The sequence below is a fragment of the Phenylobacterium sp. genome, from assembly GCF_016793225.1.
In the GTDB taxonomy this organism is placed as follows: domain Bacteria; phylum Pseudomonadota; class Alphaproteobacteria; order Caulobacterales; family Caulobacteraceae; genus Phenylobacterium.
In genome coordinates this window covers 1-42,197 of sequence record NZ_JAEUMN010000145.1, presented here as the reverse complement: position 1 = coordinate 42,197, position 42,197 = coordinate 1, and the positions used below count along the sequence as shown (strand labels likewise).

The 42,197-nt window shown below is 71.0% G+C and carries 43 protein-coding genes and 1 pseudogene; 28 read left to right on the top strand and 16 right to left on the bottom strand.

Annotated features, from left to right (window positions below; all coding sequences use genetic code 11):
• The first annotated feature begins 116 nt into the window (after positions 1–116).
• From JNK30_RS17040 to JNK30_RS17005, 8 genes and pseudogenes are all read left to right on the top strand, one after another.
• Positions 117–1,463 carry an acyl-CoA dehydrogenase family protein gene (locus tag JNK30_RS17040; RefSeq protein ID WP_293483999.1) on the top strand — a complete coding sequence of 449 codons (1,347 nt, stop codon included), beginning with the start codon at positions 117–119 and terminating at the stop codon, positions 1,461–1,463.
• 456 nt (positions 1,464–1,919) lie between these two features.
• Complete coding sequence (locus tag JNK30_RS17035) at positions 1,920–3,386, top strand: tannase/feruloyl esterase family alpha/beta hydrolase (protein ID WP_293483997.1); 1,467 nt, start codon at positions 1,920–1,922, stop codon at positions 3,384–3,386.
• 580 nt (positions 3,387–3,966) lie between these two features.
• Positions 3,967–4,728: a sulfite exporter TauE/SafE family protein gene (locus JNK30_RS17030; protein ID WP_293483995.1), complete on the top strand. Its 762-nt coding sequence runs from the start codon at positions 3,967–3,969 to the stop codon at positions 4,726–4,728.
• A 226-nt stretch (positions 4,729–4,954) separates the two neighbouring features.
• On the top strand, positions 4,955–5,539 hold the full coding sequence (locus JNK30_RS17025) for a GNAT family protein (RefSeq protein WP_293483993.1): 585 nt from the start codon (positions 4,955–4,957) through the stop codon (positions 5,537–5,539).
• A gap of 53 nt (positions 5,540–5,592) precedes the next feature.
• Positions 5,593–7,881, top strand: a pseudogene (locus JNK30_RS17020) (sulfatase-like hydrolase/transferase).
• Positions 7,882–7,898: 17 nt separating this feature from the next.
• Positions 7,899–8,222, top strand: a complete 324-nt coding sequence (locus tag JNK30_RS17015; protein WP_293483991.1) for an NIPSNAP family protein — start codon at positions 7,899–7,901, stop codon at positions 8,220–8,222.
• Positions 8,223–8,262: 40 nt separating this feature from the next.
• Positions 8,263–8,709, top strand: coding sequence for an iron-sulfur cluster assembly scaffold protein (locus JNK30_RS17010; RefSeq protein ID WP_293483989.1), 447 nt, complete (start codon positions 8,263–8,265; stop codon positions 8,707–8,709).
• Complete coding sequence (locus JNK30_RS17005; RefSeq protein WP_293483987.1) at positions 8,709–8,999, top strand: hypothetical protein; 291 nt, start codon at positions 8,709–8,711, stop codon at positions 8,997–8,999. The genes JNK30_RS17010 and JNK30_RS17005 overlap by 1 nt, the downstream gene beginning before the upstream one ends.
• A 105-nt stretch (positions 9,000–9,104) precedes the next feature.
• Here JNK30_RS17005 and JNK30_RS17000 read toward each other — a convergent pair whose 3' ends face one another.
• Entirely contained in the window at positions 9,105–10,166 is a 1,062-nt protein-coding gene (locus JNK30_RS17000) for a hypothetical protein (RefSeq protein ID WP_293483986.1), read from the bottom strand.
• 18 nt (positions 10,167–10,184) lie between these two features.
• Complete coding sequence (locus JNK30_RS16995) at positions 10,185–12,515, bottom strand: TonB-dependent receptor (RefSeq protein ID WP_293483984.1); 2,331 nt, start codon at positions 12,513–12,515, stop codon at positions 10,185–10,187.
• A 103-nt stretch (positions 12,516–12,618) separates the two neighbouring features.
• Here JNK30_RS16995 and JNK30_RS16990 point away from each other — a divergent pair, with 103 nt between their 5' ends.
• A complete protein-coding gene (locus JNK30_RS16990; protein ID WP_293483982.1) occupies positions 12,619–13,251 on the top strand; it encodes a TetR family transcriptional regulator in 633 nt (210 codons plus the stop codon).
• On the opposite strand, the gene JNK30_RS16985 is transcribed toward JNK30_RS16990, so the two are convergent.
• Positions 13,248–14,213 (bottom strand): hypothetical protein, encoded by a 966-nt coding sequence (locus JNK30_RS16985; protein ID WP_293483980.1) that lies wholly within the window; start codon positions 14,211–14,213, stop codon positions 13,248–13,250. The genes JNK30_RS16990 and JNK30_RS16985 overlap by 4 nt on opposite strands.
• Before the next feature lie 329 nt (positions 14,214–14,542).
• Here JNK30_RS16985 and yidD point away from each other — a divergent pair, with 329 nt between their 5' ends.
• Genes yidD through JNK30_RS16970 form a run of 3 tightly spaced genes read left to right on the top strand, consistent with a single transcriptional unit; the run spans position 14,543 to position 17,720 of the window.
• On the top strand, positions 14,543–14,815 hold the full coding sequence (yidD, locus tag JNK30_RS16980; RefSeq protein ID WP_293483978.1) for a membrane protein insertion efficiency factor YidD: 273 nt from the start codon (positions 14,543–14,545) through the stop codon (positions 14,813–14,815).
• Positions 14,812–16,788: a threonine--tRNA ligase gene (gene thrS, locus JNK30_RS16975; RefSeq protein WP_293483976.1), complete on the top strand. Its 1,977-nt coding sequence runs from the start codon at positions 14,812–14,814 to the stop codon at positions 16,786–16,788. Before yidD ends, thrS begins: the two co-directional genes overlap by 4 nt.
• On the top strand, positions 16,785–17,720 hold the full coding sequence (locus tag JNK30_RS16970; RefSeq protein ID WP_293483974.1) for a glycosyltransferase family 2 protein: 936 nt from the start codon (positions 16,785–16,787) through the stop codon (positions 17,718–17,720). Before thrS ends, JNK30_RS16970 begins: the two co-directional genes overlap by 4 nt.
• Here the strand turns inward: JNK30_RS16970 and JNK30_RS16965 are convergent.
• From JNK30_RS16965 to JNK30_RS16955, 3 genes are read right to left on the bottom strand one after another with little or no spacing between them, the layout of a single operon-like run.
• Positions 17,705–18,511 (bottom strand): DUF5694 domain-containing protein, encoded by an 807-nt coding sequence (locus JNK30_RS16965; protein ID WP_293483972.1) that lies wholly within the window; start codon positions 18,509–18,511, stop codon positions 17,705–17,707. The genes JNK30_RS16970 and JNK30_RS16965 overlap by 16 nt on opposite strands.
• A 51-nt stretch (positions 18,512–18,562) precedes the next feature.
• Complete coding sequence (locus tag JNK30_RS16960; protein ID WP_293483970.1) at positions 18,563–19,480, bottom strand: hydroxymethylglutaryl-CoA lyase; 918 nt, start codon at positions 19,478–19,480, stop codon at positions 18,563–18,565.
• Positions 19,477–21,168, bottom strand: coding sequence for a glycosyltransferase family 39 protein (locus JNK30_RS16955; protein ID WP_293483968.1), 1,692 nt, complete (start codon positions 21,166–21,168; stop codon positions 19,477–19,479). The genes JNK30_RS16960 and JNK30_RS16955 overlap by 4 nt, the downstream gene beginning before the upstream one ends.
• Positions 21,169–21,225: 57 nt before the next feature.
• On the opposite strand from JNK30_RS16955, the gene JNK30_RS16950 reads away from it, so the two are divergent.
• Together JNK30_RS16950 and JNK30_RS16945 are read left to right on the top strand one after the other, a co-directional pair.
• Positions 21,226–21,951, top strand: a complete 726-nt coding sequence (locus JNK30_RS16950; RefSeq protein WP_293483966.1) for a glycosyltransferase family 2 protein — start codon at positions 21,226–21,228, stop codon at positions 21,949–21,951.
• Positions 21,952–22,105: 154 nt separating this feature from the next.
• Complete coding sequence (locus JNK30_RS16945) at positions 22,106–22,414, top strand: helix-turn-helix domain-containing protein (protein ID WP_293483964.1); 309 nt, start codon at positions 22,106–22,108, stop codon at positions 22,412–22,414.
• A gap of 52 nt (positions 22,415–22,466) precedes the next feature.
• Here the strand turns inward: JNK30_RS16945 and JNK30_RS16940 are convergent, their stop codons facing one another.
• Both JNK30_RS16940 and phaR read right to left on the bottom strand, forming a co-directional pair.
• On the bottom strand, positions 22,467–22,799 hold the full coding sequence (locus JNK30_RS16940) for a hypothetical protein (protein WP_293483962.1): 333 nt from the start codon (positions 22,797–22,799) through the stop codon (positions 22,467–22,469).
• Between the two features lie 48 nt (positions 22,800–22,847).
• Positions 22,848–23,477 (bottom strand): polyhydroxyalkanoate synthesis repressor PhaR, encoded by a 630-nt coding sequence (gene phaR, locus JNK30_RS16935; protein ID WP_293483960.1) that lies wholly within the window; start codon positions 23,475–23,477, stop codon positions 22,848–22,850.
• Between the two features lie 174 nt (positions 23,478–23,651).
• Here phaR and JNK30_RS16930 point away from each other — a divergent pair, with 174 nt between their 5' ends.
• From JNK30_RS16930 to JNK30_RS16915, 5 genes are all read left to right on the top strand, one after another.
• Positions 23,652–24,827 carry an acetyl-CoA C-acetyltransferase gene (locus tag JNK30_RS16930; RefSeq protein WP_293483958.1) on the top strand — a complete coding sequence of 392 codons (1,176 nt, stop codon included), beginning with the start codon at positions 23,652–23,654 and terminating at the stop codon, positions 24,825–24,827.
• Positions 24,828–24,887: 60 nt separating this feature from the next.
• Entirely contained in the window at positions 24,888–25,613 is a 726-nt protein-coding gene (phbB, locus tag JNK30_RS16925) for an acetoacetyl-CoA reductase (protein WP_293483957.1), read from the top strand.
• A gap of 88 nt (positions 25,614–25,701) precedes the next feature.
• Positions 25,702–26,436 carry a DUF4908 domain-containing protein gene (locus JNK30_RS16920; RefSeq protein ID WP_293483955.1) on the top strand — a complete coding sequence of 245 codons (735 nt, stop codon included), beginning with the start codon at positions 25,702–25,704 and terminating at the stop codon, positions 26,434–26,436.
• Between the two features lie 98 nt (positions 26,437–26,534).
• Positions 26,535–27,467 carry a DNA/RNA non-specific endonuclease gene (locus JNK30_RS23010; RefSeq protein ID WP_367118759.1) on the top strand — a complete coding sequence of 311 codons (933 nt, stop codon included), beginning with the start codon at positions 26,535–26,537 and terminating at the stop codon, positions 27,465–27,467.
• On the top strand, positions 27,464–28,066 hold the full coding sequence (locus tag JNK30_RS16915) for an SMI1/KNR4 family protein (RefSeq protein ID WP_293483953.1): 603 nt from the start codon (positions 27,464–27,466) through the stop codon (positions 28,064–28,066). The genes JNK30_RS23010 and JNK30_RS16915 overlap by 4 nt, the downstream gene beginning before the upstream one ends.
• A gap of 86 nt (positions 28,067–28,152) precedes the next feature.
• Here JNK30_RS16915 and gloB read toward each other — a convergent pair whose 3' ends face one another.
• Positions 28,153–28,914, bottom strand: a complete 762-nt coding sequence (gloB, locus tag JNK30_RS16910; RefSeq protein WP_293483951.1) for a hydroxyacylglutathione hydrolase — start codon at positions 28,912–28,914, stop codon at positions 28,153–28,155.
• A 67-nt stretch (positions 28,915–28,981) separates the two neighbouring features.
• On the opposite strand from gloB, the gene JNK30_RS16905 reads away from it, so the two are divergent.
• From JNK30_RS16905 to JNK30_RS16895, 3 genes are read left to right on the top strand one after another with little or no spacing between them, the layout of a single operon-like run.
• Positions 28,982–29,740: a class I SAM-dependent methyltransferase gene (locus tag JNK30_RS16905; protein WP_293483949.1), complete on the top strand. Its 759-nt coding sequence runs from the start codon at positions 28,982–28,984 to the stop codon at positions 29,738–29,740.
• A gap of 45 nt (positions 29,741–29,785) precedes the next feature.
• Complete coding sequence (locus JNK30_RS16900) at positions 29,786–30,130, top strand: P-II family nitrogen regulator (protein WP_293483947.1); 345 nt, start codon at positions 29,786–29,788, stop codon at positions 30,128–30,130.
• 17 nt (positions 30,131–30,147) lie between these two features.
• Complete coding sequence (locus JNK30_RS16895; RefSeq protein ID WP_293483945.1) at positions 30,148–30,900, top strand: hypothetical protein; 753 nt, start codon at positions 30,148–30,150, stop codon at positions 30,898–30,900.
• Positions 30,901–31,109: 209 nt separating this feature from the next.
• Here JNK30_RS16895 and metW read toward each other — a convergent pair whose 3' ends face one another.
• Positions 31,110–31,808 (bottom strand): methionine biosynthesis protein MetW, encoded by a 699-nt coding sequence (gene metW / locus JNK30_RS16890; RefSeq protein WP_293483943.1) that lies wholly within the window; start codon positions 31,806–31,808, stop codon positions 31,110–31,112.
• 1 nt (position 31,809) lies between these two features.
• Positions 31,810–32,967 carry a homoserine O-acetyltransferase gene (locus JNK30_RS16885; protein ID WP_293483941.1) on the bottom strand — a complete coding sequence of 386 codons (1,158 nt, stop codon included), beginning with the start codon at positions 32,965–32,967 and terminating at the stop codon, positions 31,810–31,812.
• 101 nt (positions 32,968–33,068) lie between these two features.
• On the opposite strand from JNK30_RS16885, the gene JNK30_RS16880 reads away from it, so the two are divergent.
• Genes JNK30_RS16880 through JNK30_RS16870 form a run of 3 tightly spaced genes read left to right on the top strand, consistent with a single transcriptional unit; the run spans position 33,069 to position 34,944 of the window.
• Positions 33,069–33,566, top strand: a complete 498-nt coding sequence (locus JNK30_RS16880) for a histidine phosphatase family protein (protein WP_293483940.1) — start codon at positions 33,069–33,071, stop codon at positions 33,564–33,566.
• On the top strand, positions 33,563–33,901 hold the full coding sequence (locus JNK30_RS16875) for a DUF952 domain-containing protein (RefSeq protein ID WP_293483938.1): 339 nt from the start codon (positions 33,563–33,565) through the stop codon (positions 33,899–33,901). Before JNK30_RS16880 ends, JNK30_RS16875 begins: the two co-directional genes overlap by 4 nt.
• On the top strand, positions 33,898–34,944 hold the full coding sequence (locus tag JNK30_RS16870) for a quinone-dependent dihydroorotate dehydrogenase (protein WP_293483936.1): 1,047 nt from the start codon (positions 33,898–33,900) through the stop codon (positions 34,942–34,944). Before JNK30_RS16875 ends, JNK30_RS16870 begins: the two co-directional genes overlap by 4 nt.
• Positions 34,945–35,008: 64 nt before the next feature.
• Here the strand turns inward: JNK30_RS16870 and JNK30_RS16865 are convergent, their stop codons facing one another.
• Both JNK30_RS16865 and JNK30_RS16860 read right to left on the bottom strand, forming a co-directional pair.
• Positions 35,009–35,872, bottom strand: coding sequence for an SDR family oxidoreductase (locus JNK30_RS16865; protein ID WP_293483935.1), 864 nt, complete (start codon positions 35,870–35,872; stop codon positions 35,009–35,011).
• A gap of 26 nt (positions 35,873–35,898) precedes the next feature.
• Positions 35,899–36,768 (bottom strand): UTP--glucose-1-phosphate uridylyltransferase, encoded by an 870-nt coding sequence (locus tag JNK30_RS16860; protein WP_293483933.1) that lies wholly within the window; start codon positions 36,766–36,768, stop codon positions 35,899–35,901.
• Positions 36,769–36,926: 158 nt separating this feature from the next.
• On the opposite strand from JNK30_RS16860, the gene JNK30_RS16855 reads away from it, so the two are divergent.
• Positions 36,927–37,175: a hypothetical protein gene (locus JNK30_RS16855; RefSeq protein ID WP_293483932.1), complete on the top strand. Its 249-nt coding sequence runs from the start codon at positions 36,927–36,929 to the stop codon at positions 37,173–37,175.
• A gap of 94 nt (positions 37,176–37,269) precedes the next feature.
• On the opposite strand, the gene glmS is transcribed toward JNK30_RS16855, so the two are convergent.
• Positions 37,270–39,090: a glutamine--fructose-6-phosphate transaminase (isomerizing) gene (gene glmS, locus JNK30_RS16850; protein WP_293483931.1), complete on the bottom strand. Its 1,821-nt coding sequence runs from the start codon at positions 39,088–39,090 to the stop codon at positions 37,270–37,272.
• A gap of 132 nt (positions 39,091–39,222) precedes the next feature.
• Here glmS and glmM point away from each other — a divergent pair, with 132 nt between their 5' ends.
• Together glmM and JNK30_RS16840 are read left to right on the top strand one after the other, a co-directional pair.
• Positions 39,223–40,575, top strand: a complete 1,353-nt coding sequence (gene glmM, locus JNK30_RS16845) for a phosphoglucosamine mutase (RefSeq protein ID WP_293483929.1) — start codon at positions 39,223–39,225, stop codon at positions 40,573–40,575.
• A gap of 119 nt (positions 40,576–40,694) precedes the next feature.
• On the top strand, positions 40,695–40,856 hold the full coding sequence (locus tag JNK30_RS16840) for a hypothetical protein (RefSeq protein ID WP_293483928.1): 162 nt from the start codon (positions 40,695–40,697) through the stop codon (positions 40,854–40,856).
• On the opposite strand, the gene JNK30_RS16835 is transcribed toward JNK30_RS16840, so the two are convergent.
• Together JNK30_RS16835 and JNK30_RS16830 are read right to left on the bottom strand one after the other, a co-directional pair.
• Positions 40,853–41,365, bottom strand: a complete 513-nt coding sequence (locus JNK30_RS16835) for a DUF6886 family protein (RefSeq protein ID WP_293483926.1) — start codon at positions 41,363–41,365, stop codon at positions 40,853–40,855. The genes JNK30_RS16840 and JNK30_RS16835 overlap by 4 nt on opposite strands.
• Positions 41,366–41,459: 94 nt before the next feature.
• On the bottom strand, positions 41,460–42,197 hold a 738-nt coding region (locus tag JNK30_RS16830; RefSeq protein ID WP_293483925.1), incomplete at its 5' end, for a nucleotide sugar dehydrogenase.

The window sequence follows — 42,197 nt, the reverse complement described above, 5'->3', positions numbered from 1 at the left end:
AAGACCGGGACGGATCAGGCGCCGCGCGCCGCCGCGCCTATCCCTAAAACAGTTGTTTGAATTCTCCCGAAAGTGCGCGACAAAGGACGCCAGAGAAAAACTGTTGGGAGCGACCCATGACCATGACCGCCGACCGGCCCGCCGGCGCCGCCGCCCAGGCCCAGTCCAGCTTCGGCCTCTCGCCGCAGGACGAGCTCAACGACCTGCGGATGTCCGACAAGGCGCTCCCGCTCTACAACAAGGTGAAGGAGTTCATCCGCGAGGTGGCCGAGCCGGCCTCCGAGGAGTGGCACCGCCTGGGCGAGGGCCGTCCCGACATCTGGCAGTACGCGCCGGGCCAGCTCGAAGTGCTGGAAGCCGCCAAGGAGAAGGCCAAGGCCGCGGGCCTGTGGAACTTCTTCCTGCCCAACGCCGAGACGGGTGAAGGCCTCTCCAACCTCGACTACGCCTACATCGCCGTCGAGCTGGGCAAGGTGCGCCTCGCCTCAGAGATCATGAACTGCGCCGCCCCCGACACCGGCAACATGGAGGTGCTGGAGCGCGTCGGCACGCCCGAGCAGAAGAAGCAGTGGCTGGAGCCCCTCCTCGAAGGGAAGATCCGGTCGGCCTACTGCATGACCGAGCTCAACACCGCCAGCTCGGACGCCAAGAACATCGACACCCGCGCCGTCCGCGTGGGCGACGAGTACATCATCAACGGCGAGAAGCACTACATCTCGGGCGCCGGCAGCCCGCGCTGCAAGGTCATGATCTGCATGGTCCGGACCGGCGGCGACCACGATCCGCCGCACCTCCAGCAGTCGCAGATCCTTGTGCCGCTGCCCTGCCCGGGCGTCGAGATCGTCCAGGGCCAGCAGGTGTTCGGCGACCCTGACGCGCCGCACGGCCACATGCACATCCGGTTCAACAACGCCCGCGTCCCGGCCTCGAACATGCTGCTCGGCGAAGGCCGCGGCTTCGAGATCAGCCAGCTGCGCCTGGGCCCCGGCCGGATCCACCACTGCATGCGCGCCATCGGCTCGGCCGAGAAGGCGCTGGACCTGATGGTGACCCGCGGCATGAGCCGGGTGGCGTTCGGCAAGCCGATCATTCAGCTCGGCGGCAACATCGAGCGCGTCAGCCGCGCCCGCATCGAGATCGAGGCCATGCGCCTGATGGTGCTCAAGGCGGCCAAGGCGATGGACGTCCTGGGCAACCGCGAGGCCCGCGTCTGGATCCACATGGTCAAGGCGATGGTGCCCGAGAAGGTGTGCCAGATCATCGACCAGGCCATCCAGATGCACGGCGCCCTGGGCGTGTCGCAGCACACGCCGCTCGCCCGCATGTACGCCAACACCCGCACCCTGCGGATCGCCGACGGCCCGGACGAGGTGCACCACATGGTGGTGGGCCGCAACGAGCTGCAGCAGTACCGCGAGATGCCCGACGACCGCGGCGCCTCCGCGGCCGTGTTCCGGAACTAGCCGCGCCGCCCCGGCGACGCCTCGAGGGAGCCCCCGTGCCAACGGGGGCTCCTTTTCGTTGGGGGCGTCCCGCTCGCCGCGCAGTCCTCCCCCACAGGGGGAGGGGGGCGATCCGCGGCGCTCAAGACCCCTCCACCATGCTGACGCATGGTCCCCCTCCCCTTGCAGGGGAGGACCAACACCGCGCCCCCTTCCTCTCCCGCTCGCGGGAGAGGGGGACCGCCCGCCGAAGAGCGGGTGGTGGAGAGGGCAAGCGGCGGCCCCGGCGCGGGGGACGACCTTCGAGATGCTGCCCCAGAGGCGGCAGCGCATTTCCCCGCGGGCTGACGCATTGAGATATGGGTCAGGGGTTCGGACCCCCACGTCTGGTCGAAACGCCCGCCCCCAGCCAAACTTCCCACCTCCCGTCCCACCCCCAACCATGCTGAAATCCCGCAAAACACGGGGAGGGCTGGGATGAAGATGGTTCTGATGGCGGCGGCCGCGGGCGTGGCGCTGATGGCGGCGCCGGGGCTGGCGAGCGCCGAGACGGCCTGCGCTGACCTCAAGGCCGTGAAGCTGCCGCACGCCGAGGTGACGGCGGCGAGCGTGGAGACGGCGGGCGGCGCCGAGCTGTGCAAGGTCTCGGTGGTCAGCCGCCCGACCCGCGACTCCGAGATCGGCATCGAGGTCTGGATCCCGGCGGGCGCGGCGTGGAACGGCAAGTTCGTCCAGCTGGGCAACGGCGGCTTCGCGGGCTCGATCAACTCGGGCTACCTGCGACGCGTCGCGCAGTCGGGCTATGCGGTCGCCGGCACCGACAACGGCCACCGCGCCATCGGCACCTCGGCGTCCTGGGCGCTGGGCCATCCCGAGAAGCTGGTGGACTACGGCTGGCGCTCGCTGAAGGAGACCACCGACGCCGCCAAGGCGCTGATCAAGGCGCAGAAGGCGGGCGGGCCCAGGCTCTCGTACTTCATGGGCTGTTCCGACGGCGGCCGCGAGGCCTTGATGGAGGCCCAGCGGTTCCCCGCCGACTTCGACGGCATCGTGGCGGGCGCGCCGGCCAACTACATGAGCCTCCTGTTCGGCAACGGCGCGGCCCAGCAGCAGGCGCTGGCCCGGCCCGGGGCCTACCTGGACAAGCCGGCCCTGGAGCTGCTGCAGGCGCGCGCGCTGAAGGACTGCGGGGGCGAGGCCTTCGTCCGCGATCCCGCCGCGTGCCGGTTCGATCCCGGGGTGCTCCAGTGCAAGGCCGGTCAGGCGGGAGGCTGCCTCACCGCGCCGCAGGTGCGCGCGGCCCGCGAGATCTACGCCGGCCGGAAGGACCCGCGCACGGGGCGGATCGCGCTGCCCGGGATCTCGCCGGGGGCCGAGGCGCTGACCGGCGGCTGGCAGGCCTGGATCACCGGGCCCAGCCAGGACCGGAACTGGCAGGCGGCCGGCTACCAGTTCGCTTCCAACGCCTTCAAGTACTTCGCCTTCGGGGACCCCGCGTTCGACTTCCTGACGCTGGACCTGGGGGCCCAGTTCGACCGGGCGAAGGCCAAGATGAGCCCGATCATCGACTCCGACGATCCGGACCTGGCGGCGTTCAAACGGCGCGGCGGCAAGCTGATCCAGTACCATGGCTGGAACGACCCCGCGATCCCGGCCGCCTCGTCGATCGTCTACTACGAGGACGTCCGTCGCACGATGGGCGACGTGGGCGGGTTCTACCGCATGTACCTGGTCCCCGGGATGCTCCACTGCGGCGGCGGGGCGGCGCCGGCCAACGTCGACTGGCTGGCGACGCTGGACGCCTGGGTCGTCGACGGCAGGGCGCCCGGCGGGCTCACCGCCACCGGCGCCGGCGGCGCGACCCAGCAGCTCTGCCCGTACCCCTCCGTCGCGCGCAAGGACGCCGGCGGCGCCTGGAGCTGCCCGGCCCCGAAGCGGCGGTAGCGGCCGCAGTCCTCCCCCCCCAGTCCTCCCCCGCAGGGGGAGGGGGACCGCCGAAGGCCGTGGAGGGGGGCTGCCGCCAGCGCCACCGACCCCTCCACCCTGCTGCGCGGGTCCCCCTCCCCTTGCAGGGGAGGACCAAGCGCGTCTCCCCAGTTTGCGGTCAAGCCGACCACCCCGCAGGCCATCCGCCCGGCCCCGCGGCGTCCCCCGGCGGGTCAGAGATCTCTGCGCCCTCTGGGCTCTTATCCGCGCCCTCCGCGGTTCAATCGAGCGCCTGTGGCGTCCATACGGAAGCCCCGCCCCGCAGATGCTCCCCCCCTGGGGGAGCTCGCGAAGCGAGAGGGGGTGGCGGCGCCCGCGCCCGCCAAGGTAGCGCTTGCCGCGGCGGCGGTGTAAGCCGGCCTGGCCTTGCGTTACGCAGCCACCGATACCTCGCCCGACCGCGGTCGTGGCCCCCGCGGCGCTCGCCCGATGCGGCTTGCAGCGCCCTCTCCGTCCCGCGCGCGACGCGCAGTTGATGAGCGACCGGAGGCGGCCTGTGCCCGTCCTCCGGAGCCCATCGCAACTCCGGAGGATTTCCATGACCCCTCTTTCCGCGGCCTTCGTGGTCGCCATGGCCTTCCTGACGGCCACGCTCTCGGGCGTGTTCGGCATGGCGGGCGGACTGGTGCTGATGGGCGCGCTGGCGCTCGTCCTGCCCGTCCAGGCGGCCTTCGTGACCCACGGGCTGCTGCAACTCGTGGCGAACGGCTGGCGCGCCATCCTGCATCGTAGGCACGTCCGCTGGGACATCGTCGGGTGGTACGCGGCGGCCTCGGCGATCGCCATGGCCGTCGTGCTGGCGCTCTCGTTCGTGCCGTCCAAGCCGCTCCTGTTCCTGCTGCTGGGCCTGGTGCCGTTCCTGACCTGGCTGCCGCAGCGCTGGATCAACCTCGATGCGGCGCGGCCGCCGCAGGCCTTCGCCTCGGGGCTGGCGGTGACGGGCGTGAACCTGACGGCGGGCGTGGCCGGGCCGCTGCTCGACATCTTCTTCGTCAAGACCGAACTGAACCGCCACGCCATCGTGGCCACCAAGGCGGCCACCCAGGTGTTCGCCCATCTCGCCAAGATCGTCGTCTACGGCTCGCCGCTGGCGCTGGGGTCCACAGCCGGCGTGGGCCTGCCGCCCTGGTGGGTCTTCGCGCTCGCCGTGCCGCTGTCGATGGCGGGGACCGCCGTGGGCGGCCGGATCCTGGACCGGATGAGCGACGTGAACTTCAAGCGCTGGACGCGCTGGATCGTGACCGCGGTGGGCGTGGCCTACCTGATCCAGGCGGCCCAGCTCTTCGCCGCCGGCGGCTAGAAAAAAGGCCGGGCGCGAGGCCCGGCCAAGTTCTTAGGGAGGAAACGCCCAGGAATGGGCACGCCTCACATATGTCGCCCGGCCGCCGCTGCAAGGGCTGCGGGCGCCGCTTTTTTCCGACGGCCCCGCATCCCGCGGAAGTGGTCTGGCGCTTGGCCGGAAATTGGTCGTTTGGACCAGACCACCAAGCCGGTATGGCGGCCTCTTAACCGCTAGGGGGCCCGCCATGGATCTCAGACCTGAAGTGCTCGCGAACGCCCACGTCCGCCTCGAACCCTTCGCCGAGGCCCACAAGGCCGGCCTGCGCGCCGCCTGCGACGCCGACCCCGGGACCTGGAACGAGCTCTACCCCTACACGATGCTGGGCGACGGCTTCGACGCCCAGTGGGCGCGCCTCACGCGGGAAGCCGAGGCCGGCCAGACGATCCCCTACGCGGTGGTCGCGGACGGCGCCTGCCGCGGCATGACCACCCTGATGGCCATCGACCGGCTCCACGGCACGGTGGAGATCGGCGGCACCTACTACGACCCCGCAGTCCGGGGCGGCGCGGTGAACCCCTCCGCCAAGCGCCTCCTGCTCGGCCACGCCTTCGACAGCGGCGCGATGCGGGTGCAGTTCTGCGTCGACGCCATCAACGCCCGCAGCCGCGCGGCGGTCCTGAAGCTGGGCGCCGTTCAGGAGGGCGTCCTGCGCAAGCACCGCAGGACCTGGACCGGCCGCATCCGCGACACCGTCTTCTTCTCGGTCACCGACGAGGAGTGGCCGGCCGTCCGCGGCCGCCTCGACGCCCGCATCGCCGCGTTCGCATAGGGCCCGCCGGCGCCCCCGGCCGAGCGCGCGCGGAAAGTGGCGCGCGGCGTGCCATGACTTGGCCCGAAGCGCGCGGTCCGGCATGTTCGGCCCAAATGGGGGAGGGGCGAATGGGCGAGCCGAGGATCGGGCGGACGGTGGCGGAGTCGACGCCCCATTGGCCGCAGGCGCCCAGGCCGCCCAAGGGCGCGCCGAACATCCTGGTCATCCTGTTCGACGACGTGGGGTTCTCGGACTTCGGCTGCTACGGCTCGCCCATCCGCACGCCCAATATCGACCGGCTGGCGGCCGAGGGCCTCCGCTAAGCCGGGTTCCACACCACGGCCATGTGCTCGACCACCCGCGCCGCGCTGCTCACGGGCCGCAACCATCACTCGGTGGGCATGGGGTGCCTGGCCAACTTCGACTGCGGCTTTCCCGGCTACCGGGGGAAGCTCGCGCGCGAGGCGGCCACGCTGCCCGAGATGCTGCGCCCCCACGGCTACCGCAACTACATGCTGGGCAAGTGGCACGTGACCCGGCTGACGGAAACCGGACCGACGGGCCCCTTCGACGGCTGGCCGCTGGGCCGCGGGTTCGATCGTTTCTACGGCTTCATGGACGCCGAGACGGACCAGTATGCGCCCGAGTTGGTGCGCGACAACACGCCGATCACGCCGCCGGGGACCTACGAGACCGGCTATCACCTGACCGCGGACCTGACCGACGAGGCGATCCGCTACATCGCGGACCATGTCGCCGACGCGTCGGACGTCCCATGGCTCTGCTGGTTCGCGCCCGGCGCCTGCCACGCGCCGCATCAGGCGCCTGCCGACCTGATCCGGAGCTACGACGCCGTCTTCGAGCGCGGCTGGGACGTGGAGCGCGAGGAGCGCCTGGCCCGGCAGAAGGCCATGGGCCTCGTGCCGCCGGACACCCGGCTGCCGCCGCGCAACGACGGCGTCCGCCCCTGGGACAGCTACCCCGAGGACGAGCGGCGGCTGATGACGCGCCTGCAGTCGGCCTTCGCCGCGATGCTGGAGCACACGGACCAGCACATCGGCCGCCTGGTCGCCTTCCTGGAGGACGCCGGCCTGCGCGACGACACGCTCATCCTGGTGATGTCCGACAACGGCGCCAGCCAGGAGGGCGGGCCGCAGGGGTTCGTCAACGCCATGGGGCCCTTCAACTTCCGCGGCGAGCCGATGGCCGAGAAGATCGCGCGGATCGACGACATCGGCGGGCCCGACACCCACTCCAACTTCCCGCACGGCTGGGCGATGGCCTCGAACACGCCGCTGCGCCGCTACAAGCAGAACACCCATGGCGGCGGCATCCGCGATCCGCTGGTGATCTCGTGGCCGAAGGGGATCGCGGCGCGTGGCGAGATCCGCCCCCACTTCGCCGCGGCCTGCGACCTGGTCCCGACGCTGCTGGAGGTCATCGGCATCGGCCCGCCCGACGAGGTGCAGGGGGTGAAGCAGATTCCGCTCGAGGGCGAGAGCTTCGCGGCCAGCCTGCGCGACGCGGCCGCTCCGGCGCGGAAGAGCCCGCAGTACTTCGAGATGTTCGGCCACCGGGGCCTCTGGCAGGACGGCTGGAAGGCCGTCGCGTTCCATCCGCCGGGATCGTCCTTCGACGACGACGTGTGGGAGCTGTTCCACCTCGACGCCGACTTCTCGGAGAGCGACGACCTGGCGGCCGCCGAGCCTGCGCGCCTGTCCGCGATGATCGACGAGTGGTGGCGGCAGGCCGAGGCGCACCAGGTCCTGCCCCTCGACGACCGCTTCGGGCCGCGCATCATCGAGTACGCCGCCCGCTTCCAGGCGAACCGGCGCCGGTTCGTCCTGCACAACGGCATGGGCCACCTGCCCACCGACGTGGCCCCTGACGTCCGCGCCCGCAGCTACCGCATCGAGGCCCACGTGGGTCTCACGCCCGGCTGCGAAGGCGTCCTCATCGCGCACGGCGACGCCACCAGCGGCTACAGCCTCTACGTCAAGGACGGCCGGCTGCACCACACGCTGAACATCGGCGGCCAGAAGACCACCGTCAGCTCCGGTCCGCTGCCGCCGACCGCCGCCCGGCTGGGCGTCTCGTCCGTGCGCAGCGAGGCGGGGCCGCGCACCTTCACCCTGACCGTGGACGGCGAGCCGGCGGGCGAGACCGTCGCCACGACCGGGTTCGCGACCTTCATTTCCTGGTCCGGGCTGGACATCGGCCTGGACCGCGGCAGCCCGGTCGCCGACTATCCGGCGCCGTTCGCCTTCACGGGGCAGCTCTCGAAGGTGACCGTCGCCATGGATCCCGACCAGGCGCTCGACGGCGAGGCGGTGGGGCAGGCGGAGATGGCGCGGCAGTAGGCCGCCGGGGAGGCCGCATGATCGTCGAGATGAGGACCTACACGCTCGCCGTGGGCGCGACCGCCCGCTACTTCAAGATCTACGGCGAGAAGGGCGCTCCGGTGCAGAAGCGCATCCTGGGGCACATGGTGGGCTACTATTCCATCGAGGTGGGCGAGCTCAACAAGGTCATCCACCTGTGGGCCTACGCCGACATGGAGGATCGGGCTCGCCGCCGGGCGGAGCTCTGGAGCGATCCGGAGTGGCTGGGGTACGTCAAGGAGATCGCGGGGCTGGTGACGGCGCAGGAGAACCAGATCCTCACGCCCGCTCCCTTCTTCCAGCTGCCCCCGCCGGCCTGAGGCGTTTGACTCCGCGGCCGCGAACCCCGACCTAAGCGCCATGATCGACGACCTCTACTCGGGCAAGGTCCTGCGGCTCGCCGCCGAGACGCCGCGGCTGGGACGGCTGCCCGACGCGCACGCCTCGTCCGAGAAGGTCTCGAAGCTCTGCGGCAGCCGGGTGGTGGTGGACGTCAAGGTCGAGGGCGACCAGGTCAGCGACTTCGCCCAGGACGTGAAGGCCTGCGCCCTGGGCCAAGCGGCGGCCTCGGTGCTGGGCGCGAACGTGATCGGCGCCAGTCTTTCCGAGCTGGAGGGAACCCGGGACGCCTTTCGCGCGATGCTGAAGGCGGGCGGGCCCGCGCCCGAGGGCCGGTTCGCCGATCTGGCGCTGCTGGCCGCGGTGAAGGATTATCCCGCCCGTCACACCTCGACGCTGCTCGCCTTCGAGGCGGCGGCCGAGGCGGTGCGCGAAGCGGTCGCGCGGAATGGGGAGCGCAGAGCCTGATGCCGGACTTCATCTTCCTGCACCATGACGACGCGTCCGGGGACGGCGGGCTCGACTGGGACCCCTACCTCACGCGCCTTCGCGAGGCGGGCGTGTTCCAGGGCGGCAGCGAGATCGGCGACGGCGAGTGCGTGAAGAAGTCGGGCGCCGCGCCCGAGCCCACGGCCCACATCTCCGGCTTCATCCGCGTCACCGCCAAGGATTTCGCCGCCGCGCGGAGCCTGCTGTCCGGCAACCCGGTGTTCGAGGCCGGGGGAACGGTGGAGATCCGCGAGCTTCCCCGGGGCTGACGCAGCGGAGCTCCTCCAAACAAGATCTCGCACGTGGATCTGGGTCCCGGCATTCGCCGGGACGGTCGGGAGCCTTTGAATCCCTGATATCGAATTGAGCCGGCTCTAGGCCCGGACCGTGAGCTCGGCGATGCCGATCCCGCCCTCGCCCTTCAGGGCGTAGAGCAGGTACACGCGCCCGTCCTCCTCGTAGATGCACGGGTCGCGCAGCTGGTTCACCGGGTGGAAGACGGCGCTGCGGTACGAGCGCTCGACGGGCAGGTCAGCGCCCTCCCACGGCCGTTCCGGCCGCATCACGACAACCGGCTCGCTGGCCTTCCAGCCCATCCAGTCGCCCGAGATGTCGATGGTCGAGGCCAGGATGCTCTCGGGCGCGTCGCCCACCCGCGTCCAGAAGACGTGAAGGGTGTCGCCGCGCAGCAGGAGCGCGCTGTGGCGCTGGTTCGTCGGGAACAGGCGCGGACCCGTCTCCCAGTCGGTGAACCCGTCTCTCGAGCGAAGGAACAGTCCCGGCATGGCCTGGGCGTAGACCCAGCCCTGGTGGCGGAAGACGCGCATGTAGGAGGGGCCGATCCGGCCCGTGACGGGCTTGAAGTTCACGCCGTCGGGCGAGACGGCCGCCTTGCTGTACTGCTCGTTGAGACCGCCCAGGCCGTGGAAGTACATGACGATCCGGCGGCCGGCCTCGTCCACATGCACGTCGGGCGAGGCCAGGTGCGGCAGGGTCGCATCGTCGATCGGGGCGGGGATGCCCGGCGTGCCGGGCGGCGCCCGGTCGGCCCCGCCGCCGGCGGCCTGCAGTCTCGCCAGCTGCTCCGGCGTCGCCTGGGGCGGCGTCGTGGGCAGGCCCGACTGGGCCAGTTGCAGCGAACCCGGCGCGTGGATTTTCCAGGGGCCTTCGAGCCGGTCGGCGTAGGCGAGCCGGATGTAGTCGCCCTTGTGGTCGGCGAAATAGAGGTAGTAGCGCCCCATCCGGCCGGGCAGCCAGTCCGGGGCGCGGATCAGCGACGGGCCCTCGATGTTGGCGCCCATGCGGGCGTCCATGCCGGGCGTGATGATCGGACGGTCCACCAGCCGGCGGACCGTGTAGCGCGCGCCGGCGGCGAGGGCGGGCGATGCGCCCATCGCAAGGCCGAATCCCGCCAGCGCCCCTCGCCGTGACATCATGCTTCCGTCTCCGTCAGGTCAGAACCGCGCACGCGCCTCCACGGCGATCGTCCGCGGCTCGTTGAGGGCGCACCGCAGCACCGTACCCCCCGTGGCGGGGTTGTTGAGTCCGAAAGCTGCGTTGTTCGGCTGATTGAAGATGACCACGCAGTAGTCTTCCTTGGTCAGGTTCTGGCCGGTCAGGGCCAGCTCCCAACGCTGCTCGGGGCCGCGGATCGCCAGCCGTGCGCCGAACTGGGCGTAGCCGCCCTGCACGGCGTCCGGGTTGTTGTCGCCGGACGCGCTCAGGTTCTGGCTGCTCGTGAAGGCCATGTCGCCCCGGGCCAGCCAGGTCATGCCGTTCGGCAGGTCGCCCACGTACTGCGCCGAGGCCGCGCCCTGCCACTTCGGCGAGAAGGGCAGCCGCTCGCCGGTGAGGTCCTGGATAGCCGTGAAGGCCGGAAGCGGCGGCGCGCCGCGGAAGTCCGTGTACTTGGAGTCCAGGTAGGCGGCGGAGAACGTCAGGGTCAGGGGCGGAAGGGGTCGGCCGACGAGGTCGAACTCGACGCCCTGCTGGCGCACTTCGCCGTTGTTGCGGACCCGGAACTGCAGGCCGTCGTAGCTGCGGAACTGGAACTCCGCGATGTCCGTCCGGTAGACCGTGGCGTTGGCCTGCAGCCGGCGGTCGAAGAACTCGGACTTGATCCCCACCTCGTAGTTCTTGGTGGTCTCGGGGTTGAACGTGCGGTTGACCGCCCCGACGGGGCCCGTCGTGCCGGGGCTGGCGTCGAAGCCGCCCGATTTGAAGCCCGTGGCGTAGCTGGCGAACAGCATGACGTCGTCGTTCGGCCGGTAGCTGACGTTGAACCGGTAGGTGATCTTGTCCTTGTTGTGGGTGAGCGGAGTCACCTCGGGGGCCTGGGCCGCCGCCGGGTTCAGGGTCACGGCGCGGAAGATGCCGTCCTTGTCGTCCTTGGAGTACCGGAGGCCGGCGGTCACCGACAGCTGCTCGGTGATGTTGTACGTGCCCTGGGCGTAGGCCGCGTAGGATTTGGTGGTCTGGCTGAAGAACGACTTCGAGGCGTCCTTCAGCGGGTTCGCCTGGCACAGCGCCACGCGGGCGGCGGTGCTGGTGTTGCGCAGGAACACCGAGCAGAAGGCGGGGAACAGGTCGCCCGCCTGGTTAATGTCGTAGTCCTCTTCGTAGTAGTAGAGGCCCGCCACGAAGTTCGCCTTACCGGCCAGCAGGTCCTTCGGCGAGAGCAGCTGAAGCTCCTGCGAGTGGCTCTGGCTGTCGAAGGTCGACTGCCGGGTCTGGAACGGCTGCGGCACATAGATGCCCGAGTCCTGGTACTGGCGGTCGTGCCAGTCGCGGTAGCCGCTCAGCAGCTTGACGGTGAAGCCGGACGGCAGGTCCCAGGTCAGGTCGCTGGAGACGCCGGTCTGGTAGTCCTGGAGGTCGCCCTCCTCGTTCTGGAAGACGCGCCGGCGGTAGGTGCCGGTCAGGTAGGGGGTCTGGCCCGTCAGCGGTCCGGCCTGATCCGGGTCCAGGCGCGTGCGGAAGTTGGCCGCCGCCGTCGGCGTGACGGTCTTCTCGATGACGGTGGGCGCGATCTGGCCGTCTCCGGTCAGGTGCTGGTAGTCGCCCTTCAGGGTCCAGGTCAGCTCCGGGACGATCTCCCACTTCACGCTCACGCGCGAGGAGAAGCCCTTGTTGCGGCCGACCCGCTTGCCGGTCAGGTCGTTGCGGGTGAAGCCGTCGCCCTCGAAAGCCAGGAGCGAGACCCGCGTCGACAGCGTCTCGTTGATCGGCATGTTCACGATCGCCGAGGCCCGGTTGCGGCCGTAGTTGCCGATCGAGCCGAAGACCTCGGCCGTGAAGTCCGGGCCGGGATCGGTCGTGCGCAGGAGCAGCGCGCCCACCGAGGCGTTGCGCCCGAAGAGCGTGCCCTGCGGCCCGCGCAGGACTTCGACCGAGCTGATGTCGTTGAGGCCCGAGAGGAGCGCGCCGATGCGCGGGACGTAGATGCCGTCCAGGAAGAAGCCGACGCTGGGCTCGATGGCGGTGTTGCCGGCGGTGCCGATCCCGCGGATCTGGACCCGCGTGTTGGTGACCTGGCCCGAGGTGGACAGGCTCAGGTTGGGGGTGATGCGCCGCAGGTCGCGCACATCCTGCACGCCGGCCGCCTCGAGGGCCTTGCCGCTGAACGCGGTGACCGAGATCGGAACGTCCTGCACGTTCTCGGCCCGCTTCTGGGCGGTGACGACGACCTCCTCGACGCCGACGCCGGTGTCGGCGGCCTGGGCATGGGCGGCGGCGGGCGCCAGCAGCGCCAGCGACACGGACCCAAGAAGCATGGAACGAAGCATCTACCCCTCCTCGCAGCGCTGGACGCGCTTGCCTTTATGCGCATAAAGTACCGATGGCTGCGGATGCTGGCAAGCGGGCCGGCGCAGCGTCCAGGGGGGTCGCATGGGGCCAGGAGTCGCGGTCCGTCGCCGCCACGCCGACCATGACGCTCGCGACCAGCTGGTCGAAGCCGCCCGCGCCGAGATGACCGAGGCGGGCTCCCCGAACGTGTCGCTCCAGTCGATCGCGCGCCGCGCAGGCGTGACCGCGCCGCTGGTGACCTATCACTTCGGGACGAAGGAAGCGCTCTTCCTGGAGCTCGCGCGCCGCGACATGGAGCCGGCGATCCGCCAGCTCGAGCGCCTCGCCGCGTCGGACGCCGATCCGAAGGAGAAGCTGCGGCTGCACATCCTGGGCATCGTCCGCAACTATGCCCGCAAGCCCTACCTCAACGGGCTCCTGAACCTCCTCCTGCACGACGAGTCGTCCGACACCTCGAGGACCATCGCGCGCGACATGGTCGAGCCCCTGACCGGCGCCCTCCGCACGATCCTCGAGGATGGCATCCGCGCGGGCCTCTTCCGGCCCGTCGACCCGAGGATGGCCTATCTGATGATCGTCGGCGCGTGCCAGTACGCCTTTTCCAGCAAGCTGAGCGTCACCAGCGTCCTGCCCGACGCAGGATCCCCGCAGACGACCGACGCCTACGGACGCGCCGTCGCGGAGACGTTTCTCAGGGGCCTCGCCGCCGGCTAGTTGGCGGGTCCGCGGCCCTCGCTCCATTTGCGGAGCGCCGCGGCCATGGGGGACTCGAAGGCCCGCACATGAAGACGGTCCCGGACCGCCTCGAGCTGCAGGCCCATCAGCCCCTCCCAGTCGACGCCGAGGAGAAGCGGCGTCTCGCGCCCGTGCATCCAGCCCTTGAAGATGGAGTCCAAGACCAGTTCCAGCCCCTGCGGCCGGTCGATCGCGATCGTCATCACGGTGAGGCCCACCACCAGCGCCGAGAAGGGGTGCCGGAACTGCCCCATCTGGAACGCCGCCAGCGCGATGTCGTCGAGCTGCCCGGCCGAGTACCCCCCCACCACCGCCCAGATGAGGTGGCACTGCAGCGCACGCGCGTTGGTGTAGTCGAGCGGTGCGGGCAGGTCGGCGAGACCGAGTTCGTCGGCGCCGGCAATCTCCCCCGTTCGTCCCCTTGCAGCCATCTCCAGCCGCAGCATCCCGCCCAGGGTGCTCGGAGGATAAGCCGCCAGACGGTCCGGATCGAACGGCCGTGTCGGCAGGCCGCTCGAGGCCGCGGACCCGACGCCCCGCACGTCGCGCGCCGCCGCGGCGGCCCGCACGTTGAGCTCGGGGCTCAGCAGCCCCGCAAGGCGCATGATCTCCTCGGCGAAGGCGACCCGCTGGCGCGAGGCCGCAGGGACGTCCATCACATCCCAGAGGGTCCGCCAGAAGTCGTCGCTGGGCGCGAGCGCGGTCGCGCCGCGGAAGTTGGGGGCGAACACCGGACCGTTGAGCCAGCCGTTCGCCGCATTGTCATAGACGTCCGCCATGCGGGAAGGGTCGCAGATGGCCACGTGCAGGAGCTTGGCGGCCAGCGCGCGCAGACCGACGCCCGTCACCTCGCGCCGGAGACCGGAGGCGAGCGCGCCGGCGTCCCCCGCGCCGGACGTCACCATCCGTTCGAACGCGGCGCGCGTCCTGGTCTCTATCACGCTTCCCCCCCGCGTGGCCCGTGTCGCCCGCGTTTTGAGAACCTTGGTTCGCATTAGGGCCAAGCTTGGCCGCTGTGTCCACCAACGCGCAGTTGCCGCGACTCGCGGGGCGGCGCGGAGGTTCCGTTGCCGTGCGGCCTGTGGTACACGCCCGCCTTCGAGTTCGCCTTGGATTCCGCCATGCTTCGTGCGTCGGACATCGTTGCCCGCCTCGACCGGCCGCGGACGCCGGCGACGGCGACTGCGCGAACTATGACCGCCGGCGCGGCTTGAACCTCTCGGGGTCTTGGGCGTAAGCCCGGGCCTGCAATCGCAAGTCCGCAGCCGGCATGAGCTTCTACGAGAGATGCGTCAGAGGCCTTCTACGCGCCTACAAGCTGACGCTGTCGCCGCTGATCGGGCGGCACTGCCGGTACTTCCCGACATGCTCGGAGTACGCCGCGCAGGCCCTGATCGGCCACGGCCCCTGGCGGGGGAGCGTGCTCACCGTCCGGCGGCTGTGTCGTTGCCATCCCTGGGGCGGATCGGGCTGGGACCCGCCGCCGCCTCCGCGCCCAAAGGCCGAGCGCCGGGCGCGCGACTGGAAGTGTGAAGAGACATGATCGACCTGATTTTCCCCGACGGTTCGAAACGCGAGTTCGAGCCCGGCGTGACGGGCCGCGACGTGGCGGCCTCGATCGCCCCATCGCTGGCCAAGCGCGCCATCCTGGTGAAGCTGGACGGCGAGCTCCTGGACGTGGAGCGGCCGCTGGAGCGAGGCGGCCGGTTCGAGATCCTCGACCGCAACGCCCCCGAGGCGCTGGAGACGATCCGCCACGACGTCAGCCACATCCTGGCCGAGGCGGTGCAGGAGCTGTTCCCCGGCACGCAGGTGACCATCGGCCCGGCGATCGAGGACGGCTTCTACTACGACTTCGCTCGCGACGAGCCGTTCAGCCTGGATGACTTGGCCAGGATCGAGCAGCGCATGAAGGAGATCGTCGACCGCGACGAGCCGATCCGGCGCGAGGTCTGGAACCGCCAGGAGGCGATCGCCCACTTCCGGTCGATCGGCGAGGAGTACAAGGCGCAGATCATCGAGGGCATTCCCGGCGAGGAGCCCATCACGGTGTACCGCCAGGGCCAGTGGAAGGACCTGTGCCGCGGGCCGCACCTCCCGTCGACGAAGGCGGCCGGCAAGGCGTTCAAGCTGACGAAGCTGGCGGGCGCCTACTGGCGCGGCGACAGCAACAACCCGATGCTCCAGCGCATCTACGGCACCGCGTGGGCGAGCGAGGCCGACCTCGAGGCCTACCTGAAGCGGGTCGAGGAGGCCGAGAAGCGCGACCACCGCAAGATCGGCCGGCAGATGGACCTCTTCCACATGCAGGAAGAGGGCCGGGGCATGGTCTTCTGGCACGAGAAGGGCCTGACCCTGTGGCGCACGGTGGAGGCCTACATGCGCCGCCGCCTGGCCGACGCCGGCTACGTGGAGGTCCGCACGCCGCAGGTGCTGGACCGCGTCTTCTGGGAAAAGTCGGGCCACTGGGAGAACTACCGGCCCAACATGTTCGTCTGCGAGACGGTCGAGGGCGAGGAGCTGGCCCTGAAGCCGATGAACTGCCCGGGCCACATCCAGATCTTCAGCTTCGGCCAGAAGAGCTACCGCGACCTGCCGCTGCGGATGGCCGAGTTCGGCGCCTGCCACCGGTACGAGCCGTCCGGCGCCCTCCACGGGCTGATGCGGGTGAGGGCGTTCACGCAGGACGACGCGCACATCTTCTGCCGCGAGGACCAGATCGTCGACGAGGTGGCCTCGTTCATCGAGCTGGCCACGTCGATCCACGAGGACTTCGGCCTGGTGCGCGACCACATCACGCTGGGCACGCGGCCCAACCCGCGCGCCGGCACGGACGCGTTCTGGGACATGGCCGAGGCGCAGCTCCTGGACGCCGCCCGCAAGGCGGGCGTCGAGCCGGTGGTGGCCGAGGGCGACGGGGCCTTCTACGCGCCGAAGCTCGACTTCCAGCTCAAGGACGCCATCGGCCGGTCTTGGACGTGCGGGACGATCCAGAACGACTACGTGCTGCCGGACCGGCTGGGCGCCGAGTTCGTCGGCGAGGACGGGCAGAAGCACAAGCCGGTGATGCTGCACCGGGCGATCCTCGGGTCGTTCGAGCGTTTCCTCGGCGTGCTGATCGAGAACTACGCCGGCGCCTTCCCGCTGTGGCTCTCGCCGGTGCAGGTGGTGGTGGCGACGATCACGTCCGACGCCGACGACTTCGCCCTGAAGGCCGCCGCCCGCCTGCGCGCGGCCGGCCTGCGGGTCGAGACGGACCTGCGCAACGAGAAGATCAACTACAAGATCCGCGAGCACAGCCTGGCGAAGACGCCGGTCATCGCCGTCGTCGGCCGTCGTGAGGCGGAAGAGGGCAAGGTGGCCCTGCGGCGCCTCGGTTCCGACGGCCAGCAGATCCTGGGGCTGGACGAGGCCTGCAACGTCCTTGCCTTGGAGGCCCTTCCGCCGGACATTGCCCGGGGACGGGGGCATGACGCAGCGACCGTGGGGACGGCCGCCGGCGGGGAGGTTGGATGAACGGCGTCGTCGCCCCGGTGATCGCTGCGGAAGCTGCGCCGGCGGGAGAGATCCTGCGGTCGCGCCGCAGCGTGTCGGTGGTGATGGTGACCTACTTCACGGGCGAGGCGCTCACCGAGAGTCTCGCCTGCGTCCTGAGCGACCCGCTGGTGGACGAGTTCGTCATCGTGGACAACGGCTCGGCCCCGGCCGAGGCCGCGCACCTGCGGGATCTGGCCGAACGGGACGCGCGGGTGACGGTCGTGAGCGGCCACGGCAACGTCGGTTTCGCCCGGGCGGCCAACCTGGGCGCGCGGACCGCCAGGGGCGAGCTGATCGTCTTCCTCAACCCCGACGCCTTCCTGCAGCCGGGCTGTATCGCGGCCCTCGCGCGCGAGATCGAGGGCCGGCCGATCCCCTGCATCGTGGGCGGCCGGGTGCTGAATCCGGACCGCACCGAGCAGCGCGGCGCGCGGCGCGGCGAGATCACGCCGCTGTCCGCGCTCATGAGCATGAGCGGCCTCGCGAAGAGCGTGCCGGCGCTTGGCCGCTACGAGGTGCACTGGGAGGGCGAGCGCCTGCCCGACCGCGCGGCGCCTGCGCCGACCATCTCGGGCGCGTGCTTCTGCATGCGGCGCGAGGACTTCGACTACGTCGGCGGCTTCGACGAGGACTACTTCCTGCACGTGGAGGACGTCGACCTCTGCTGGCGCGTCCGGCAGATGGGCGGCGAAGTCCTGTTCCACCCCCAGGCCGAGGTGATCCACATCGGCGGCACCAGCCAGACCAGTCCGCTGAAGGTCGAGTTCCACAAGGGCGTGGGCCTGGCCCGCTACTTCCGCAAGCGCGCCGAGACGGGCGGGCAGAAGCTGGGCGCCTGGCTGCTGGCGCCGCTGGTCGTCGCAGCCGCCGTGGCCCGCCCCCTCGTGCGGCGGCTTCAGCGCGGCAGGTAGGCGTTCGGCTCCACGAGCTTGAGGCCGGGGGTCTCGGCCACGCACTGGCGCAGCAGGAAGGTGTGGCCGGCGCCGTAGAACACCACGACGCGGTCGCCCGGCTTCGCCGCCTGGACCAGGTTGGCGCAGATCGCGAAGTTGCGCCGATACCAAGCGGTGAGCAGGTCCACGCCCGGCTGCTCGGTCCCGCCGCCGACGCGCGCCATGGCGCGATAGAACGCGTTGTCCCGGGCGATCCGGACGGGATCGTTCAGATAGCGCAGTGTGGGCGCGACGCCCCTCGCTCGGAGCAATCCGCTCTGCTCGGCTACCTGCGCGGCGATCTCGCGCTCGGCGTCGTTGAGCACGCCGGTCTGGCCGTGCGCCTGGGCGTAGGCCTGGACAGCCTCGTAAGGGAAGTCTCCCTCCACATCGATGCCGATCATGCGGGCGCCGGTCTGCTTCGCCAGGCGGAAGCCGAGCTGCACCACCTCGTTTCTCGACGCGGGGAGAGCGCCCTCCAGGTACGTGGCATAGCGCTCGGCCACGGTCCCGGCCGGCCACTCGGCCGCGACCACCGTGGGCCGGAACCTCGCCAGCCCGTCGGTCACGCGCTGGATCTCCGCCTGGCGGGCCGGCGTGAGGACGTCATCGACCTCTGTGTTGTGCAGGTCCGCTCCCGGGTTGGACATGTGGAAGTCGCCCACGATCATGACCTCGACGGGGGGCGAGGCCGCTTCGGCGACCAGCGGCGCGGCCGCCACGGCGCAGGAGGCGGTCAGACTGGCGAGCAGGGGCAGGACGTCTTGCATGACGACCGGCCGAATAGCTGCGCCGCGTCGGCGCGCACAGTTAAGTCTTGTTCAGCTGGCCGCCTCGGCCCGCGCCTGGGGAAACGCACCGGCGCGCGCCACCGAGGAGGCCACGCGCTTGCCCAGCTTCTCCGAGGCCCAGTTGCCGATCTCGATGAGCTGGCCCAGGTCGTAGCCCGTCTCGAAGCCCGCGCGCTCCAGCATGTAGACGAGATCCTCGGTGCCGATGTTGCCCGTGGCGTTGGGGGCGAACGGGCAGCCGCCCAGGCCGCCGACGCTGGCGTCCAGGATATCGACGCCCGCCTCCACGCCGGCGAAGGCGTTGGCCAGCCCCGTGTTCCGGGTGTCGTGGAAATGCAGGCGCAGCGGGATGTGGCCCGCGGCCTTCCGGGCGGCTTCGACGCGGCGGCGCACCGTCCACGGGTCGGCGACCCCGATCGTGTCGGCCAGCGCGATCTCGGCCACGCGCATGTCGGCCGCCGCCCTGACGATCTCGACCACGCGCTCTTCCGGCACCTCGCCCTCGAACGGACAGCCGAAGGCCACCGAGACCGTCATGGTGACCGGCGGGTCCTCCTTGCGGCGGACGCCCATGATGTTCGCCAGGGCCGTGACCTGCTCGTCGACCGAGGCGCCCTGGTTGCGGATGCCGAACCCGTCGGTGGCGCAGACCACCACATTGGCCTCGTCGCAGCCCGCGTCGAGGCAACGCTCCCAGCCGCGCATGTTCAGCACCAGGCCGATGCGCGAGCGCCCGTCCTTGTGGGGCAGGGCGGCCATGATCTCCTCGGCGCCGGCCATCTGCGGCACGCGCTTGGGATTGACAAACGAGACCACCTCCATGCGCCGCGCGCCGGCGGCCTCGAGCCGCTGGATCATCTCCAGCTTCTCGCCGACGTCGAACAGCGTCTTCTCGTTCTGCAGGCCGTCGCGGGGCCCCACTTCGACGATCTCGATCCGCCGCGTCATCGTCCTGCCTCGTCCGCCATCTTCGCCGCCACTTCGGGCGCCACATAGACCCTAAGCGCCATCGGATCACCCTTGGAGTAGTTGACCCCGGTCACCTCGGCGACCTGCCTGGCCTGGACGCCGCGGGCGGCGAGCTGCCGGCGGAACTCGGCCTCCTCGCGCGCCTCGACGATCGCGGGCCGCCTCTCCAGAACGGCCTGGGCCGCCTCGGCCGGGCCGTCGAGTTCGGTTGCGGTGCCCAGCGCGAACACCAGGCTCGGCTCGGCGAAGCCGGCGACGGCCACCGGCGCTTCGGCCAGTCCCTGCCTGGGAAGCAGCCGGGCCTCGTCGAGCGCCCGCTCCAGCCGCGGCGAGAGCCACAGCGGTTCGAGCCGCGGGGCCACGCCGGCCGCCAGCACGCCGTGTCCGAACAGGCCCAGGACCAGCGCCGCGGCGGCGGCAGGTTCGGGCGCCCGGCGCAGCATCAGGTAGGCGCTGGCGAGCCCCGCGGCGGCCAGCAGCGCGGCGGCCACCGTCGCCGGCCAGGCGTCGGCCGTGTCCCCGTACTGCGACAGCAGGTAGAAGATGCCCGCGGCGAGGCCCAGGCCCACCGCCCCGGACAGGGCGGCCCCCAGCCACCGGACGGGGCCGGCGAGCGGCTCGGCGAGCGCCCGCGCCGCCAGCCAGGCCAGGGGCGCATAGGCCGGCATCAGGTAGTGCGGCAGCTTGGTGGGCAACAGCTCGAAGGCGATCCACGTCGGCACGAGCCAGGCGACGGCGAAGCGGACTCCCGGCTCGTCCCGGCGCCGCCACGCCACCAGCGCGGCGGCGGGCAGCAGCACGGTGATCGGGAAGGCCAGGATGGGGGTCAGGAGCGCATGGTAGCCGGGCGGCGCGCCGTGGGTTTCCTGCCCCCCGGCGAGCTTCGGCGCGAGGTCCGAGCCCACCGCCTCGGTCCAGAACCCGCCGTCGGTCGCCACCGTGACGGCTCCGGCCCAGGGGCCGGCCACGGCGAGGATGATGACCAGTCCCCACCACCATCTCAGGTCGGCGAGCCAGCCCGCACGGCGGTCCCACAGGGCGAGGGTGACGATGGTCAGGGTCGCGACCAGCAGGCCGACCGGTCCCTTGATGAGGATGGCGGCCGCCAGGGCGCCCCAGAAGATCCAGACCGCGCCGCGGGACGAGGCCGGGCCGCCCCGGTGCGCGGCGTAGATGCGTCCCAGGGCCGCGAGCGCCAGCGTCGTCGCGCCCGCGAGCGCCGCGTCGGTCTTGGCGATGAAGGCTTCGGTGGAGAGCAGGAAGCTGGCGCCCAGCAGCGCGCCCGCCACCAGCCCCGCGCGGGCCCCGAAGAACGCGGACGCCCCCCAGGCGCAGGCCGCGGCCGCCAGCATGGCCCCCAGCAGCGACGGGAGCCGGTAGGCCCAGATCTGCCGCGCTTCCGGCGCGGAGACGGCGCGCACGCTGACCGCCTGAAGCCAGTGGATGCCCACCGGCTTCTTGAACCGGGGCGCGTCCTGAAAGCGGATGACCACATAGTCGCCGCTCTCGATCATCTGGGCCGTGGCCTGGGCGAAGCGGCTCTCGTCGCGATCCAGCGGCGGCACCGCGACCAGGCCCGGCAGGCCGGCGAGGAAGGCGATGAACGCCGCCAGCGCCGGGCCGCGCCAGCCCCCGCTCCACCGATCCAGCCTCTCGCCCAGCGTCATCCCGCCCAGATAGCACGATCCTTTCCCGCCGCGCCTTTTCCGCTATGGAGGTCGCGCATGGCTTTCGCGCCGGACATCTCCGTGGTGGTTCCCGTCTACGACGAGGAGGGCGCCGCGCCGGCCCTGGCGCGCGAGATCGCCGCGGCCTTCGCCGGCCGGGCGTTCGAGATCCTGTTCGTCGACGACGCCAGCCGAGACGGCACGAGGGCGGCGCTGACGGCCCTGCGGGCCGAGATCCCGCAACTGCGCGTGCTCGCCCACCGCAGCAACGCCGGGCAGAGCCGTGCGCTGCGGACGGGGATCCTCGCGGCCCGGGCCCCGATCGTGGTCACGCTGGACGGGGACGGACAGAACGATCCGGCCGACGGCCCCGCGTTGGCGGACGCGCTGGCCGCCGGCCCGCCCGGGCTGGCGCTCGTCGGCGGCGAGCGCGTGAGGCGCCAGGACAGCCGGGCCAAGAAGGTCGCCTCGCGGATCGGCAACGGCGTGCGGAGGCGGCTTCTGGGCGACACCGCCAACGATACCGGATGCGGGCTCAAGGCCTTCCGCCGGGACGCCTTCCTGAGGCTCCCGTACTTCGACCACATCCACCGCTACCTGCCGGCGCTGATGCTTCGCGAAGGCTATCAGGTGGCGTTCCGGCCGGTGGGCCATCGCCACCGCCAGAGCGGCCGCTCGAAGTACACCAACCTCGGCCGGCTCGCGGCCTCGCTCAGCGACCTCCTGGGCGTGATGTGGCTGCAGTCCCGGGCGCGCGATCCGGGCGGCGTCGACGAAGCCTGAGCGGCGCCCCGGCCCGACTCAGGTGAAGGCGCTGAGGATCAGCGTGACCACGGCGATGTCGACGAAGCGCGAGAGGAAGACGAGCATGTGCGGCTCCGTGGCGGGCAGGGTCGAACTTGGTTAAGCAAGTCCGGCGCCAGCCGAGCCGGAGCCCATGGCCCTCTTCTTCGACGCCCCCTGGTTCGATGAAAAGCTCTCGGAGCGGGGCCTCTCGCGCGCCGTCATGGCGGCGGTCGGCGGCCTGGGCGAGGCCGAGCTCGCCGAGGTCTTCAAGGACCAGAGGGAACTTTCCGCCGGGCAGGTGGCGGCCTTTGCCGAGCTGCTGGGCGTCACGCCGGCCGAAGTCGCCCACCGCGCCGGGGTCTCGACACCCGTCCCCGCGTCCTCGCCGGACGCGCGGATCGCCGAGCTGGAGCGCCGCGTGGCGGTCCTGGAGGCGGAGCTGAAGCGGCTGCGGGGCTGAAGGCTTCGTCGTCCCCGGCGCGTCCGGGGGGGGCGAGGCGGAGATGCGGGCTTCAGACCTCGGTGCGGCCCAAAGTCCCCTTGCGCGCGCGCCGGTCGAAGCTGCCGGACCACTCCACACGGTTGTAGGCGGCCTGGGCGACGTTAACCAGGGCGGGCCCGGCGCGCAGGCCGCGGCGCTGGCCGTCCTGGCCCATCAGGTGTGCGGCGAGCTCGCTGTGGCCGGGGCGGGTCTCTTCGCGGAAGGTCCGGTGGGCCGCGATCGGCGCGACCGGGACCGGCAGGCCCGTCGTGGCCGGTCCGCCGGGCGTTTGCGCTCGGCCCGGAGAGGTCCTCGACGCCGAATGCGCCTGGACCGCACGTCGGACGCGGTCAATGCGAGACATCTTGCCGCACAACCTGCAATGCGTGGGCCACAACCGGCCCTTGTCGACTCAGCCCTTGGCGAGCTTGTCGAGCTGAGCCTGCATCTCCGACATCTGCTTGCGCAAGAGTGTTAACGCTTCCTCGCTAGCGGATTCGCTTTTCGGTTGAGTCGCCGGCGCCTCGTCGGGGCGCTGCTGGGCCGGGGTCGGCGGGGCGAACGCGAAGGGCGAGAACATCTTCATCGCCCGGTCGAAGAGCTGCAGGTTCTGGCGGATCTGCTCCTCGTAGGCCGCCATGCCGCCGGCCTGGCCAAAGGTCGAGAGCTGCTGACGGAGCCGCTCCTGCTGCTGGGTGAAACTCTGCATCGAGAGCTCCAGGTAGCTGGGCAGGAACGCCTGCATCGAGTTGCCGTAGAAGCTGATGAGCTGCCGAAGGAACTGGATCGGAAGCAGGTTCTGGCCCTGGCTCTTCTCCTCCTCCTCGAAGATGATCTGGGTGAGGACCGTGCGCGTGATGTCCTCGTTGGTCTTCGCGTCGTAGACCACGAAGTCCACGCCCTGCTTCACCATTTCCGAGAGATGCTCGAGCGTCACGTAGCTGGACGACGCGGTGTTGTAGAGCCGCCGGTTGGCGTACTTCTTGATGACGACGCGCTCGCCGGACGCCGCGTCCGAGCCCGTGCCCTGGGTGTCAGCCATCCCTGATCCTTGTCGTGGCCCCTGAAGCTGGAGGCCCTCTTTCGCAGCGCACTATCGCGCATGCGAGCGCATAAGCAAATGGCATCGCCAAAAGCGCGAAAGCGCCTTGCCGTCCGTCGGCGGCGAGCCGATAGATGAAGGCAGGGCCGTCTGAAAAAAGCTTCGGGATCAACCATGACCGACATCGTCATCGTCTCCGCCGCCCGCACGCCGGTGGGCTCGTTCAACGGCGCGCTGTCCGGCCTGCCGGCCCACGACCTGGGCAAGGCGGCCATCCAGGCCGCGGTGGAGCGGGCCGGCATCCAGGCCAGCGACGTCCAGGAAGTCATCATGGGCCAGGTGCTGCAGGCCGGCGCCGGGCAGGGTCCGGCGCGCCAGGCGGCGGTGAACGCCGGCATCCCGGTGGAGGCTCCGGCGTGGAGCCTGAACCAGCTCTGCGGTTCGGGCCTGCGCGCGGTGGCGCTGGCGGCCCAGCAGATCCTCGACGGCTCGGCCGACATCGTCATCGCCGGCGGCCAGGAGAGCATGAGCCAGTCGCCCCACGCCCAGCAGCTGCGCGGCGGGCAGAAGATGGGCGACCTGGCCCTCGTCGACACCATGATCAAGGACGGCCTGTGGGACGCCTTCCATGGCTACCACATGGGCCAGACCGCCGAGAACATCGCCGCCCGCTGGCAGATCACCCGCGAGGACCAGGACAAGTTCGCCGTCACCTCCCAGAACCGGGCCGAGGCGGCGCAGAAGGCGGGCAAGTTCAAGGACGAGATCGTCCCGGTGACGATCAAGGGCCGCAAGGGCGACACGGTGGTGGCCGACGACGAGTACATCCGTCACGGCGCGACGATCGAGGCGATGGCGGGCCTGCGGCCGGCGTTCAACAAGGAAGGCTCGGTCACCGCGGCCAACGCGTCGGGCCTGAACGACGGCGCGGCCGCCCTGGTGCTGATGAGCGCCGAGGAAGCCAAGAAGCGCGGGCTGAAGCCGCTGGCCCGGATCGCGTCGTGGGCCCACGCGGGCGTCGAGCCCGAGATCATGGGCACGGGTCCCATTCCCGCCAGCCGCAAGGCGCTGGAGAAGGCCGGCTGGAGGGTGAGCGACCTCGACCTCGTCGAGTCGAACGAGGCGTTCGCGGCCCAGGCCCTGTGCGTCGTGCGCGAGCTGGGGCTGGATCCGGCGAAGGTGAACGTGAACGGCGGCGCGATCGCCATCGGCCACCCCATCGGCGCCTCGGGCGCCCGGATCCTGACCACGCTGCTGCACGAGATGAACCGCGGCGACGCAAAGAAGGGTCTCGCGACGCTTTGCGTCGGCGGCGGCATGGGCGTCGCCATGTGCGTCGAGAAAGTCTGATTGTCCGAGCGGCGGACCAACCGCCCCCGGGGATGAGTTGCGCAGGGAGGTAAGGACGGCATGGCCAGGGTAGCGCTGGTCACGGGCGGAACCCGTGGCATCGGTCGGGCGATCGTCGAGCGGCTGTGCGCCGACGGGATGAAGGTGGCGGCCGGCTATTCCGGCAACGACGCCGCGGCCGAGGCGCTCAAGCGCGAGACCGGCGCCATGGTCATCAAGGGCAACGTCGGCAACTTCATGGACTGCAAGCACGCCGCCGAGGCCGTCGAGCGGGAGCTTGGGCCCATCGACGTGCTGGTGAACAACGCCGGCATCACCCGCGACGGCGTCTTCCACAAGATGACCTCGGAGCAGTGGAGCGAGGTCATCCGCGTCAACATGGACTCCCTCTTCAACATGACCCGCCAGGTCATCGAGGGCATGCGCGACCGCGGCTGGGGCCGGATCGTCAACATCTCGTCGATCAACGGCCAGAAGGGCCAGATGGGGCAGACCAACTACTCGGCCGCCAAGGCCGGGATGATCGGCTTCACCAAGGCGCTCGCGCTCGAGAACGCCCGCAAGGGCGTCACCGTGAACTGCATCGCCCCCGGCTACATCGACACCGAGATGGTGCAGGCCGTCCCCGAAAAGGTTCTGGAAGGGATCGTCGCGCAGATTCCGGTGGGCCGACTCGGGACCGGCGACGAGATCGCCGACATGGTCGCGTTCCTGGCCGGCGAACGGGCAGGCTATGTGACGGGGGCGACGCTATCCCTCAACGGCGGACAGTACATGGTCGGGTGAAAGCCCTCGCCGCGTCGAAAAAACGCCCCGATCCACGGGCATCTGCTGACCTGTCATGAAAGGTGAGCGGACGGCGTCGAGGAGGGCCATGGTGGCGGCGCTGCTGGGCGCCGTGGCGCTTGGCGCGCCCGCGGCGGCCGACGCCGGCCCGGTCGATCGCCTGCGGGACAGCCTGGCCAGGCGGTCCGGCGGCCAGGTGGCCGGCCCGCCGGTCGCCCGCTTCGTGTCCGAGGAAGGCCGGGTCTTCGTCCTGGACCGCACCCAGCCCACGCCCATGCTCAAGTTCGAGGACAGCCCCGAGGTGTGGGTGCTGGCCCCGAGCCCCGCGCCCCGCGGCGACGTGATCTACAAGGACGAACTGGGCGAGCCCGTCCTGCGCGCCACCCGCCTGGGCGGGCTCACCCTCTTCTCGGACGAACGGCCCAACGGCGAGGCCGTCTCGCTGGCGGGCGGCGGCTTCCCGCTGCGGCTCGCGCCGCTGAGCCCCGGCGCCCTCGGCGAGCGGCTCCTGCAGGCCAGCTACCGCTCGGGCCGCGTGGCGCGGCGCACGATCGTCTTCGAGGCCCGCCGCGTGACGCCCGCGGGTTCGGCCCTGGTGGGCGACGCCGCCCTCGTCACCAGCCTCGCCTTCATCCGCATGGCGGCCGAACGCCGCGGCGGCCGCAGCGTCTTCGGCCAGTTCAACATCGTGCGGTTCGAAGAGGGCAAGAAGCCCACCGTGACCCTCAAGGACGGCGTGCTCCGCATCGTCGTCGCCCCGTCCCAGGGTCTCGCGGGTCGCCCGTCGTCGAAGCGCATCATGCAGGTCGCGGCGGGGCGGTAGAGGGACAATGTTCCGTCTCTGTTCTTGACAAAACGGCCTTTTTCTGAGACCCTTTTCTCTTGGGCTTCTCAGCATGAGGCCACACGTCGAGGAAATCCATGGTCAAGCCGTCGTCGCGCGAACCCGCGCGATCGTCTTCAGATCCTCGTATGCCGCCTCCCGGCGTTGGTGGCGTTTTCCCTCACCCGTTCTCCAGCTTCCCCACATCATCGTCCCTGCTGCTGAGCGCCCTTCGCCAGGCTTCGCCGAGCCTGAGGATGACCGTTTCGCGAGGTGGTCAGACCTTCGTCGAGGTCGACAATGGGCGCGCCAACGTCTTGATCCCTGTCCCCGATCCCGCGGACGGCCTCACCCCAGAGGCGCGGGAAGAACAGCGACGCGCCGCGGAGAGGGTCCGATTCATGGCGCAGAGCCCAATTGGAAGTCTCGGGTACCTGGCGGCAACGGCATTGGGGGCTCAGCAAAGCACCAGGGACGCGGCCCTCGTCGGCGTAGGTCTCGCCGATACGGCGATGACCGGACGCGCGCCCCGAGGCGGCTTCCCCCGTGGTGGGCCTCCCCCGAGGCGCTCTGCACCGGAGCCGCCTCATCTGCCGCGAGAGCCGATAATGTATCGTGAGCTTGACGCGTTTGGGAATCCACAGGGCACGAGTGCATTCGTCACGCGTGACATGGTGGGGCCGGGGCGAAGGGCCGACCGCCGAATTCAGCCACCCGGTTGGCAGGGCGATGGCCGGAGGTACCGTGAGGCGCGCGGTCACCTGCACGCCGCTCAGCTGGACGGGTCATACAACGACCGTCGAAACTTCGTGACCCTGCGTCAGGATCCCACAAACAACAGCCACATGAAGGTCTTCGAGAACGATGTGGCTCGCAGGGCCAGGTCCGGGGAAGTGGTCGAGTACTCAGTGACACCGATCTACGACGGTCGTGGCGGCGCAAAGCCGCCCGGCATGATTCTCATGACAGCCCGCGGCTCTCGCCGCTCCACGGCGAAGGTCATCGCAAACCCCTCTGGCCTGCGCCGGTGAGTATCGCGCGCCTCATCGCCGCCGCGCCGCCGCCCGAGCGGCCCGGCGAGCCGTTCCTGGGTCCCTGGGAGCCCCTCGAGCGCGAACTTCAGACGGCCCTTCCACCGGACTACAAGGACTTCGTTCGGCTCTACGGGCACTGCTATTTCATGCAGTTCCTGAGCGTAAACCTTCCGCGATCGAGGAATCCAAACGTCCGACTGGAGCATCAGGCGTCCCGGGTCTGCAAAGTCATGCGCGAAGTCGGCGAGGTCCCCTATCCCCTGTGGCCGGAGAAGGGCGGCCTTCTTCCGTTCGGGGGCACCGATAACGGCGATGAACTCTGCTGGCTGATGCGTGGCGAGCCGCGGGATTGGACGATCGCGATCCATGATCACGACAACGCCGGCATCGAGTTGATCGCTTGCGACCTTACTGACTTTCTCAGCGGCTTGGCGACAGGCACGCTAAGGCCTGAGTCCTTCCCCGACCTCCTGCCCTGGGACCCGCCCTTCTTTGTCTCCAGTCTGGACCCGCCGTTCACCGTCCAGGCGAGTTGGAGGATGGGCAGCTTCGGGAGGGCTGGGCGTTCGCCAATGGCGAGGCGCGAGCAGTTCTAGGGCGCTCGCGACGACGGCCACGTTTGCGACATCCCCTCTGGCCGTCGCGAGCGCCCATCGGCCCCGAGGTCTGCGCCCCCGATGCGTCAGCCCTTGAAGTTGTCCTTGGCCTCGCGGACGGCGGCGAAGGCCTGGTGGTCGGGGGCGCCCGCCGCCCCCACCTTGGCCGCCAGGGCCGGCGCGCGCAGGAACGGGTTGGTGGCCTTCTCCAGGCCGATGGTGGTGGGCACCGTCCACTCGCCCTTCTCGCGGGCCGCGAAGATCTGGGCGGCGCGGTCCTTCAGGGCCTGGGACTCGTCCACCGAGAGCGCGAAGCGGGCGTTGGAGGCGGTATACTCGTGGGCGCAGTAGACGGTGGTGTCGTCGGGCAGGGCGGCCAGCTGCTGCAGGCTCTCCCACATCTGCTCGGCGGTCCCCTCGAACAGGCGCCCGCAGCCCAGGGCGAACAGGGTGTCGCCCACGAAGGCGATGCGGTCGGCGTCGTCCACGAAGCTCACATGACCCAGGGTGTGCCCCCCGGTGTCCAGCACCCGGAAGCGGGTCTCGCCCAGCTCGACCACGTCGCCCTGGCCGACCTCGCGGTCCAGGGGGGCGATGCGGGTGACCTCCTGCGGCCCGACGATGGTGCAGCCCGTGACCGCCTTGATGTCGGCGTTGCCGCCGGCGTGGTCCGGGTGCCAGTGGGTGTTGAGGATCATGTCCAGCTCCCAGCCCAGCGTCTCCAGCTCGCGCAGGATCGCCGCGGTCTCGGGCGTGTCGATGCAGGCCGTCTTGCCGGTGGCCTCGTCGCGCACGAGGAAGCCGTAGTTGTCGGAGAGGCAGGGGAACTGGTGGACGGTCAGCGGCATGGGAAGCTCCGGGGGCGGCACACGATTTAGGCTGGTCGAGCGCGCCCGTCGAGCCTAGCCAGGGCGCATGCGTCGCGACGTGCTCGAGCTTCGCCAGTTCTACGCCTCCGATCTCGGCCGGGCCGCGCGCGCCATGGTCGAGCGCAAGCTGCTGGAAGCCTGGGGCGACGCTCACGGCCTCGACCTGCTGGCCCTGGGCTATGCGACGCCGTTCGTGGGCCCGCTCAGCGCGACCGCCCGGCGCGTGGTGGCCGGAATGCCGGCGCAGCAGGGCGTGGAGGTGTGGCCCGCCGAAGCGCCGAACCTCGCCACGCTCACGCCCGAGGACGCGCTGCCGTTCCAGAACGCGCTGTTCGACCGCGTGCTGGTGGTCCACGGGCTGGAGGAGAGTCCCGACCCGGTCGGCTACCTGCGCGAGGTGTGGCGCGTGCTCGCGCCGTCCGGCCGGGCGATCATCACGGTGGCCTCGCGCAACGGCCTGTGGGCCAACACCGAGAAGACGCCCTTCGGCCACGGCCGCCCCTACACCCGAAGCCAGCTCGCCGAACTGCTCCGCGACGCCGATCTGGAGCCCTCGGGCTGGACCCGCGCGCTGTACGTGCCGCCCGTGGGGTGGATGGCCGGCTGGGCCGAGGGGTTCGAGCAGGCGGGATCGCGGCTCTGGCCGGGCTTCGCGGGCCTGCTGCTGATGGAGGCGGTCAAGCAGACGTTCGCGGTGAAGCCGCAGGGTCACCGCGTCCGGGCGCCGCGCCCGGTGCTGCTGCCTGCGCCCGGCGTGACCGCGGCCTCGCGAGGACCGCTGGCGCGTCGGCGACGAAGGCCTTAGCGTTAGGGTCCGACAAACCCGCTCTTGGTTCGGAGGCCAGGTCGCATGAAGCTGATCATCGCGGTCATCAAGCCCAGCCGGCTCGACGCCGTGCTCGACGCGGTGACCGAGGCGGGCGCCTCGGGCCTCACCGTGACCGAGGTGCGGGGCTACGGCCGCCAGCGCGGGAAGACCGAGGTGTACCGGGGCGCCGAGTACGAGGTGAAGCTGCTGCCCAAGGTGAAGCTGGAGATCGCCGTGCCGAGCGACATCGCCGACGCGGTGGTGGAGGCCATCCAGTCCACCGCGAACACCAACAAGATCGGCGACGGCAAGATCTTCGTCCTGGACCTCGAGCGGGCGCTGCGCATCCGCACGGGCGAGCAGGACGCCGCGGCGATCGCGGGCTGACGACGCTCCGAGCCATCTTGCGGGCGTGGGCTGCGGCCGTCCTGCTGTTGGGGGTCGTGGGCGGCGCGCCGGCCGTGGCCGCCGACCTCACCACCGGCCAGGTCGCCGAGGCGCTGAGGCGGCACGTCTGCTTCAGCCGCGTCTGGTGGGGCGATCCCTACGCCCGGCTGGGCCAGACCGTGACCGTCGACGTCCGCCTCGCCGGCGCTATGGCCTACGCCTGGAGCGAGGACATGCGCGCCGTGCCGCGCACGCCCAAGTGGGCCGACAGCTACGTCCTCGTCGGCCGCTCGGCGGGCCCGGTGGTGACCCAGCGCTCGGGCTACAACATCGACCTCCTCCGCGGCGAGCCGGCCTACGAGCGTGACCGCCGGCGCGTCTACGGCGGCCGCACCGAGCGCCTGCGGCTCGAACTGCCGGCGGCCTGCGGGCCGAGGTTCGACCCGGAGACGCCGCTGAAGGCCGAGATGCGGGCGATGATCGTCGCCAGCCTGACCAACGCCGTGAAGACCTGGGGCCGGCGCCCCGCCGGCGGCCAGGTGCGCGTCACCGTCGCCGACTTCAACGTGGACTATCCCGAGGCCTTCGCCCTGCGCCAGGACACGGGCGAGGTGCTGCGCCTCACGCTGATGTCGAACGACCCCTTCAGCTACCTCGGCGGCGCCGGCCGCCAGTACCTCGTCACGCCCGCCCCACGCGGCCCGGTCGCCATCCAGCTCCGCCGCCTGATCCTCAAGCACGGCCGCACGCAGACGATCCGCATCCGGTGAGGGGCGGCGGGAGGCTCGGCCTCACCCGCGAACCGACCCTACCCTCCGATGGCGGCGGCGGCGCCCGCGAGCGTCGCCCGCCGAGTTCTTTCCGGACCCACGGAGTCTATGGGTCCCGGTGTTCCGCTGCGCGGAAACCGGGATGACAGACGCAAGGACAGCGCCTCACTCGGAACCGCACGCGTCAGGCCCGGCTCCCGCCGCCCCGCCTAGCGCCGCCGGGGCTTCCTCGCGGGCGGCGCTTCGGGCCTGGGCAGCTCCACCTCGCCGAAGAGGTTCTGCGGGGGCGCGGCGCCCGTCGACGGTTCGGCCCGTCGGCTCAGCAGGAAGAGGGCGGTTTCGGCGCGCCAGTTCTCGATCGGCGCGCGGGGGTCGATCGGCCGGGCCGGCTTGCCGCCGCTCAGCGAGGCGCAGGCGTCGATGCGCAGGCCCAGGGTGTCGCACAGGCCGACGAAGTCGCGCAGCGTGCACAGGTGGATGTTCGGCGTGGAGTACCACGGCTCGGGCAGCACGCCCGTCTCGGGCATCCGGCCGCGGGAGAGCAGCGCCCAGCGGACCTTCCAGTGCCCGAAGTTCGGCACGGAGACCACCGCTTGCTCGGCGATCCGCAGCAGTTCCGACAGCACGTGCTTGGGGTCGCGCATCTGCTGCAGCGTCTTCGAGAGGATCGCGTAGTCGAATCCGCGGCTGGGGAAGTGGTCCAGGTCGCGGTCGCCGTCGCCCTGCACGACCGACAGGCCGCGGGCCACGCAGTGGGCCACCCCCTCGGGGCTGATCTCCAGGCCCTGCCCGTCCACCTGCTTCTCGCGGGTGAGCAGCTCCAGCAGTTCGCCGTCCTCGCAGCCGATGTCGAGCACGCGGGCGCTCGGGCGCACCAGCTTCAGGATCTCGGCGAAATCCTCGCGCACGCTAGGAAAGGCCCCGCGCCTGCGCCTGGGCGCCGAGGAAGCCCTGCAGGGTCGCGTCCAGCAGGGGCTCGTCCAGGAAGAAGGCGTCGTGGCCCTTGTCGGTCTCGATCTCGGCGAAGCTGGTGCGGCAACCGGCGCCGTTGAGGGCGCGGACGATGTCGCGGCTTTCCGACGTCGGATAGAGCCAGTCGGACGAGAAGCTGAGCACGCAGAACTTCACGTCGCGGGCGCGCACGAAGGCCTGGGCCAGCACGCCGCCGTAGCCGGCCGCCAGGTCGAAGTAGTCCAGCGCGCGCGTGATGTAGAGGTAGCTGTTGGCGTCGAAACGGTCGACGAAGCTGGTCCCCTGGTGGCGCAGGTAGCTTTCCACCTGGAAGTCGGCGTCGAAGCCCCAAGACAGGCCGTCGCGCTGCAGCTCGCGGCCGAACTTCCGCTGCAGCGCCGCCTCCGAGAGGTAGGTGATGTGCGCGGCCATGCGCGCGACCGCGAGGCCCTTCTCGGGCCGCACGCCCGCGGCCAGGTAGGCCCCGCCGCACCAGTTGGGGTCGGCCATGATCGCCTGGCGGCCCACCTCGTGGAACGCGATGTTCTGCGCCGAGTGGCGGGCGGCGGCCGCGATGCAGACCACGCTGAAGATCTTCTCGGGGTAGTCCGCGGCCCACTGGAGCGCCTGCATGCCCCCCATGGACCCGCCGATCACGGCGAAGAGGGTCTCGATGCCCATCGCCTCGATCAGCATGGCCTGGGCCCGCACCATGTCGGCGATGGTGATCACCGGGAAGCTGAGGCCGTAGGGCTGGCCGGTCCTGGCGTCGATGGACGCGGGACCGGTGGTCCCCATGCAGCCGCCGACCACGTTCGTGCAGATGATGAAGTGGCGCTCGGGATCCAGCGGCTTGCCGGGCCCGACGAACCGATCCCACCACCCGGGCTTGCCGGTGATCGGATGGGTCGAGGCGAGGTGTTGGTCCCCCGACAGGGCATGGCACACCAGCACGGCGTTGGTCCTGTCGGCGTTCAGGGCGCCGTAGGTCTTGTAGCCGATCTCCAGCGGCGCGAGCTGGGCGCCCGAATCGAGGCGCAGCGGACGGCTCGCGGGGAACCGCCAGGTCCCGCCGCCCACCTCGATGTCCGCCTGGATCGGGCCCTGCGCCGTCATGGCTCGCCTTGGACCGCGCGCCCCCCACGGTGTCAATGGGGGTGTCAATGGCTTGCGAAGGCCCGCGCCTAGGCTATGAACCTCCGGGGTAGGGAGCGTCCATGGATCGGCTGATCCTCTTCCGGCACGGCAAGGCCGAGCCGGATTCCGACAGCGGCGACGACTTCGACCGGCGGCTCGCGCCCCGGGGCGTGGAGGAGTCGGCCGAGATGGGCGCCCATCTGGCGTCGCTCGGCTTCTCGCCCGATCTGGTGCTGGTGTCTCCCGCCGCGCGGACGCGGGAGACCTGGGCCTCGATGCAGGGGGCGTTCCCCTCGGCGCAGTCGCGCGTCGAGGAGCATCTCTACCACGCCGACTCGGTGACCATCCGCCGGTCGGCCCAGACCGCGCGCGAGGGCCGCGGCATCGTGATGGTGGTCGGCCACAATCCGGGCCTGCAGGAACTCACCATCAAGCTGCTGCAGGAGGGCGGCGCGCCCCAGACCCTGATCGCCCGCGCCCAGCGCAACTTCCCGCCGGCCGCGGCGGCGGTGTTCCTGTTCGACGACAACGGCCGCCCGCACTACGACGGGCTGTTCTTCCCCGGGCGGCATCATTGAGGATCTACAAGATCCTGCCCCGCGCCGAGTGGGCGCAGGCTGAGGCGGCGGGACGGTTCGAGGGTTCTGCGGTGGACCACGCGGACGGCTACATCCACTTCTCCACGGCGCGGCAGGCGGGCGAGACCGCCCGCCGTTACTTCGCCGGGATCGCCGACCTGGTCGTGCTCGAGGTCGAGGGCGAGGATCTGGGCGACGCGCTGCGCTGGGAGCCGTCCCGCGGCGGCGGCCTCTTTCCACATCTCTACGGGGCGCTGCCTGCGAGCCTCGTGCGCGGTGTCCACGAGGCGCCGCTGGGCGCCGACGGCGCGCCGCAACTCCCGTCGCTCGCATGACCGCCGACCTGCACGGCTTCGCCACCCGCCTCATGCGCAGCCTCGACCCCGAGGACGCGCACGGCCTGGCGATCCGGGGGCTGAAGGCGGGGCTCGGCCCGCGCGCGCCGGCCGACCCGCCGATCCTGGCGACGGAGCTCGCCGGGCTGCGGCTGCCCAACCCGATCGGGCTCGCGCCCGGCTTCGACAAGAACGCCGAGGTCTTCGGCCCGATGCTCGCCGCGGGGTTCGGCTTCGTCGAATGCGGGACCGTCACGCCGCGGCCCCAGGTCGGCAATCCGCGTCCCCGGCTGTTCCGGCTCTGGCAGGACCGGGCGGTCATCAACCGCATGGGGTTCAACAACGAGGGGCTCGAGGCCTTCGCCGCCCGCCTCGCGCGGCGGGGCGCGGGCGTGGTCGGCGCGAACCTGGGGGCGAACAAGGACTCCGAGGACCGCCTGGGCGACTACACCGCAGGCCTGCGCCGGCTCTGGGGCATGGCCTCGTACTTCACGATCAACATCTCGTCGCCCAACACGCCGGGCCTGCGCGCGCTGCAGACCCGGGCCGCGCTCGACGAACTGCTGGGCCGCCTGATCGCCACCGCCGACAGCCTCCCGCAGGGCGTGGCGGTCCCCATGTTCCTGAAGGTCGCGCCCGACCTCGAGGACGAGGAGATCGGCGCCATCGCCGACACGGTGGCCGCGCACGGGCTCGCCGGCGTCATCGTCTCCAACACCACCGTCAGCCGGCCGCCCCTGATGTCCCGGCACAGGGACGAGACCGGCGGCCTGTCCGGCGCGCCGCTCATGGCGCTGTCGACCGCCGTGCTGGCGCGGTTCCACGCCGCCGCCGACGGCCGCTTCCTCCTGATCGGCGCCGGGGGAATCGGCTCGGGCGCCGACGCCTACGCCAAGATCCGCGCGGGCGCGGCCGCCGTGCAGCTCTACTCGGCCCTGGCGTACGAGGGCCCCGGCCTCGTCCGCCACATCAAGCGCGACCTGGCCGCCCTCCTGCAGGCCGACGGCTTCCGGTCCGTGGCCGACGCGGTGGGGGCCCGCTAGGCCGGCCCGTCGGGGCTGTCGAAGCCGCGAAGGTTCCGGGCCCCTGATCCGCGCGCGCCCGCGCCTAGCCGCCGCCGGCCAGGATGGCGCGCAGGCCTTCGCGGTAGGTGGGGTAGGCGGGCCGCCAGCCGAGCTCGGCCTTGGCCAGCGCGTTCGAGACCCGCTTGCTCTCGGCGTAGAACCGCATCGCGGCGGGCGACAGCCCCGCCTCGGCCAGCGGGATCTCCGGCGGTGGCTCGACGCCCAGGAGGCCCGCGGCGAACGCGATCACCTCGCTGTTCGGGGCCGGTTCGTCGTCGCAGAGGTTGTAGGCGGCCCCGGCGCGGGGGCGGGCGATCGAGGCCGCCAGGCCGGCCGCCAGGTCGTCGACGTGGATGCGGGAAAAGACCTGCCCGGGCGCGGCGATGCGGCGGGCGCGGCCTTCGCGGACGCGGTCCAGCGCCGAGCGGCCCGGTCCGTAGATGCCGGGCAGGCGGAACACCGTCACGGTCAGGCCCATGCCGCGGCCGACCTCCAGCCAGTCGCGCTCGGCCCGCACGCGGCGGGCGCCCTCGACGGACTGGGCGCTCAGGGCGCTGCGCTCGGTCACCCAGCGGCCGCGCCGGTCGCCGTAGACGCCCGTGGTGGAGAGGTAGCCCACCCAGTCCGGGAACGCGCCCGCCTCGGCGAGCGGCCCCACGAGGGTGTTGAGCGCCGGGCACCCCTGCGGCCCGGGCGGCGGGGTGATCAGAAGGGCGGAGGCGTCGGCCAGCGCCTCGGTGAGGGCGTCACGGTCGGCCAGATCGACGCCGGCGACGCCGTCGGCGGCCAACTGGGCCTGGACCTCGGGCCTTCGGAAGGTCGCCGCGGTCGTCCAGCCCTCCCGCGCCATCCGCCCGGCGAACGCCCGGCCGCTGAAGCCGTAGCCGAAGATCAGCAGGCGCTTCATGTCGGAGGGCGGATGGCGGTCGCCGCTCACAAGAGCTCGGCGATCGCCTTGCGGGCCGCGTCGGCGAGGTCGGGGCGGGCCAGGGCGAAGGCGACGTTGGCGCGCAGCAGACCGATCTTGTCGCCGCAGTCGTAGGTGGTCCCCTCGTACTCCAGCGCGTGGAAGGCCTGGGTCTTCATCAGGTTGGCCATGCCGTCGGTGAGCTGGATCTCGCCGCCCGCGCCGCGCTCCTGGGTCTCGAGGATCTCGAAGATGTCGGGCTGGAGGATGTAGCGGCCCGAGATGAACAGGTTCGAGGGCTCGGTCCCGGGCGGCGGCTTCTCCACCATGCCCACCATGCGGTTCAGGCGGCCGTCCTGGCCGTCGAGGGCCACGATGCCGTACTTGTGGGCCTCGCCTTCGGGGGCGGGCTCCACGACGACGATGTTGCCGCCCACCTGCTCGTAGGCCGCGACCGCCTGGCTCAGCGCGGGGGGCGTCGCCGCCATCAGCATGTCGGGCAGCATCACCGCGAAGGGCTCGTCGCCCACCACGTGGCGCGCGCACCAGACCGCGTGGCCGAGGCCCAGAGGCGCCATCTGGCGGATGAAGCTCATCTGGCCGGGCTCCGGCAGATCGCGCCGGACGTCCTCGAGGATGTCCAGCTTGCCCTTGGCCTGCAGCGCCTGCTCGATTTCGGGGATGGAGTCGAAATAGTCCTCGATGGCGCCCTGGCCGCGGCCGACGATGAACACGAAGTGCTCGATGCCGGCGGCCCGCGCCTCCTCGACGATGTAGCTGAGGATGGGGCGATCGACGACGTTCAGCAGGTTCTTCGGCGTGGTCTTCGCTCCGGGAAGCACCCGCGTTCCCAGGCCCGCCACCGGCAGCACCGCCTTCGTCACCCGCCTCGCCATACGCGTCCTCCAGAATTCGTCGAAGACCCCCTAAAGCGTTCCTCCGGCCGGGGCGCGAGGTTTTTTCGTGAGGCCCGCCGGATCACGATTTTGAGATCGCACGAAGTTGTGTAGGCTCGGCGACGCTCGGGGATTCACCCCCAAGGGGAGCCAACTCAATGAAGCTTCGCATTCTGACCGTCGCCGCCGCGGGCGTCCTGGCGCTGAGCCTGGCTGCCTGCCAGAAGAAGGAAGAGGCCCCGGCCGCTCCGGCCGCCGACGCCGCCGCTGCTCCGGCCGCGGAAGCCGCTCCGGCTGCGCCGCCCGCCGACGCCGCCGCCGCTCCGGCCGCGGACGCTGCCGCCGCTCCGGCCGCCGAAGGCTCCATGGCCGCGACTCCGCCGGCCGCCGAGCCCGAGAAGAAGTAAGCCTTCTCCTTCGAAAGAGATTGCTTGGAAGACGGCCGTCCCGGATGGGGCGGCCGTTTTTCTTTGGGCGTTCGGCCGCGTCTCCCGGCGCGGCTCATTCCACCGTGACGGACTTGGCCAGGTTGCGCGGCTGGTCCACGTCGGCGCCCTTCAGCACGGCCACGTGGTAGGCCAGCAGCTGGATGGGCGGGGCGTAGACGATGGGGGCGATGAGCGGGTCGCAGGGCGGCGCGGTCACGACCACCCGGGCGCCCTTCGGCGCGTGCTGGGCCCCTTGCGGATCGGTGACGAACACCACCTGGCCGCCGCGGGCCATGACCTCGTTCATGTTCGAGGCGGACTTCTCGAAATAGCTGTCGGACGGCGCAAGGATGACGATCGGCGTCGCCTCGTCGACGAGGGCGATGGGCCCGTGCTTCAGCTCGCCGGCGGCGTAGCCCTCGGCATGGATGTAGCTGATCTCCTTGAGCTTCAGGGCGCCTTCGAGGGCCAGCGGGTACATCGGGCCGCGGCCCAGGTAGAGCACGTCGCGGGCCTTGGCGACCTCCTGGGCGACGCCGCGGACCGCGCCCTCGAGCTCGATGGACTCGGCGATCAGCCGCGGCGCCTCCAGCAACACCTTCACGCAGCGCTGCTCCTCCGCGGCGTCGATCCGGCCGCGGGCGCGGGCGGCGGCGACCGCGAGCGCCGTCAGGACCGCCACCTGGGCGGTGAAGGCCTTGGTGGAGGCGACGCCGATCTCGGGACCGCAGTGGATGGGCCAGACCACGTCCACCTCGCGGGCCATGGTGGACTCGGTTGCGTTGACGATGGCCGCGCTCGCCATCCCTCGGGCCTGGCAGTACCGCAGCGCCGCCAGGGTGTCGGCGGTCTCGCCCGACTGCGACATGGCGATCACCAGCGATCCGGCGCGCAGCGACGGCTGGCGGTAGCGGAACTCGGACGCGATCTCGACGTCCACCGGCAGGTCGGCCAGCTGCTCGATCAGATACTTGCCCAGCAGGCCCGCGATGTAGCTGGTGCCGCAGGCCACGACCTGGATCCGCTCGAGCGCGGCGAAGCCGATCCCGCCGGGGATGGCGGTCGTCGCGGTCAGCGCGTCGACGTAGGCCGAAATGGTGCGCTGGCACCCCTCGGGCTGGTCGTGGATCTCCTTCTCCATGAAGTGGCGGTAGTTGCCCTTCTCGACGAGCGCGGCGGAGGCGGCGACGGTCTTGATCGGCCGCTTGGCGGGCTTGCCGGCGGCGTCGAAGATGCGGGCCTCGCGGTGGTCGATCGCGACGAAGTCACCCTCGTCGAGGTAGCAGACCCGGTTCGTGAACGGGCCCACCGCCAGGGCGTCCGAGCCCAGGAACATCTCGCCGTCGCCGTAGCCCACCACCAGCGGGCTGCCGCGCCGGGCGCCCATGATGAGGCCGTCGTGGCCCTCCACGAGCACGGCCAGGGCGTAGGCGCCGGTCAGCTGGTCCAGTGTCGCCTTCAGCGCCTCGAGCGGCGCGCGGCCGGTGGCGAGCTCGCTGTCGAGGAGGGCGGCGATGACCTCGGTGTCGGTGTCGCTCTCGAACGCGTGGCCGGCCTCACGGAGGCGATCCCGCAGCTCGGCGAAGTTCTCGATGATGCCGTTGTGCACCAGGGTCACGCGGCCCTGGGCGTGGGGGTGCGCGTTCCGGACGGACGGCGCGCCATGGGTCGCCCAGCGGGTGTGGCCGATGCCCACCGTCGCGGTCAGCGGCTCGGCGGCGAGCACCTCCTCGAGCGCGCGGATCTTGCCTTCGGCCCGGCGGCGGACGAGCCGGCCGTCCACCACGCCGGCGATCCCGGCCGAATCGTAGCCCCGGTACTCCAGCCGCTTGAGGCTCTCGATCAGCCGATCCTGGACGGGCCGGGTCCCGACGATGCCGATGATGCCGCACATGTGGCCCAAGCGTCCTTTGTGATAGAGGCGAATCCCGAGGGGTCGCCGGTCCCGCGGCGCTTTAGCATCAGCTAAGGTCTGACCCACTAAAAGTCTGTTGCGGAACGTTTCCGGTCTCCACGAGCCATCCCCATGAGCAAGCGCGCCTATTTCGGCACCGACGGCATCCGCGGCGAGGCCAACCGCCATCCCATGACGGCGGAGGTGGCCCTGCGCGTCGGCATGGCGGCCGGCAAGCTGTTCATGTCGAAGGACGACCGGCGCCACCTGGTGGTGATCGGCAAGGACACGCGGCTTTCGGGGTACATGATCGAGCCGGCGCTGGTGGCGGGGTTCACCTCGGTGGGCATGGACGTGCGCCTTTTCGGGCCGCTGCCGACGCCCGGCGTGGCGATGATGACCCGCAGCCTGCGGGCCGACCTGGGCGTGATGATCTCGGCCTCGCACAACGCGTTCTCGGACAACGGCATCAAGCTGTTCGGCCCCGACGGCTACAAGCTCTCGGACGAGCAGGAGCTCGAGATCGAGGCCCGCATGGACGAGGGCCTGCAGCAGAACCTGTGCCCGCCCGACGCGCTGGGCCGGGTGCAGCGGATCGACGACTCCCAGGCCCGCTACATCGAGATCGCCAAGGCGACCTTCCCCCGCGGCCTGAACCTCGCCGGCATGCGGATCGTGATCGATTGCGCCAACGGCGCCGCCTACAAGGTCGCGCCCGCCGCGCTCTACGAACTGGGCGCCGAGGTGATTCCGGTAGGCGTGAGCCCCAACGGCTTCAACATCAACCAGGAGTGCGGCTCGACGTCGCCGGCCGCCATGCAGAAGGCGGTGAAGGAGTACCGGGCCGACATCGGCATCGCGCTGGACGGCGACGCCGACCGGCTGGTGATCTGCGACGAGAAAGGCCAGGTCGTCGACGGCGACCAGATCATGGCCCTGATCGCGGGCGAATGGGCCGCGCGCCAGATCCTGCGCGGCGGGGGGGTCGTCGCCACCGTGATGTCGAACCTCGGCCTGGAACGGTTCCTGGGCGCGCGCGGGCTGAAGCTGGAGCGCACGCAGGTGGGCGACCGCTATGTCATGGCCCGCATGCGCCAGGGCGACTTCAACGTCGGCGGAGAGCAGTCCGGGCACCTGATCCTGTCGGACTTCTCCACCACCGGCGACGGCCTGCTGGCGGCGCTGCAGGTGCTGGCGGTGCTGAAGGCCGGCAAGAAGCGGATGAGCGAGCTCGCCCGACAGTTCGACCCCGTGCCTCAGAAGCTGGAGAACGTGCGCTTCGCCGGCGGCAAGCCGCTGGAGGACGCCGCGGTCAAGCAGGTGGTGGCCGAGGCCGAGCAGCGGCTGAACGGCTCGGGCCGGCTGGTCATCCGCCCTTCGGGCACCGAGCCCCTGATCCGGATCATGGCCGAGGGCGACGACGAGAAGCTGGTCAGCCAGCTCGTCAAGGAGATCGCCGGCGCCGTGAAGCGCGCCGCCGCCTGACAGGGTTAGCGCGGCCGCAACCAAAGGGGGTCGCCAAACCGTATCTGCTGTGTCAGTCTCGACACAATGCCCCCGGCTCGACCCGGGGGCGGCGACAGAAGACGGTTTGGGAGGAGTACATGCGGCGCGATCTCGCCCTTTCGGGCGTCGCGCGGCAGGCTGAGCGGCCCGTCCGCTCCGTGGCCTGCCTCGCTTTCGTGGCGGTTCTGGGCGCGGCCTTCTGGGCGGGCGCCGCGTGGATCGCGGAAAACTTCCTTCGGATGGCCGGCGCCGGGTTCTAGGCCCGCGGCTTGGCGTTCCGATACCGGATGATCGAGAACCGCAGGCTCGATCCCACCACCGCATCCCGAAGCGGCCAGACGTCCTGCACGATGCGCACCTCCGCTCCGGAGCGCGCCAGGGCGGCGAGCACGTCGTCGACCGCCGACACGCCCAGGGGTTCGACCGCCTCGCGTGAGATCCAGTAGCCGGCCTCGGCGTCGGCCTCGACGAACGTCTCCGGCGGCAGTTCGTAGAGCGCGAGCCGGGTCGTCCTCACGGTCGCCAGCCACTCGACGGGAAACGCCACCACCTGCGTCGCGCCGCCCAGGAACCGCTCGGCGTCCTCGGCCGTCGTCTGCGGCCCGCGGCGGAAGCAGACGCGCGGACAGTCCCGCGGCAGCAGGTAGTTGGGAAGGTGCGCCTCGCAGATCGACCACACGCAGGTCCCGAGGGTCGTGTTGGTGGACGGCGACGGCCGCGGGTCGAAGCGGCCGATCGTGAAGTCCTCGCTGACGTGGAACAGTCTCACGCCGCCTCCGCCGGGCTGTGAGCCCGCCGGATATCATCCGGCCCGGCCGGACCCAATGGGGTCCCCGACCGGCGGCGCGACGGTTCGGGGCGCCCTACCGGCCGACGCTGGAGTAGCTGAACCCGCGCGCCTTCATGTCGGCGGGCTTGTAGATGTTGCGCAGGTCGATCAGCACCGGCTGCTTCATCAGCAGCTTGATGCGGTCCAGGTCGAGCGCCCGGAACTGGTCCCACTCGGTGATGATGACCAGGGCGTCCGCGCCTTCGGCCACGGCGTAGGGGTCGGTCTTGAAGTCCACGCCCGTCAGCAGCTTCTCGGCCTCGTGGCCCTCGGGGTCGAAGGCCTGCACCCGGGCGCCCTTGTCCTGCAGCGCCGGGATGATCGACAGCGACGGGGCGTCGCGCATGTCGTCCGTGTTCGGCTTGAACGTCAGGCCCAGGACGCCGACGGTCTTGCCCTTCACGTCGCCGTCGAGGGCCTTGATGACCTTGCGGGCCATGGCGCGCTTGCGCTCGTCGTTCACCTTGATGGTGGTCTCGACCAGCTCCACGGGCGCGCCGGCGTCGCGCGCCGTGCGCACCAGGGCGATCGTGTCCTTCGGGAAGCACGAGCCGCCGTATCCGGGACCCGCGTTCAGGAACTTGCCGCCGATGCGGCCGTCCAGGCCGATGCCGCGCGCCACCTGCTGCACGTCGGCGCCCACCGCCTCGCAGAGGTCGGCCATCTCGTTGATGTAGGTGATCTTCAGCGCCAGGAAGGCGTTGGCGGCGTACTTGATCAGCTCGCTGGTCCGGCGGCTGGTGAAGAGGATCGGGGTCTCGTTCAGGTACAG

Coding starts and splice junctions, on each gene's coding strand:
- JNK30_RS16920 (WP_293483955.1), top strand. CDS start 25,702: ATGGTGGCGGCGCTGCTGGGCGCCGTGGCGCTTGGCGCGCCCGCGGCG.
- glmS (WP_293483931.1), bottom strand. CDS start 39,090: ATGTGCGGCATCATCGGCATCGTCGGGACCCGGCCCGTCCAGGATCGG.
- JNK30_RS17025 (WP_293483993.1), top strand. CDS start 4,955: ATGGATCTCAGACCTGAAGTGCTCGCGAACGCCCACGTCCGCCTCGAA.
- JNK30_RS16960 (WP_293483970.1), bottom strand. CDS start 19,480: ATGACGCGGCGGATCGAGATCGTCGAAGTGGGGCCCCGCGACGGCCTG.
- JNK30_RS16905 (WP_293483949.1), top strand. CDS start 28,982: ATGCGTCGCGACGTGCTCGAGCTTCGCCAGTTCTACGCCTCCGATCTC.
- JNK30_RS16940 (WP_293483962.1), bottom strand. CDS start 22,799: ATGTCTCGCATTGACCGCGTCCGACGTGCGGTCCAGGCGCATTCGGCG.
- JNK30_RS16885 (WP_293483941.1), bottom strand. CDS start 32,967: ATGACGGCGCAGGGCCCGATCCAGGCGGACATCGAGGTGGGCGGCGGG.
- JNK30_RS16860 (WP_293483933.1), bottom strand. CDS start 36,768: ATGGCGAGGCGGGTGACGAAGGCGGTGCTGCCGGTGGCGGGCCTGGGA.
- JNK30_RS16970 (WP_293483974.1), top strand. CDS start 16,785: ATGAACGGCGTCGTCGCCCCGGTGATCGCTGCGGAAGCTGCGCCGGCG.
- JNK30_RS16870 (WP_293483936.1), top strand. CDS start 33,898: ATGACCGCCGACCTGCACGGCTTCGCCACCCGCCTCATGCGCAGCCTC.
- JNK30_RS16955 (WP_293483968.1), bottom strand. CDS start 21,168: ATGACGCTGGGCGAGAGGCTGGATCGGTGGAGCGGGGGCTGGCGCGGC.
- gloB (WP_293483951.1), bottom strand. CDS start 28,914: ATGCCGCTGACCGTCCACCAGTTCCCCTGCCTCTCCGACAACTACGGC.
- JNK30_RS17015 (WP_293483991.1), top strand. CDS start 7,899: ATGATCGTCGAGATGAGGACCTACACGCTCGCCGTGGGCGCGACCGCC.
- JNK30_RS17040 (WP_293483999.1), top strand. CDS start 117: ATGACCATGACCGCCGACCGGCCCGCCGGCGCCGCCGCCCAGGCCCAG.
- JNK30_RS16900 (WP_293483947.1), top strand. CDS start 29,786: ATGAAGCTGATCATCGCGGTCATCAAGCCCAGCCGGCTCGACGCCGTG.
- JNK30_RS17000 (WP_293483986.1), bottom strand. CDS start 10,166: ATGATGTCACGGCGAGGGGCGCTGGCGGGATTCGGCCTTGCGATGGGC.
- JNK30_RS16965 (WP_293483972.1), bottom strand. CDS start 18,511: ATGCAAGACGTCCTGCCCCTGCTCGCCAGTCTGACCGCCTCCTGCGCC.
- thrS (WP_293483976.1), top strand. CDS start 14,812: ATGATCGACCTGATTTTCCCCGACGGTTCGAAACGCGAGTTCGAGCCC.
- JNK30_RS17010 (WP_293483989.1), top strand. CDS start 8,263: ATGATCGACGACCTCTACTCGGGCAAGGTCCTGCGGCTCGCCGCCGAG.
- JNK30_RS16945 (WP_293483964.1), top strand. CDS start 22,106: ATGGCCCTCTTCTTCGACGCCCCCTGGTTCGATGAAAAGCTCTCGGAG.
- JNK30_RS17035 (WP_293483997.1), top strand. CDS start 1,920: ATGAAGATGGTTCTGATGGCGGCGGCCGCGGGCGTGGCGCTGATGGCG.
- JNK30_RS16855 (WP_293483932.1), top strand. CDS start 36,927: ATGAAGCTTCGCATTCTGACCGTCGCCGCCGCGGGCGTCCTGGCGCTG.
- JNK30_RS16950 (WP_293483966.1), top strand. CDS start 21,226: ATGGCTTTCGCGCCGGACATCTCCGTGGTGGTTCCCGTCTACGACGAG.
- yidD (WP_293483978.1), top strand. CDS start 14,543: ATGAGCTTCTACGAGAGATGCGTCAGAGGCCTTCTACGCGCCTACAAG.
- JNK30_RS23010 (WP_367118759.1), top strand. CDS start 26,535: ATGGTCAAGCCGTCGTCGCGCGAACCCGCGCGATCGTCTTCAGATCCT.
- JNK30_RS17030 (WP_293483995.1), top strand. CDS start 3,967: ATGACCCCTCTTTCCGCGGCCTTCGTGGTCGCCATGGCCTTCCTGACG.
- JNK30_RS16865 (WP_293483935.1), bottom strand. CDS start 35,872: ATGAAGCGCCTGCTGATCTTCGGCTACGGCTTCAGCGGCCGGGCGTTC.
- phaR (WP_293483960.1), bottom strand. CDS start 23,477: ATGGCTGACACCCAGGGCACGGGCTCGGACGCGGCGTCCGGCGAGCGC.
- JNK30_RS16930 (WP_293483958.1), top strand. CDS start 23,652: ATGACCGACATCGTCATCGTCTCCGCCGCCCGCACGCCGGTGGGCTCG.
- JNK30_RS16840 (WP_293483928.1), top strand. CDS start 40,695: ATGCGGCGCGATCTCGCCCTTTCGGGCGTCGCGCGGCAGGCTGAGCGG.
- glmM (WP_293483929.1), top strand. CDS start 39,223: ATGAGCAAGCGCGCCTATTTCGGCACCGACGGCATCCGCGGCGAGGCC.
- JNK30_RS16990 (WP_293483982.1), top strand. CDS start 12,619: ATGGGGCCAGGAGTCGCGGTCCGTCGCCGCCACGCCGACCATGACGCT.
- JNK30_RS16880 (WP_293483940.1), top strand. CDS start 33,069: ATGGATCGGCTGATCCTCTTCCGGCACGGCAAGGCCGAGCCGGATTCC.
- JNK30_RS17005 (WP_293483987.1), top strand. CDS start 8,709: ATGCCGGACTTCATCTTCCTGCACCATGACGACGCGTCCGGGGACGGC.
- phbB (WP_293483957.1), top strand. CDS start 24,888: ATGGCCAGGGTAGCGCTGGTCACGGGCGGAACCCGTGGCATCGGTCGG.
- JNK30_RS16995 (WP_293483984.1), bottom strand. CDS start 12,515: ATGCTTCGTTCCATGCTTCTTGGGTCCGTGTCGCTGGCGCTGCTGGCG.